General features: G+C 27.9%; 43 protein-coding genes, 10 tRNA genes, 1 pseudogene and 1 CRISPR repeat array (1 of these 55 running past the window's edge). Of the genes and pseudogenes, 9 read left to right on the top strand and 45 right to left on the bottom strand.

Annotated elements, in window-relative coordinates; genetic code table 4:
- From rplB to JXZ91_RS02155, 6 genes are all read right to left on the bottom strand, one after another.
- Positions 1 to 448: the 5' portion of a 50S ribosomal protein L2 gene (rplB, locus tag JXZ91_RS02180; protein ID WP_205851372.1), read on the bottom strand. It extends 401 nt beyond the left edge of the window; only the first 448 of its 849 coding nucleotides appear in the window; the start codon lies at positions 446 to 448; the stop codon falls past the left edge of the window.
- 83 nt (positions 449 to 531) lie between these two features.
- Positions 532 to 1,008, bottom strand: coding sequence for a 50S ribosomal protein L23 (gene rplW, locus JXZ91_RS02175; protein ID WP_205851371.1), 477 nt, complete (start codon positions 1,006 to 1,008; stop codon positions 532 to 534).
- A complete protein-coding gene (gene rplD, locus JXZ91_RS03695; RefSeq protein ID WP_205851370.1) occupies positions 1,008 to 2,102 on the bottom strand; it encodes a 50S ribosomal protein L4 in 1,095 nt (364 codons plus the stop codon). The genes rplW and rplD overlap by 1 nt, the downstream gene beginning before the upstream one ends.
- A 1-nt stretch (position 2,103) precedes the next feature.
- A complete protein-coding gene (gene rplC / locus JXZ91_RS02165) occupies positions 2,104 to 2,958 on the bottom strand; it encodes a 50S ribosomal protein L3 (protein WP_205851369.1) in 855 nt (284 codons plus the stop codon).
- A gap of 83 nt (positions 2,959 to 3,041) precedes the next feature.
- The gene (gene rpsJ / locus JXZ91_RS02160) at positions 3,042 to 3,371 is read right to left on the bottom strand and encodes a 30S ribosomal protein S10 (RefSeq protein ID WP_444850752.1); all 330 of its coding nucleotides are present in this window, start codon (positions 3,369 to 3,371) and stop codon (positions 3,042 to 3,044) included.
- Positions 3,372 to 3,574: 203 nt separating this feature from the next.
- Positions 3,575 to 3,787 carry a TM2 domain-containing protein gene (locus tag JXZ91_RS02155; protein WP_205851368.1) on the bottom strand — a complete coding sequence of 71 codons (213 nt, stop codon included), beginning with the start codon at positions 3,785 to 3,787 and terminating at the stop codon, positions 3,575 to 3,577.
- A 154-nt stretch (positions 3,788 to 3,941) separates the two neighbouring features.
- Here JXZ91_RS02155 and JXZ91_RS02150 point away from each other — a divergent pair.
- Positions 3,942 to 4,025: transfer RNA gene (locus JXZ91_RS02150), tRNA-Tyr, on the top strand.
- Positions 4,026 to 4,028: 3 nt separating this feature from the next.
- Positions 4,029 to 4,103 (top strand) — tRNA-Gln (locus JXZ91_RS02145).
- 107 nt (positions 4,104 to 4,210) lie between these two features.
- Here the strand turns inward: JXZ91_RS02145 and leuS are convergent.
- On the bottom strand, positions 4,211 to 6,616 hold the full coding sequence (gene leuS, locus JXZ91_RS02140) for a leucine--tRNA ligase (protein ID WP_241006241.1): 2,406 nt from the start codon (positions 6,614 to 6,616) through the stop codon (positions 4,211 to 4,213).
- 198 nt (positions 6,617 to 6,814) lie between these two features.
- On the opposite strand from leuS, the gene ileS reads away from it, so the two are divergent.
- The 3 genes from ileS (at position 6,815) to JXZ91_RS02125 (ending at position 10,431) form a co-directional block, all read left to right on the top strand.
- Positions 6,815 to 9,487, top strand: a complete 2,673-nt coding sequence (gene ileS / locus JXZ91_RS02135; protein WP_205851367.1) for an isoleucine--tRNA ligase — start codon at positions 6,815 to 6,817, stop codon at positions 9,485 to 9,487.
- On the top strand, positions 9,477 to 10,103 hold the full coding sequence (locus JXZ91_RS03690) for a signal peptidase II (protein WP_263752720.1): 627 nt from the start codon (positions 9,477 to 9,479) through the stop codon (positions 10,101 to 10,103). The genes ileS and JXZ91_RS03690 overlap by 11 nt, the downstream gene beginning before the upstream one ends.
- A gap of 79 nt (positions 10,104 to 10,182) precedes the next feature.
- Complete coding sequence (locus JXZ91_RS02125) at positions 10,183 to 10,431, top strand: hypothetical protein (RefSeq protein WP_241006240.1); 249 nt, start codon at positions 10,183 to 10,185, stop codon at positions 10,429 to 10,431.
- A gap of 70 nt (positions 10,432 to 10,501) precedes the next feature.
- Here the strand turns inward: JXZ91_RS02125 and rpmE are convergent, their stop codons facing one another.
- The 15 genes and pseudogenes from rpmE to JXZ91_RS02050 all read right to left on the bottom strand — a co-directional run bounded on the left by rpmE (position 10,502) and on the right by JXZ91_RS02050 (position 32,010).
- Positions 10,502 to 10,711, bottom strand: coding sequence for a 50S ribosomal protein L31 (gene rpmE / locus JXZ91_RS02120; protein WP_205851366.1), 210 nt, complete (start codon positions 10,709 to 10,711; stop codon positions 10,502 to 10,504).
- Positions 10,712 to 10,766: 55 nt separating this feature from the next.
- On the bottom strand, positions 10,767 to 13,154 hold the full coding sequence (locus JXZ91_RS02115; protein ID WP_205851365.1) for a phosphoketolase family protein: 2,388 nt from the start codon (positions 13,152 to 13,154) through the stop codon (positions 10,767 to 10,769).
- Positions 13,155 to 13,253: 99 nt separating this feature from the next.
- On the bottom strand, positions 13,254 to 14,630 hold the full coding sequence (locus JXZ91_RS02110) for an MSC_0618 family F1-like ATPase beta subunit (protein ID WP_373422510.1): 1,377 nt from the start codon (positions 14,628 to 14,630) through the stop codon (positions 13,254 to 13,256).
- Entirely contained in the window at positions 14,630 to 16,177 is a 1,548-nt protein-coding gene (locus JXZ91_RS02105) for an MSC_0619 family F1-like ATPase alpha subunit (RefSeq protein ID WP_205851364.1), read from the bottom strand. The genes JXZ91_RS02110 and JXZ91_RS02105 overlap by 1 nt, the downstream gene beginning before the upstream one ends.
- A complete protein-coding gene (locus JXZ91_RS02100) occupies positions 16,155 to 16,649 on the bottom strand; it encodes an MSC_0623 family F1-like ATPase-associated protein (protein WP_205851363.1) in 495 nt (164 codons plus the stop codon). Before JXZ91_RS02100 ends, JXZ91_RS02105 begins: the two co-directional genes overlap by 23 nt.
- Positions 16,650 to 16,807: 158 nt before the next feature.
- Positions 16,808 to 18,495: a CRISPR direct-repeat array (repeat unit 36 nt; unit sequence GTTTTGTATTGCTTAAAAATAGTATAGTACTAAAAC).
- Positions 18,496 to 18,537: 42 nt separating this feature from the next.
- Positions 18,538 to 19,296, bottom strand: a complete 759-nt coding sequence (locus JXZ91_RS02095; protein WP_205851362.1) for a hypothetical protein — start codon at positions 19,294 to 19,296, stop codon at positions 18,538 to 18,540.
- On the bottom strand, positions 19,296 to 19,625 hold the full coding sequence (cas2, locus tag JXZ91_RS02090; RefSeq protein WP_205851361.1) for a CRISPR-associated endonuclease Cas2: 330 nt from the start codon (positions 19,623 to 19,625) through the stop codon (positions 19,296 to 19,298). The genes JXZ91_RS02095 and cas2 overlap by 1 nt, the downstream gene beginning before the upstream one ends.
- Positions 19,606 to 20,502 (bottom strand): type II CRISPR-associated endonuclease Cas1, encoded by an 897-nt coding sequence (gene cas1 / locus JXZ91_RS02085; protein WP_205851360.1) that lies wholly within the window; start codon positions 20,500 to 20,502, stop codon positions 19,606 to 19,608. The genes cas2 and cas1 overlap by 20 nt, the downstream gene beginning before the upstream one ends.
- A 98-nt stretch (positions 20,503 to 20,600) precedes the next feature.
- Positions 20,601 to 24,170, bottom strand: a complete 3,570-nt coding sequence (gene cas9 / locus JXZ91_RS02080; protein ID WP_205851359.1) for a type II CRISPR RNA-guided endonuclease Cas9 — start codon at positions 24,168 to 24,170, stop codon at positions 20,601 to 20,603.
- Between the two features lie 303 nt (positions 24,171 to 24,473).
- Positions 24,474 to 24,734: a 50S ribosomal protein L27 gene (rpmA, locus tag JXZ91_RS02075; protein ID WP_205851358.1), complete on the bottom strand. Its 261-nt coding sequence runs from the start codon at positions 24,732 to 24,734 to the stop codon at positions 24,474 to 24,476.
- Between the two features lie 2 nt (positions 24,735 to 24,736).
- On the bottom strand, positions 24,737 to 25,039 hold the full coding sequence (rplU, locus tag JXZ91_RS02070; protein ID WP_205851398.1) for a 50S ribosomal protein L21: 303 nt from the start codon (positions 25,037 to 25,039) through the stop codon (positions 24,737 to 24,739).
- Between the two features lie 141 nt (positions 25,040 to 25,180).
- Positions 25,181 to 28,348 (bottom strand): type I restriction endonuclease subunit R, encoded by a 3,168-nt coding sequence (locus tag JXZ91_RS02065; protein ID WP_205851357.1) that lies wholly within the window; start codon positions 28,346 to 28,348, stop codon positions 25,181 to 25,183.
- A 3-nt stretch (positions 28,349 to 28,351) separates the two neighbouring features.
- A complete protein-coding gene (locus tag JXZ91_RS02060; RefSeq protein WP_205851356.1) occupies positions 28,352 to 29,503 on the bottom strand; it encodes a restriction endonuclease subunit S in 1,152 nt (383 codons plus the stop codon).
- Complete coding sequence (locus JXZ91_RS02055) at positions 29,504 to 30,433, bottom strand: hypothetical protein (protein WP_205851355.1); 930 nt, start codon at positions 30,431 to 30,433, stop codon at positions 29,504 to 29,506. It lies immediately after the preceding gene.
- A 3-nt stretch (positions 30,434 to 30,436) separates the two neighbouring features.
- Positions 30,437 to 32,010 (bottom strand): annotated as a pseudogene (locus tag JXZ91_RS02050) (type I restriction-modification system subunit M).
- Between the two features lie 188 nt (positions 32,011 to 32,198).
- Between JXZ91_RS02050 and JXZ91_RS02040 the strand changes: the two are divergent.
- On the top strand, positions 32,199 to 32,702 hold the full coding sequence (locus JXZ91_RS02040; RefSeq protein WP_205851353.1) for a hypothetical protein: 504 nt from the start codon (positions 32,199 to 32,201) through the stop codon (positions 32,700 to 32,702).
- Between the two features lie 63 nt (positions 32,703 to 32,765).
- Here the strand turns inward: JXZ91_RS02040 and JXZ91_RS02035 are convergent, their stop codons facing one another.
- The 14 genes from JXZ91_RS02035 to JXZ91_RS01970 all read right to left on the bottom strand — a co-directional run bounded on the left by JXZ91_RS02035 (position 32,766) and on the right by JXZ91_RS01970 (position 54,466).
- Positions 32,766 to 33,248, bottom strand: coding sequence for a hypothetical protein (locus tag JXZ91_RS02035; RefSeq protein WP_205851352.1), 483 nt, complete (start codon positions 33,246 to 33,248; stop codon positions 32,766 to 32,768).
- A 96-nt stretch (positions 33,249 to 33,344) separates the two neighbouring features.
- On the bottom strand, positions 33,345 to 37,775 hold the full coding sequence (gene rpoC, locus JXZ91_RS02030) for a DNA-directed RNA polymerase subunit beta' (RefSeq protein WP_205851351.1): 4,431 nt from the start codon (positions 37,773 to 37,775) through the stop codon (positions 33,345 to 33,347).
- The gene (gene rpoB / locus JXZ91_RS02025) at positions 37,775 to 41,371 is read right to left on the bottom strand and encodes a DNA-directed RNA polymerase subunit beta (protein WP_373422509.1); all 3,597 of its coding nucleotides are present in this window, start codon (positions 41,369 to 41,371) and stop codon (positions 37,775 to 37,777) included. Before rpoB ends, rpoC begins: the two co-directional genes overlap by 1 nt.
- A 137-nt stretch (positions 41,372 to 41,508) precedes the next feature.
- Positions 41,509 to 41,880, bottom strand: a complete 372-nt coding sequence (gene rplL / locus JXZ91_RS02020; protein WP_205851349.1) for a 50S ribosomal protein L7/L12 — start codon at positions 41,878 to 41,880, stop codon at positions 41,509 to 41,511.
- Positions 41,881 to 41,908: 28 nt separating this feature from the next.
- Positions 41,909 to 42,406 (bottom strand): 50S ribosomal protein L10, encoded by a 498-nt coding sequence (gene rplJ / locus JXZ91_RS02015; RefSeq protein WP_205851348.1) that lies wholly within the window; start codon positions 42,404 to 42,406, stop codon positions 41,909 to 41,911.
- A gap of 211 nt (positions 42,407 to 42,617) precedes the next feature.
- Positions 42,618 to 45,230 carry an Ig-specific serine endopeptidase MIP gene (mip, locus tag JXZ91_RS03685; protein WP_205851347.1) on the bottom strand — a complete coding sequence of 871 codons (2,613 nt, stop codon included), beginning with the start codon at positions 45,228 to 45,230 and terminating at the stop codon, positions 42,618 to 42,620.
- A 13-nt stretch (positions 45,231 to 45,243) separates the two neighbouring features.
- Positions 45,244 to 47,433: a putative immunoglobulin-blocking virulence protein gene (locus JXZ91_RS02005; protein WP_205851346.1), complete on the bottom strand. Its 2,190-nt coding sequence runs from the start codon at positions 47,431 to 47,433 to the stop codon at positions 45,244 to 45,246.
- A gap of 228 nt (positions 47,434 to 47,661) precedes the next feature.
- The gene (gene fusA, locus JXZ91_RS02000; protein ID WP_205851345.1) at positions 47,662 to 49,755 is read right to left on the bottom strand and encodes an elongation factor G; all 2,094 of its coding nucleotides are present in this window, start codon (positions 49,753 to 49,755) and stop codon (positions 47,662 to 47,664) included.
- Between the two features lie 31 nt (positions 49,756 to 49,786).
- Positions 49,787 to 50,257 (bottom strand): 30S ribosomal protein S7, encoded by a 471-nt coding sequence (gene rpsG, locus JXZ91_RS01995; RefSeq protein ID WP_205851344.1) that lies wholly within the window; start codon positions 50,255 to 50,257, stop codon positions 49,787 to 49,789.
- Positions 50,258 to 50,281: 24 nt separating this feature from the next.
- Positions 50,282 to 50,698, bottom strand: a complete 417-nt coding sequence (rpsL, locus tag JXZ91_RS01990) for a 30S ribosomal protein S12 (RefSeq protein WP_205851343.1) — start codon at positions 50,696 to 50,698, stop codon at positions 50,282 to 50,284.
- Between the two features lie 163 nt (positions 50,699 to 50,861).
- On the bottom strand, positions 50,862 to 51,437 hold the full coding sequence (locus JXZ91_RS01985) for a hypothetical protein (protein WP_205851342.1): 576 nt from the start codon (positions 51,435 to 51,437) through the stop codon (positions 50,862 to 50,864).
- On the bottom strand, positions 51,421 to 52,557 hold the full coding sequence (locus tag JXZ91_RS01980; protein WP_205851341.1) for an ABC transporter permease: 1,137 nt from the start codon (positions 52,555 to 52,557) through the stop codon (positions 51,421 to 51,423). Before JXZ91_RS01980 ends, JXZ91_RS01985 begins: the two co-directional genes overlap by 17 nt.
- Before the next feature lie 15 nt (positions 52,558 to 52,572).
- On the bottom strand, positions 52,573 to 53,511 hold the full coding sequence (locus tag JXZ91_RS01975) for a YesL family protein (RefSeq protein ID WP_205851340.1): 939 nt from the start codon (positions 53,509 to 53,511) through the stop codon (positions 52,573 to 52,575).
- Between the two features lie 61 nt (positions 53,512 to 53,572).
- A complete protein-coding gene (locus JXZ91_RS01970) occupies positions 53,573 to 54,466 on the bottom strand; it encodes an RluA family pseudouridine synthase (RefSeq protein ID WP_205851339.1) in 894 nt (297 codons plus the stop codon).
- A 36-nt stretch (positions 54,467 to 54,502) separates the two neighbouring features.
- Here JXZ91_RS01970 and JXZ91_RS01965 point away from each other — a divergent pair, with 36 nt between their 5' ends.
- The gene (locus JXZ91_RS01965; RefSeq protein WP_205851338.1) at positions 54,503 to 54,847 is read left to right on the top strand and encodes a YigZ family protein; all 345 of its coding nucleotides are present in this window, start codon (positions 54,503 to 54,505) and stop codon (positions 54,845 to 54,847) included.
- Between the two features lie 11 nt (positions 54,848 to 54,858).
- On the opposite strand, the gene JXZ91_RS01960 is transcribed toward JXZ91_RS01965, so the two are convergent.
- The 9 genes from JXZ91_RS01960 to JXZ91_RS01920 form a co-directional block, all read right to left on the bottom strand.
- Complete coding sequence (locus JXZ91_RS01960; protein WP_205851337.1) at positions 54,859 to 55,644, bottom strand: PQ-loop domain-containing transporter; 786 nt, start codon at positions 55,642 to 55,644, stop codon at positions 54,859 to 54,861.
- Positions 55,645 to 55,726: 82 nt separating this feature from the next.
- A tRNA-Phe gene (locus tag JXZ91_RS01955) sits at positions 55,727 to 55,802 on the bottom strand.
- A 1-nt stretch (position 55,803) separates the two neighbouring features.
- Positions 55,804 to 55,880 (bottom strand) — tRNA-Asp (locus tag JXZ91_RS01950).
- A gap of 1 nt (position 55,881) precedes the next feature.
- Positions 55,882 to 55,956 (bottom strand) — tRNA-Met (locus JXZ91_RS01945).
- A gap of 6 nt (positions 55,957 to 55,962) precedes the next feature.
- Positions 55,963 to 56,053, bottom strand: a tRNA-Ser gene (locus JXZ91_RS01940).
- A 4-nt stretch (positions 56,054 to 56,057) separates the two neighbouring features.
- Positions 56,058 to 56,133, bottom strand: a tRNA-Ile gene (locus JXZ91_RS01935).
- Between the two features lie 34 nt (positions 56,134 to 56,167).
- Positions 56,168 to 56,244, bottom strand: a tRNA-Met gene (locus JXZ91_RS01930).
- 4 nt (positions 56,245 to 56,248) lie between these two features.
- A tRNA-Ala gene (locus JXZ91_RS01925) sits at positions 56,249 to 56,325 on the bottom strand.
- A 9-nt stretch (positions 56,326 to 56,334) separates the two neighbouring features.
- A tRNA-Pro gene (locus JXZ91_RS01920) sits at positions 56,335 to 56,411 on the bottom strand.
- 184 nt (positions 56,412 to 56,595) lie between these two features.
- On the opposite strand from JXZ91_RS01920, the gene JXZ91_RS01915 reads away from it, so the two are divergent.
- Together JXZ91_RS01915 and JXZ91_RS01910 are read left to right on the top strand one after the other, a co-directional pair.
- Positions 56,596 to 57,129 (top strand): cysteine hydrolase family protein, encoded by a 534-nt coding sequence (locus JXZ91_RS01915; protein ID WP_205851336.1) that lies wholly within the window; start codon positions 56,596 to 56,598, stop codon positions 57,127 to 57,129.
- A gap of 176 nt (positions 57,130 to 57,305) precedes the next feature.
- Positions 57,306 to 57,671, top strand: a 366-nt coding sequence (locus JXZ91_RS01910) for a hypothetical protein (protein ID WP_205851335.1), incomplete at its 3' end; no start/stop codon positions are given.

Genomic DNA, 57,671 nt, shown 5'->3' with positions numbered 1-57,671 from the left:
GCTGTAGTTCAATATTGTGAACAAATGTACCTTCAGGGATATTCATAAGTGGTAAGTTATTACCAATTTGAATATCAACTTTTTCACCTGATACAACTTTTTGTCCGACTTTAATACCTTTTGGACTGATGATATATCTTTTTTCTCCATCACGGTATACAACTAATGAAATGTTTGCTGATCTATTTGGATCATATTCAATAGTTTTGATAGTACCTTCGATTCCATCTTTAGTATATCTTTTGAAATCGATGATACGATAGAATCTTTTTAATCTACCACCGTGGTGACGGGTTGTTATTTTACCTTGATTATTTCTACCTGCATGTGAAGCAAGGGCAACAAGCAATGATTTTTCTGGTTTATGCCCAGTTAGATTTGCTTGGTAATCAAGAGAAGACATATTACGGCGACCATTAGTATATGCTTTAAATTTTTTAATAGCCATTTTTGTTTTCTCCGTTTCTTAAAAATATTTTTATCTTTTAAGATTCTTAATTATTTTATTTTTAGCATAATCTTATATTTCAATTATTCTTTATCAAGATCTGCTTTTTTAGTTGTTTTAGCAGCTGGTTTTGGTTTTGGTTCCGCCTTAGCTTTAGCTTCTGCTGCTTTTTTAATTTTTTCAGCTGCTTTCTTTTCAGCTTCTGAAATTTCTTTAGGTTCTTCTTTTTTAGCTTCTTTTTTAGTTTCTTCCGCTGCCTTTTGAGCTTCTTTAGCTTCTTCAGCAAATAAAACTATTTTTGAGTTTTGATCTAAGTAAACGATTGCTTTTTTAACTGCGTTTTTAAAACCTTGATATCTACCTAATTTAGCGGGTTTTTTATCATAATTCATAATGTTAACTTTTTCAACTTTAACATCAAAAATGAATTCAACTGCTTTTTTAACTTCGATTTTGTTTGTTCTTTTATCTACTACAAATGTATAAACATTGTGATTAGATCTTGCAATTTCTGATTTTTCAGTTAGAACTGGATATTTAATAACTTCATTTATATTCATTATTTTGCCATCCCTTCTAAGAATTTAATGTCTTGTTCACTAATAATCATTACATCTGCTGCAACTAGTGCTTCAATTGATAATGATGTTACTTTTGATACATGAACATTAGGTAAATTTCTTGCTGATTTAAACACTTTTTCGTCTGAAGAAATTATTAAAACATTATTTAAATTAATCAAATTGTTTTTGTTTAATTCAACTAATAATGCTCTAGTTGAAATTTCTTCTAATTTGTAGTCTCTAACTAAAACTGAATCTTCTTTAGCTAACATTGTTAGCGCTGAGAATAAAGCATTTTTACGAGCTTTCTTATTAATTTTTAAATCGTAGTTTCTTTCAATGGTTGGACCGAAAGCTCTACCACCACCTACGAATACAGGACTTCTTTTTGAACCTGCACGGGCACTACCAGTACCTTTTTGGGCTCATGGTTTTTTACCTGTTCCACTAACTTCACCACGATTTTTAACTTTATGAGTTGCTAAACGTTTTGCACCTCTTTCAGCCATAATAGCATCAAAAACTGCTTGAGCATAGATTTTTTCTAATCCAAATACAGATTTTGGTAAGTTAGCTGATGATTCTTTTTTAGGTTTTGCACTAACTTTAGCACTTGAAGAAGTTTTAACTACAGGTGTCGTTTTTGAAACTGGTTTTGTTTCTTTTTTAACTGGTGTAGTTTCTTTAGTTTCTTTAGCTTTAGCTTCTTTTTTAGGTGTAGTAGTTTCTTTAGTTTTTGAAGTTTCGTTAGTTGTGGTTGATGATGCTTTAGCTACTGGTTTATCTATTAAATTTTCTTTTTCAATAAATTCGATTGCTTTTTCATTTTCAACTTTAGCTTCTGAAACTCTATTAGCTATAATTCTTGCTTTGTCTAAATTTACACTTCCGCTATATGTACCATTTCTATGGAATCATACACGAGTATCATTTTCGGATTTTTCACTAACACTAATAAATTCATTTACTGCATCTAAAAAGTTAACAAAGTTTCCTGAAATTTTTTCTTTGGCCTTCTTGAAATTAAATGAGATTTTTCCAGAACTATCTGATTTTTCAGAGATATAGTATTTATCTACAACTTTAGTCATATTATTTATCTCCTTCATTTGTTTCTTGTTCTGGTGTTTGTTCAGCTTCTTTAGCTTCAGCTGCTGCTTTAGCTTCGTTTTCGATTGCTTCTGCTAGTGCTGCTTTCATTTGTTTTAATGACATTTCCATATTTAATTCAAGATTGTATTTTTTAGCTTGTTCAAAAATTTCATTTTTAGCAAGTGCTTCTTTTAAGTTAACAAGTTTTATTTCTGCTTTCTTTTGAATTGATTTTTTAGCATTCTTAATAACTAATAAAGCACCTTTAGCTCCAGGAACACTTCCTTTAATTAACAATAAATTGTTTTCTGAATCTGATTTAACAACTTCAAGATTTTGAATAGTTACTTGTTCAGCTCCTAAATGTCCTGGCATTGTCATACCTTTTCAAACTCTATTACCAGAGATATCTCCAATAGATCCAGTTTGTCTTATAGGTTGTGAACCACCACCACCACCGTGAGATTTAGGTCCGATGTGTTGGTTTCATCTTTTAATTGCACCAGCAAATCCTTTTCCCTTTGAAATTGCCGTAACGTCAACAATATCTCCGCCATCAAAAATTGAGGCATCTATTGTATCTCCTAAACTTAATCCAGTCATGTTACGGATTTCTTTAACGAATCGCTTAGGTGTTGTATTTGATTTTTTGAAATGGTTGATTTCAGGTTTCTTAATTTGAGATTTTTTCTTATCTTCTAAACTAAGTTGTGTTGCAACGTACCCATTTTTTTCTTGGGTTAATACATTAGTAACAACATTTGGTTTAACTTCAACTATGGTCACAGGTATTAATTTACTTTCTGATGTGAATAGCTGAGTCATTCCAACTTTTCTTCCTAAGATTCCCTTCATATTTTTCCTTTCGATATTTAAATATTTACAGTTGTTGTTCTTACGCGTGTTATATTAAAATTTAAAAAATAATAATCTGTATATTAAGCTACAGATTTAACACTTATTTGAACACCAGCTGGCAGTTCTAATCTTTTTGTTTTATCGGCTAATGTTTCTGAAACGCCTGACAAAATGATTAAACGTTTGTGAGTTCTACTTTCGAATTGTTCACGTGATTTTTTGTTAACGTGAACCGATCTCAAAATAGTTACAATTTCTTTTTTTGTTGGTAAAGGAATTGGTCCACTCACTGTTGCTTTTTCAGTTTTAGCTAGTAAGACGATTTTTTTAGCAGCATCTTCTACTAATTGTGCATCAAAAGCCTTGATTTTAATTTCTAGTTTTGACATGTGTTTGTTCTCCTTCTTCATTAATGAAGTACTCCACATAAGTTCTCAATATCCGAGATGAACAACTAAGCTTGGCATATCGTAACCTTATGTTTCTTTGCATAGATTGCTAATTAATTATAACAAAACAATTTTTTTTAGTAAAATTTTGAATTTTTTTATTTTAGACAAAAGAAAAAAGCAAAAACGCTTTGCTTTTTCCAAAATTCATAAAAACTTGATTTCTATTTAGTTTTTCAATTTGATATGTAGTTTCCATTATCGTCTTTTTGTTGCCCACAAGCTGCTAAAATGAAATCTACTAAGTGTCATATACCAAGTCCAAAGAATATTTTAAGTATTCCTAAACCTATTCTTCCTCCATAAAATCTATCAATACCAATTCAACCTAGAAAAAATGATAATATTGTTAAAACTAGTCTACTTTTATGTGACATTTATATCTCCTTATTTATAATATTTTCTTTTGAAATCAGTAATATTATATTTTAAATAAGATAATAAATTTACAAACTTTTGCTTATTCTTAAGATATTGATATTTTTTTGTAAAAAATTTAATTCTATATTATAATTTAACATGCAATATTGCGGAGGGGTAGCGAAGCGGCCAAACGCGGGTGGCTGTAACCCACTTCCTAACGGTTCGGGGGTTCGAATCCCTCCCCCTCCACCATTTTGCCCTTTAGCCAAGTGGAAAGGCAGCGGTTTTTGGTACCGTCATCCGTTAGTTCGAATCTAACAAGGGCAGCCATATCGTCTATACGATTAAATATGAAGCTTAGGTTTCATATTTTTTTATTTAAATTTTATAAAAATAAAATATGTGAACTTATTAAGGCTCACATATCTTGAATTAATCTATTTAACAATTATGTTAATAATTTTATTTTCAACATATATTGTTTTAACTATTTCTTTTTTTTCGATTCATTTTAGAATTGAAGGAATTTTTAGGGCATTATTAATAACATCTTCCTTAGTTCAAGTTGGTAGGATTTCAATTTGCCCTCTGGCTTTTCCATTTATTTGAATTCCAATTTGAGGGTTTGAAATTAAAATTTTGTCTTTTTCAGCATATGGCCATGATTGATATTGAATTGGTTTTTCATTTATCATTTCTAAAAACTCTTCAGATAAATGGGGCGCAAAAGGAGATAACATGATTGCAAAATTTTTAATAATACTTGATGAATTAATTTTTTTAATATTAACTAAATAATTAATAAACACCATAAATTTACTAATTGCAATATTAAATTTATATCTTTTAATATTTTCATTAATATCCAAAATTAATTGATTTATTTTGCTATCTAATTCTTCATGTTTAACACTTAAATCAATGTTATCTTTTAGATAATTAATTAGATTATATATTTTATCTAAAAACTTCCTAATACCATTTAATGAATCAGTATTTCAAGACTTAGAATCAGTTAATGGTCCCATAAACATTTCATAAATTCTTAAAGCATCAGCTCCATGTGATTCAACTAACCCATCAGGACTAATAACATTTCCTAGTGATTTTGACATTTTTTGACCATCTGGACCCAAAATTAAACCTTGATTAATTAGTTTAGCAAATGGTTCCTTAGTATTAACCACACCTAAATCATATAAAAAGCGATGTCAAAATCTTGCATAAAGTAAGTGCAATACAGCATGTTCTTGACCACCTATATATAAATCAACAGGCATTCAGTTTTCAAATCGTTTTTTGGCTTCATCACTATCTAAAGCCAAGTATGAACCATCTTCATTTTTTAAAATGTAAGCTAAAAAATATCAACTTGAACCAGCTCATTGAGGCATGACATTTGTATCATGACGATATTTTTTACCTTTTCATTCTACATTTAATCATTTTGTGGCATTTGCCAGTGGGCCCTCAGTTGAGCCTGATGGTTTAATGTTTTTTATTTCTGGCAATGCTACTAATTCTTTAACTAAATATATTTTATTTTCTTCATCAAATAAAACTGGAAACGGTTCACCTCAATATCTTTGACGTGAAAAAATTCAATCTCTTAATTTATAGTTTGTTTTTTTATTAACAGCATTTATATTTTTTAAGGCGTTATAAATTTTTTCAGTGGCTTGAGCATTATTGAAGCCATTAGCAAAATCTGAATTAATGTGTTTGCCATTGCCTGTGAATGGTAGGTTTTTTGAATCAATTATACTTTCAATTTTTAGATTAAATTTTTTAGCAAATTCATAATCTCTTTCATCATGTGCAGGAACTGACATTACAGCTCCTGTGCCATAATTCATTAAAACGTAATCTGAAACTCATATTTGAATTTTTTGATTTGTTAATGGATGAATGGCATAAGCACCTGTAAATAAACCAGTTTTATGTTTATTTAACTGAGCACGTTCTAATTCATTTTTAGTTTTAGCTTCAGCAATGTATTCTTTAATTTCTGGTTTTTTATCAAATGAACATATACTTAATAATAAAGGGTGTTCTGGACTAATTACTAAAACTGAAACTCCAAAAATAGTATCTAGTCTGGTGGTAAATGTTTGAAGGTTTTTAGTTGAATTTAAAATTTTTCATTCAACAACATGACCTTCAGATTTACCTATTCAATTTTTTTGTAATAATTTTAAGCTTTCAGGTCAGTCTAATTTGTCTAAATCTTCTAATAGTTTGTCAGCATAAGCAGTTATTTTTAGAACCCATTGTTTCATAGGTTTCTTTATAACTGGATAATTGCCTCTTTCGGATACTTTTTGACCATTAACTTCAATAATTTCTTCATTAGCTAAAACAGTACCCAAGCCCTCACATCAATTAACATCAACTTCTTCAATTGAAGCTAAGCCTTGTTTATATAGTTCTTTAAAAATTCATTGTGTTCAAACATAAAATTTCGGATCAGTTGTATTTATTTCTTTTTTATAATCATATGAAAAACCCATTGATTTTAGTTGTCTTCTAAAATTATCAATGTTCTTTAGTGTAAAAGGTGCTGGATGATTTCCAGTTTTTAGAGCATATTGCTCGGCAGGTAAACCAAAGGCATCCCAGCCAATAGGATGTAGAACATCATAACCATTTAATCTTTTATAACGTGAAATAATATCAGTTGCAGTGTAGCCTTCTAAATGGCCTACATGTAACCCTGCGCCAGAAGGATAAGGAAACATGTCTAAAATATATGCTTTTTTATTATGTTTTTCAGTTGTTTTAAAAGATTCGTTTTTTTCTCAAAAATCTTGCCATTTTTTTTCAATTATTTTGTGATTATACATGATATTAATTTTACATTAATAAGCATTTTTTTTAAAATTTAAAATAAATTTTTACATTCACTATTCTTATAAATTTTTGCTTAAATTGAGAATAGTTTTATGCTTCAAAAGCTTCTAATTTGACAAACATTTTTTTTTAAATTAAAATGTTGTAAAATTTATATATTATTTTCAAAAAAATTATAAAGAGGTAGTTTTATGGAAGAAAAAAATAAAGATTATAAAAACACATTACTAATGCCTAAAACAGATTTTTCAATGAAGGCTAATTTAGCTGAAAAAGAAACTATTTTTAGACAAAGATGACAAGATATCAACTTGCATAAAAAAGTTTTAGAACAAAACAAAAATAATAAGTCTTTTGTTTTACATGATGGACCTCCATATGCAAATGGAAACATACATGTGGGACATGCCTTAAACAAAATTTTAAAGGATATTATTGTACGTTTTAGAAGTATGCAAGGTTTTTATAGCCCCTTCGTAGCAGGTTGAGATACTCATGGTTTACCAATTGAACACAAAATGCTATTAGAAAGAAAAATGACAGCTAAAGATTTTTCAATTGCTGAACTAAGAAAAGCATGTGAAAAATATGCATTAGGCCAAGTTGAAAAGCAAAAAGAGCAATTTAAACAACTTTCACTGTTAACTGATTTTTCTGAAATTTACATTACTCTTAATAAAGATTTTGAAGCTGAGCAATTAAAACTATTTAAAAAAATGATTTTTGATGGTTTGATATATAAAGACTTAAAACCTATTTATTGATCGCCATCATCACAATCGGCACTTGCTGAAGCAGAAGTAGAATATGCCGACCATATTTCTCCATCTTTATATGTTGCTTTTAAAATTAAAGAAGGTAATGTGCTTGTAAATTCTAATGATTATATTTTAATTTGAACTACAACCCCTTGAACTTTGATTGCTAATTCTGGTGTAGCTGTTAATAAAGATTTTGAATATATAAAAGTTAAGGTTAATAACAAAAACTATATTGTTGCTAAAGAAATGCTTGAAAGTGTTGTTACAGCATGTAAATGAGAAAAATATGATATTGTTGGCAAATCTTTTACCGGTCAAAAGCTATTAGATGTTAAATATGAAAGCCCAATTAACAAATTAATTTGTCCTATTGTTGAAGGGCACCATGTTAGTCTTGAAAGTGGTACAGGTTTAGTTCATATGGCGCCATTATTTGGTGAAGATGACTTTATTATTGGCACAAAAAATAACCTTAAAAAAATTATGCACGTTGAAGATGATGGAATGCTAAATGATTTAGCTTTAGAATTTAAAGGTTTATTTTATAATGATGCCAATCCTTTGATTGGTCAATTTCTTGAACAAAATGACCTACTACTTGGATTTAAAAAAATCAAGCACTCATATCCACATGATTGAAGAACTCATCAACCTATTATGTATCGTGCAACACCACAATGATTTGTATCACTAAAACCTATTAAGCAAAAAATAATTGATGAAATCAATAATGTCAAAACATATAACGATTGATCAAAAAATAGACTTAAATTAATGCTTGAAAATCGCGATACTTGATGTATATCAAGACAAAGATCTTGAGGTGTGCCAATTATTGTTTTTTATGACAAAAATAAGAATCCTGTTTTAAAAGAAGATATTTTTGATTATGTAATTGATTTAGTTAAAAAGCATGGTTCAAATATATGATATGAAAAAAGTGTAGACGAACTTTTACCTGCTAAATATCGTAATCAGGGCTTTAGCAAAGAAAATGACATCATGGATGTGTGATTTGATTCAGGTTCAACTTCTTTAGGAGTTAAACCTAATAATATCGAAGCACCATTTGATTTGTATCTAGAAGGTTCAGACCAGTATAGAGGATGATTCAATAGTTCAATGATTAATTCTGTTGCTTGAAGAAATAAATCACCTTTTAAGGCATTTTTATCTCATGGCTTTACTTTGGATGGTAAGGGAAGAAAAATGTCTAAATCATTAGGCAATACAGTTGATCCATTAGAAGTAGTTAAAAAATATGGTTCTGATATATTACGTTTATGAGCAGCTAATTCAGAATACACAGCTGATATAAGTATAGATAACAAAATACTGGACCAAAATGTAGAAATTTATCGTAAATTAAGAAACACCATTAAATTTATGCTTGGTGGGCTAGATGATTTTGATTTTAAGAAAATAGAAATTGAAGGAATTCATGCTTTAGTATTAGCAAAACTAAGAAATTTAGAGTGCAGAGTTTTAAATTACTATGAGAACTATCGTTTTGTTAATGTAATTAAGGAAGTAAATAATTTTATAATTGATTTAAGTTCATATTACATTTCAATAACCAAGGATATTTTATATTTAGATAAACAAAACTCAAATGAAAGAAGACAAGTTCAAAGTGTATTCGCAGCTGTTATTGAAACTCTAGTTCAAATACTTGCTCCTATTTTACCTACTACCATGGAAGAGGTTTATGAATATTACAATAAGCCTAATAAACTTGAATCTGTTCATTTATTAAAATGAAATTTATCTAACAAAGTTGATTTAAGTTTGGAAGAAAAATGAAATGAATTCTTTGAAATTAAGGATGAAATTTATAAACTAATTGAAGAACAAATTCAAAATCAAACGATTAAGAGACAAAATGAAGCACTTGTAATAATAAAAACAAATTCAAGTTTTATTAAATCATTACCTCTTACTAAATTATTAATGGTTGCCAAAGTTGAATTTGGTGTTCAAAATTCTGTAAGTAAATTAGAATCTAAAAAATGTTTAAGATGTTGAAATCATTTTGAAGAAATTGATTTTAATAATGATCTTAAAATTTGTAGACGCTGTGAGGAGGTTATTAATGGAAGATAAAAAAATCAAATATTTTTCAAAAGAATACTGAAAAACTAATTGAAAAACTATTGTTATTAACTTATCAGTATTTATTGGTTTAATGTTCATTTTTTCATTAGTAGACCTATTAACAAAAGGCTTTTTATTTAGATGAAAAGATAAGGCTAATCTTATTGTTGACGAAGATTTTCGAATGGGTAGTTCTTTTATGATAATACGCTCTGTTTTACATAAAGGAACAACAATAGGAATATTCGAAAGCAACTTAGCAATATTACATACAATAAGTTTTTTAATAATTTTAGGTTCAATGTTTGGAGTTACTTTTATTAAAGATAGAAAAGCTTTTATTGTTGTATTCTTAGCTATGATTAGTGCTGGATCTTTTGGTAATATGTATGACCGGTTTGCTTTCAAGGGAGTTAGAGATATAATTAATCTTCCTTGAGCAAATCATGGAGTATTTAATATTGCTGATGTGTGATTAGTTTTAGGAGCCATAGGCACATTCTTATCAATTTTAATTTACAACTTAGTTATATTTATTAAAAATAAGAAAAAACAAAAATTAGAAGCACAAATACAAAATCAAGAAAATAATGAAGACTCACAATTTACTAACAGCCAAATATAATGGCTGTTTTTCTTATCTTTTTCTCAAACTAATAATTAAATGGCAAATTATTGCTATAGATATAGGTGGAGGTAAATAAATGAACTTAACAAAATTAAATAAGAAAGAATGTGATGAACTAGTTGGTGGAGTTGCCATAAGTGGTATTATTGGTTCTATATTAGCAGCTTTACCAGTAATTATGTCAACATTAACTTCTACTGTGGGCCTCATTAGAAGTGTTGGCTCATCTAAAGGTGAAATTAAAACAAAAGATGGTTTTAGTGCTAAATGAGATGATGGAGACAATTCAAGTGGCTTTAAAGTTGGTTTCCATTATTGTATTTAGCTAAATTAACAAAAAACTCAGATGACAATAATCATTCTGAGTTTTAATTATTTTTCTCTGCTAATTAGCACTATTTTTTTGATTTTTCTAATATCTTATTAAATCTTTCTACACGTCCACGAGCTTTAACATCGCTACGGTTTCCAGTGTAGAATGCATGACAATTAGAGCAAACATCTAGAGATACTTTTTCAGCAGTTGAACCAAAACTAAATTCTGAATTACATGATGAACATGTAGCTTTAATTTCAGCATATTTTGGGTGAATTTCTTTTTTCATAGCATGCTCCTTTGAGTATAAGTTAATTAACTAGGTAATATTTTACCAAATTTTGCTATTTGTTAATGTTTTTTCATTTTCATTCTACAACTTCTGGCATATCATATCCATGCTCTAGAATATATTTATGATGTTCATCTAATTTTTTATCCATTAGATCTAAAAATTCTTGTTGTTTTGAACCATATAATTTAGCAATTGCGTCTTTAGCAATATGAAACCTATCCATATGGCTTAATTGTCTAATGTCAAAACTTGTGGTAATATCTCCATTTTCTCTATAACCATGAATTATTAAATTATGATTATGTCTTTCAAAGAAAATATCTCTAATTAAACCTTCATATCCATGAAATGCAAAAACTATAGGTTTATCTTTAGTAAATGCTTTATCAAATTCTTCATGGCTTAAACCACGTGGGTCTATTTCCGGTACTCTTAGTTTTAACAAATCAACGACATTAATGTATCTAATTTTTAGATTTGAAAAATGATTATTAATAATAGAAATAGCAGCTAGTGTTTCTAAATTAGGTTCAACACCTGATGAAACGAATACTATATCTGGTTCTTCATTAATTTTAGTATTCGAAGCTCAATCAATAACCTTATAACCTTTTTCTACTAGTTCTTGAGCTTCAGCAACACTGTAGAATTGTTCCCTTGGTTGTTTTGAAGCTACAATTAAGTTAATAACATTTCTTTCAGTTAAAGATTTTTGCATAATTGCCAATAATGTATTAGCATCCGCTGGCAAGTATTCACGAATTAATTCTGGGCGCTTGTCAGCTAAATGACCCAACAAACCAGGATCTTGATGTGTATAACCATTATGATCTTGTTGAAATGCTGTAGAAGTTGCAATTATATTTAATGAAGGATAATCTTTTCTTCATGATAGTTCTAAGGATTTTTTTAGTCATTTCATGTGCTGAGTAATCATTGAATCTACAACACGTAAAAATGATTCATACGAAGCAAAAAAACCATGTCTACCGGTTAGTACATAACCTTCTAAAAAACCTTCTGCTTGGTGTTCACTTAATTGTGAATCAATAATTCTTCCTTCAGTAGAAACTCATTCATCATATTTTTCCGAAGAGTCTTCTAGTCATTGTCTTTTGGTTACATCAAATAAAGCAAATAATCGATTTGATTTAGTTTCATCTGGTCCAAAGACTCTAAAATTATCTGGGTTTTTTAAGACAACATCAGCCATGTATTTTCCCAATTCAACCATATCTTGTGATTTTGAAGCTCCAGGATATTTAATATCAATAGCAAAATCTTTTCATGATCTAAGTTTTAGAGCTCTTGGATTAATTCCTCCATTGGTTATAGGATTAGTTGCCATTCGAGAATCACCAGTGGGTGCTAATTGTCTAATTTCAGGTATTATTTTTCCTTGCTTATCAAATAATTCATTAGGTTTATATGACATTAATCATTTTTCAAGTTCTTTAATATGTTCAGTTTTAAAATAACTTACTGGTAATGGTACTTGGTGTGCTCTAAAACTACCTTCAATAGCTTGACCATCTCATTCTTTAGGACATGTTCAGCCTTTTGGAGTTCTAACAACTAAAACTGGTCAAGTAGGTCTTTTAACTTTAGAAGCGCCTAGTTTTTTGGCTTCTTTTTTGATTTCAAGAATTTTTTCAATGGCTTTATCCATTAAAGTTGCCATTTCTTCATGGATTTCAATATTAGTTTTCTTTGAAGATCAATTAAAAACTATTGGCTCTCAACCCATTCCTCTAAAATACTCTTTAATTTCATTTTCAGGTTTTCTTGATAATAAAGTTGGGTTTGATATTTTGCCACCATTTAAATGCAAAATAGGTAAAACCACACCATCATTAACAGGATTAATAAATGAATTTGAAAATCAGCCGGAACATAATGGACCTGTTTCAGCTTCTCCATCTCCAATAACAGTTGCAGCTATAACGTCAGGATTATCTAAAATAGCTCCTGTAGCGTGTGATAGAGCATATCCTAATTCTCCGCCTTCATGTATAGAACCTGGACTTTCAGGCGCAGCATGACTTGCTGTTCCACCGGGGAATGAAAACCTTTTGCACATTTTTTTCAAACCAGCGATATCTTCAGTTATTTCTGGATATATTTCAGTGTATGAACCATCTAAATATGAATTAGATATCATCACTTGTCCACCATGTCCTGGACCTTCAATATAAAACATGTTAAGATTGTATTTTTTGATAACTCTATTTAAGTGTAAATATATAAAGTTTTGTCCTGGTATTGTGCCTCAATGTCCAATTGGATATAATTTAATATCACTGGGTTCTAATTTCTTTTGCAATAATGGATTATCTTTCAGATAAATTTGAGCAACACTTAGATAATTTGCCGCTCTAAATCACTTATCCATTGATTCAAAATATTTAGTTTCATTATATTTATTATTTGATTTCATAATACCTCCAAAAGTAGTATTTAATATGTTTTTGCATTAATAATTTTACATTATATTAACCCAATAATCTTGAATATAAAAAAATGCCCTAAGGCATATTTATAAACCTAGTTCTTCATCTGTTGGAATTTTTAAATTTGAGCCCACATAAGCAAAAATTTCAGGGCTTTGTTTTAAATATTTTCCATCTAAAATTCTTCTCACGGATTTGACTGTTTCATTTAATGGAACATAAACTCCTGGAGCTTTAGTAAAATGCTCAGTCATAAAGAAGTTTTGGGTAAAGAAGTTTTCAAGCTGTAAAGCTTTGATAACTGTTTTTTTAGATTGATCATCAAGTTCATCAAAACCTAAAATCATAATTACATCTTCTAGGTCCTTGTAGGCTTTTAAAATTCGCTTGGTTTCCACTATAGCTTCAAAGTGTTTTTGACCAATAATTTTTTCATCAACCGAATGCGATGAACTAGCAAGTGGATCAAAAGCAGGGAAAATATTTTTTGCTGTTTGATTACGAGATAAAACTAAATTTCCATCTAGGTGGTTAAATACTGCTACAGCTGATGGATCACTTAAATCATCCATTGGTAAGAATATGGTTTGAAAAGAAGTGATAGCACCGTTATTGTTTTTAAATAATCTATTTTCAATATTAGCGATATCACTTTCTAAAGTAGATTGATATCCTCCCACTGATGGTTTTTTGCCTAATGAAGCACTAACTTCATTTTCAGCTTGCACAAAACGATAAATGTTATCAATGAATAATAAAACATCTTCTTTTTCAATGTCTCTTAAATATTCTGCTGCAGTAATTCCTATTGGCACAATAGACATACGAGCACCAGGAGATTCGTTCATTTTTGAAATATACATTGAAGAATTTTTCATTAACTTAGATGATTCAAGTTCATTGAATAGTTCAATGGCTTCACGTGAACGTTCACCTGAACCGATAAAAATGTTAGATGTCTTTTTAGAATCTTTATTAATATTAAAAATAATTTCCTTCATTAAAACAGTTTTACCAACTCCTGCACCACCAAAGATACCAAGTTTGTATCCTTTAATAATTGGCATAAAAAAGTCTATTGCTTTAATTCCTGTTTCTACTATTTCAATTTTATTATCTAAATAACGGTCTTTGTTGATGGTTGAGTTCATTTCAACATATTCAGGCATTGATAATTTATTTTCTAATAAGGGTTTGCCTTCAAAAGAATAAATGTTGTTTTTTGAATTCATTCCTACTGGAACCATAAAACTTTTTTTAGTATTAACTATTTTATCAGTCATACAAATTTCTTTAGAGCTATAAATAATAATAGCTCTTACAGTTTCTTCATCAATTACTCTTTTAACTAATAAATATGTTTTGCCATCATTTGTGGTTAGCAAATGATTTACTGCTGGCAAACTGTTTTTAGGAAATTTAATTTCAACAATATCTGATCATAATTTTATTATTTTACCCATTATTTATCTCCTAAGGTTTTTGCTATTTTTTCTAAATAGATGTTATTAAATTCCACAAATTCATTTGTATAATCAGTTTGCCATCCTAAATTTAAATAATCAGAATATTGTTGAAGTGCATAAGCAAAAAAGTCTTTTACTAATTCATCATCATAATCATCGCTTGTTTGAATTGTATTAAATATCTTTTTAGCTTCTTCATTGGTTTCAACTAAGATATCAATAAATTTAAGTGCTTTTCGGTCATCCTTAATACCACGTAAGATTTTTCAAGAAATTAATTTTGACATTAATAGCACAAATTTATTTGAATATAATGAATATCCTTTTTGGATAAACATTTTATCAATCATTTTGCCCTTGTATAGCAATTCCGCTGTTTCTTTATTTAGTTCATAATCCAACATGGCAAGTTTTAGGTGTCTTTTATATTGTTTAAAAGTTTTGGCTACTTCTGAAGCCACTTTTGACATTATTCTATTTTGTACTGAAGATCCTGTTCTTGAAACTGATAAATTAATGTTGATAGCAGGTAAAATACCTTGAGAAAATAAATCAGCACTAGTTACGATTTGACCATCTGTAATTGAAATAACATTAGAAGCAATTAAGCTTGTGATATCACCATCAATTGTTTGAATTATTGGTAAAGCTGTAATGGTTTTACGACCTTCAAAAGAACCTGCTCTTTCTAGTAATTGTGAATGAGCAAAGAATAAATCACCTGGCATAGCTTCTTTGCCGACAGGTTTATCAGTAAGCAGCGCTATTTCTCGAATAATATTGGCATGTTTAGTTAAATCATCGAAGATAATAACAACATCATCAGTTAGTGAAATATTTTCAGCATGAGCCATACCTATGTAAGGTGCTAAATATTGTTCATATGCACTTGTTGAAGGAGCATCAATTATAATTGTGTTTTTTAAAGCATTGTGTTCTTCTAAAACACTATATATTCTAGAAATACTTTCTTTCTTTTGGCCTATAGCTACATATATACACTTTGTATCAGTTTTAGCTTGGTTCAAAATTACATTAATGGCAATGTGAGTTTTACCAGTTTGTCTATCACCAATGATTAATTCACGTTGACCTTTACCTATAGGAATTAATAAATCAATTGAGCTAAAACCTGTATATAGTTGCTCATTTAAAGTTTTAACTGTCATTAAATCATGAGCCAATTTAAAAATTGGTGTTTGAGGATCATCTTTTTGTTTTTTGATTTCTTCTTTAAAAGGCAATATTACATTACCAAAAATATCTATAACCTTGCCAAAATGTGCCAAAGAACTAAAAACTTCATTTCGCTTAGTTGGACAGATAGTATCATTGATTTTAATTTCCTTGTTTTCATTATTTGCTAATAAAAATGCCCGATCAGTAGAACAATTAATTAAAATCATTTTGATGCTATCGTCTTTTGTACTAACAAAGTGTTGGCCTTGTTCATATGGGAATTCCCCTACTACTTCGATAATGTAACCAAATATAGAAACAACTCTTGGGTTTGGTTCATTATTATTTATTTTTCTTGTGCTCATTTTCTTTTCCTTCCTGTTTAATTTCAAAATATTGAGACATAATATAAATTCGATATTCTAATGAATCATTAGCTATATAAAGAACAATATTTGGTAAAAATTCAACATAGTAATTTTTAATTAGGCTCAAAATTTCTTGATTGTAGATTTCTTCTAATTGTAATTCATATTTCTTGGATTGATTTAGTTTTTGAATTGATGGTATTTTTTTAGTACTACTAAACTTAGTATTTATTTCAAATTCAACCTTAAAATCTTGATATTCGATTGCACTACATTTTGAAACTAGTGATTTTAGTTTATCTAAAAAACTTGTAACTTCTAATGAAGATTTATTTAATGAATTTTTTAAGATTATTGTTGAAATCAATTTATTAAAATTTATAAAATTATCTTTAGTTAAATTTTGTTCCAATCAAAACAAAATTTTATTCTTATTTGAAATAAATTTTTGATGCTCTTTATCTTTCATTTGTTCCTCAATTAAATTCAAAATATAACAATAATAAATTACTGCTAATTTAAAACATACCTTTAAATTATATTAAATAATTATTTAATATGTTAATTATCTATTGATTAATAATATATTAGTAAATCATATTATTATTTAAGATACAAAACACAGTGGTTTTGTATTGCTTAAAAATAGTATAGTACTAAAACACGATAACAGATGGCATGATATATATATTAGTTTTGTATTGCTTAAAAATAGTATAGTACTAAAACTTAATAAGATTGGTGATAAGTGGTAGAGAGGTTTTGTATTGCTTAAAAATAGTATAGTACTAAAACAAATAAATATATTCTATTTACTAAAACCTGGTTTTGTATTGCTTAAAAATAGTATAGTACTAAAACAAAGATTAAAGTTTTTGATTTATGACAATGGTTTTGTATTGCTTAAAAATAGTATAGTACTAAAACTTTTATTCTGTTGTATAGAAGTAATTTCTTGTTTTGTATTGCTTAAAAATAGTATAGTACTAAAACATAGTTTATTTACTCATATATCTGGTTCTAAGTTTTGTATTGCTTAAAAATAGTATAGTACTAAAACTCATAACCAAAATAGCCAATTTTTGTTGAAGTTTTGTATTGCTTAAAAATAGTATAGTACTAAAACCGACCACTAAATTATAATACTTAGGTTTTAGTTTTGTATTGCTTAAAAATAGTATAGTACTAAAACTAACTGATGATTGAAACAAATTCAAAAGAAGTTTTGTATTGCTTAAAAATAGTATAGTACTAAAACCCAAAGAATTACCAAACTTTGACTGGTTAAGTTTTGTATTGCTTAAAAATAGTATAGTACTAAAACTATATTCTGATTTTTGAATTGTTATATTATGTTTTGTATTGCTTAAAAATAGTATAGTACTAAAACTAAAAGTTAAAGCATTTATTCAATCATGATGTTTTGTATTGCTTAAAAATAGTATAGTACTAAAACAAAAATCTTAGATATATTAATCATTTCATTAGTTTTGTATTGCTTAAAAATAGTATAGTACTAAAACTATAATCCATTTTTTGAATTGTTATATTATGTTTTGTATTGCTTAAAAATAGTATAGTACTAAAACTAACTTGTAATAATTTTTTTGCTACTTTTTGTTTTGTATTGCTTAAAAATAGTATAGTACTAAAACTACATAAATATATATCATTAATACTAGTCAGTTTTGTATTGCTTAAAAATAGTATAGTACTAAAACCTTTTAATTTTTGTAACTCTATTTGTTGCTGTTTTGTATTGCTTAAAAATAGTATAGTACTAAAACAAATTCAGATAGAACAGATCAAGCCATAATGTTTTGTATTGCTTAAAAATAGTATAGTACTAAAACTGGCATGTCTGTAGTTTATGATGAAAGTAAGTTTTGTATTGCTTAAAAATAGTATAGTACTAAAACTTGTTATTGTGTTTTCATAAGTCATTAAATGTTTTGTATTGCTTAAAAATAGTATAGTACTAAAACGATAAAGAGTATTTCAGTAAATTGGAGTTAGTTTTGTATTGCTTAAAAATAGTATAGTACTAAAACTAACCGATGATTGAAACAAATTCAAAAGAAGTTTTGTATTGCTTAAAAATAGTATAGTACTAAAACATTATGTTAATAGTTTTAATGACTTTAATAGTTTTGTATTGCTTAAAAATAGTATAGTACTAAAACAAAGACCCTTTAGAAAAACAAATAGAAAAAGTTTTGTATTGCTTAAAAATAGTATAGTACTAAAACCTCAATCTGTTGTTGGTAATTTTTTATCTAGTTTTGTATTGCTTAAAAATAGTATAGTACTAAAACGTCAAATTATTGAAATTTTCAACAATTTGACGCCTTTTTTTATTAAATTAACTGTTTTTTTAGTTTTATTTGCTTAAACTCATTGTTTTTTAACTCTTCAAGAACTCTTTCAGAATTTACGTTTTTAACATTATATTCATCTTCAAATCATATTTTTATGGAATCAGTAGAAATAAATTGATATAAATTAGATTGTTTTTCAAAAGCGCAACACTCTAATTCATTAAGATTTTCAATAATTGAAAATAAATTATTAGTTATTACTAGAAAATTAAACTTATTTAAATATTTGTTTAAAGTAGCACATGGTATTGTAAAATCTTTTAATATTATTAATTGCTTATTAGTTGACTCAAAATTACCTAGTCATTTTTCAAATGTTTTTTCACTAATAAACTTTTCATCATCCAAAGATATTAAATTTTTCATTATTTTAATTTTGTCCATGTTAATGGTTAAAAATTCATCAGAAATTCAATCATTTATTTTGTCAATTTCTTCTAAAAATTTATCATTGTTAAAAATTGCTTGAACATCAAGATTCTCGTTATTTAAAATAATTTTAGTTAGTATGTTTTTTGCAGATAAATTATATAGCTCTTCCAGTTTTGTTAATGGTGATACTATAATTGCATTCTTTATAGAAATTTCAGAATTTTCAATTTCAAAAACAGTTTTTAAATTTTTAATTTCATATTTATAAAAGTTAGATATTAATTCATCAATGTTATTTGTCTCAATTACAAATATACCTTCATATTCGATCGGACTTATTGTTTTTAAATTATTAATTTGCAGCATTATAATTCAATGTACCTTTCTTTGTCATTATAATATTCATTTATTGATTTTTCTCCCATTAAAATGTCAATATTAGCATATTGCTTTTCAGTAACCAACAAAACTCTCACGTTTGATTTTGGTGGAATTATTTTCATAAGCCTTTCTTTTTCATAGTTGTAGACTGTTTGAAAACCAATTGTTTTGACATATATTGAATATTGCATCCTGTGGTAACCCATTTTAATTAATGAGTTTCTAAACTTATTAGAAAAAGGTAAGTTGTCATTTTCAGTTGAAATATCGTACATAATTATTATTTTCATATATCTATTTTGAACTTCAGTCAATTGCCAATTCCTTTATATCCCTATTTTCTAGTATACCTTTAGTTAAATAATCAATATAATCAATAATTTTCATTTGCTTATTATTAACAACTATATGCTGTTGCAAATATAAAAATAATTCTTCTTTATAGTCTTTAAAATTTGATTCTATTTTGGAATTCTTTTTAAGCACAAACTTATATACAAGATTATCTACAATGCACCGTAATGGTTCTACTAAATCACAAGCTAGGGGTACGTTATTATTAAAACTTTTATGAAAAACACTAATTCGATTATCAAAACCTTTCGAAACTAAAGAACGGCTCACATATGACATTAAAACACTATATCCATAGTTTAAATATATATTTATATAATCATTAGCATTTTCTTTTTCTCGAATGAAATCTTTTCCAAAAATGGATTTAAAATAAACTTTTGCAGCATGTCCTTCTCGGTTGGATAAGTCCATAATTTTAACATCTTCAAAATAATTGCTTAAGTTCTCAATTGTGCTAATATCATCAGGAATTAAGTTTTCAATTAAATTTTTCGAGTTTAATATTTTTAATTTAATAATTAATTGTCAGGTTTTTGCTTTGTATTTGTCATCTCAACTAAGTTGAGAAGCAAAAACCTTGTTATCAAAATAACCATTAAAAGGAATTATTTGAGCTATTGGCATATGCTTATAATCGCAAAAAATAATATTCACTTTTTTTTCAATTAAATCATTTATTAGTGGAATGCTTATGGCCATTCGATTATTTTCAAAAATAATTGTTTCTATATCATTAATTGGAATAATAATCTTACTTTGTTCTTTTTTAACAATAAGATTACCTAAAAATAAAGATAAATATTCACTTTTTGAAACATCAATAACTTTTTTCATTTTTACCTCCGCCAGAATTTCTTCTGGCCTAAGGCATATCAACTATATTTTACATTAGTTTAAGAATAAAAAATAAGTCTAGATTGACTAAACTTATTCTAACCTAAAACAGATTTATCAATTTTTTCATAATTTTTTAATAAATCATAGGGTTTTTTTCTATGTCTTACATCTTTTTGAGGATCTTTAGCTTCTTTTTCTCTAAACACACAATATTTATATTCTATCATATCCGATGTAGCTCCACTAATATAAATTAGTTGTTTATCTCTATTAATTTCTTTATGGTTGATTAACATAGTTCCTTTATAAAACACATCTATGATTTTATTTTCCAAAGGAATATTGTTTGCATCCTTTTGTTTATTTAATTCATCTTGTAAATATATAGATTCATCTTTGAAATCCGGCTTTTTATTATTAGCGAATCTATATATTTTGGCATTAACAGGAATATATTTATATTGATCATTTTCATTTTTATATATTAATAATGCAACTCAATTAAATGATTCTTTAAAACCTTTCTTGTTTTGATTTGGTAAAAAACTTACTTTATCTTTGTCTAATTTGTCAGACATAATCTTGAGCTTCCGAATATAAGAAAAACTCTTTGGTTTTCCAATTATTAAAGCCTTTTTATTTTCATTGTTTAAAAATTTTCTGGCTTCTTCTTCATGTTTTTCTGGATTATTACACAATTCTTCTTTGTATTCTCTAAATAAATCTTGTGTGTATCTCTCAATTATGTTTTTGGCATTTGGCGTAGTTTTCTTTTTTTTGTCATCTGGTGAAGAGGCATTTTCGTCTCGCAATTTTTGATCATATTCTAAAAATATTTTATAAATTTTGTTGAATTCTTGAGGATGTGATTTTTTCATTAATATTGATTTGTCTTTTTCTAAAATTAGACTTAGATCAATCTCAAATATTGATTTTCTTTCTACTTTTCTATCAACACCTTCATCATCAGTCAATCAAGAATAAATTGTCTGTTTAAATAATTCGATATTATAATCCTTAATAAGTTTTCTGGAATATCTAATCCTATTCAAAATACTTTCTTTTGTTTTTCTAATTTTTCTATCATCATCTACAATTTCTGTCATGGTATTTTGAATTATTTCAGATATTTTTTTAGCATTAAAACTCAGCTCCTCAGTTTTACAAATAAATTCACCCGTTTCGGCATTAAAAACCTTGTGATCTTTTATTTCAAACCTTGGATCTTTAAATGCTAAGCTTTGAGATCAGGGATTGTATTTATTAGCCACTATAGCTATTATAGAAGCATCAATAGCATGATGAGAAAAATGGTTTCGATCTTTAGGACTTAATTTTCCTAATTTTCTCATTAGACTTGTAAATTTTCCTCTAACAGTTATTACATTAAATTGTTTATTATGCGTAGCTGAATATTCATTTAATTTTTCTAAAAACATTTTGCTTGCATATCTTGTATCATTTAAATTTCTAGCCAAAAAATCAATTTTGTCTTCTTCAGTTAAAGTATCATGTAGCAAATTAGCAATTTTATTTTTAAATTCGTTGGATTTTTTATCAATAAATTGCTCATCAAATCCGTTTTTGCAAAATTGTTTCAATTTTTCAAATTCTTCTGCTGTTAAAAATTCTTTAGGAATTCTATTATTTTTGGCTTGATTAGTTTCCATAAGAACCAAAACTTTATTACTCAATGAATCATCATGGCTAATACTGCGAGGGATAATGTGATCAATCTCAGAATAGTTAGGTTCTTTAATAACTCTACTAACATCTAATTTTTCATTTTTATAAGGATCGTACCCATCTTGTTGACAATACAATAATAATTTTTGTTTTGTTTTTAAATTCAGTTTGTTAATATCAATAATATCGCCTGAAATTTCGCATACTCTTGTTTTAATTTTTTCATATCTAGCTCTATTATCCTTATTTTGTTTATTAATTTTATCAATTTCTTCTTTTGAATTCTTATCACGAGGCATTTCTAAGCCTATTTTAGATATATTATAAATATTTCCATATTCTTTTATAATCTGGTTGAACACTTTAATTGCTTCAGCCATTGCTGTTTTAAATGCTGGAGGTACTACTAGATCATTCAAAAAGGAACTATCCATGTATTTTGAAGGCTGCTGTTTTAAAAATTGTTCATTGCCTTGAGTTGATTTATTATATTCTTGAATGGCAAAATATAATTTACTATTTTTATCAAATTTTAGTTTATTTAAATTTGTATTTTCATTAAGTAAATCATCTAATACTAAATTAATTACCTTTAAAGATAGAGAATGTGTTTTGGTGGTTTTTAGCTTTGAGCTTCTAGAAATATCTAAAATTGCATTATTTATATCTTCTTCAGAATTAAAGTATTTATTGAAAATTTCCAAATATTTGTCTTTAATAATATCTGTTCGTTTTTCAATTTCTTTATTTTTAACTAAAACATCAAAAATTAAATCTAGTGATTTAATAAATTCAAAAAGAGTATCAAAATTTAAGATACTTAAATTGGCTTTATTATTCTTAAATATAGAAATAAATTCAAATAAAGATTCTAGTTCTGAAATTTTTTTATCACTATTTCGAAAATCTTCAACATGCAATAATTCTTTTATATCACTTCTTTCAGCCTTCAAGTACTCTAAAACTGTTTTGTAATTTAGTGTAGGTATTTTTTTGCTATCTTTGGCTTTCTCTATTCATTTAGATAAAATGGCTTTTTTGTTTTCAAATGATAATTTTCAATCATCATCTTTGTTATGTCGAATATTATTCAAGTCTTCTAACAAATTAAATATTTCCATACCTGGACTTTGTTTAGCAGCGCAATATTCATTTGCAAAAATACTACATTTGCCCATTGTTTTTTCTCAAATGTAATTATATTTCTTAACTAATTTATGATTTTCATCGTATTCATATATTCCATAAGGACTATAGCTGTGTTCACTACCGGGTCCTGTTTCATAATTTCTAATTCAATCATATAATTTGAAAAATTCTTGTTGAAATTCTTTAAATTTTGATTCTTCATACTTAGCTGCTTGAATCGAAAATAAATGATTTAATTCTTTTTTGTAATCTTTATGTGAAAATTTTACATTAGCAAAAGATTCAACACCATTATATCAATGATATTTATCATAAAATGCTTTTTGAAATTGTGTAGGAAAATTATAAGCTGCTTTATTTAAAGAAATTACTGATGCTTCACCTTTTTTATCAGTATCTTCTTCCACTACTTCATAAAAGAAGCCTCTATTTTGTAAATAATCATGTAGAATTCAAATTAATTCCTTACTATTAATTTCTTGTTCTAATGCTTTAGCTCTTAGATAAATAATATTTGGATATTTTTGCGACATTTCCAAATAAATATCATCAATGTCTTTTGAAACAGAATTCAAACCTAAACCAAAAAGTTCCTTATATTTCAAAACAATTTTTTTAAATTGTAATTTCTTATAGTTTTTTCTTCTTATTGATCTTCTAATTGCACGATTATCTCTTCTTGTTTTTGCTAATTTAGGTTCATTAAAAAGCCTAGATCCTAGTTCCAGAATTTCATTATTATCATTTTGAACAATTGATCAACCTACTGATCCTATTCCTAAATCAAACCCTAAAGTAACATTAATTTTTGTACTATCTTTTACACTCATTGCCAACTCCCTAATAAATTTTTGTGCTTAAAATCAGATTATTACATTAATATTTTATAATTTTTTATCATTTAATCTATATTTATGTATAATATTTTATGTACTAATAAAAACTATTTGTATTGCTTAAGAATAGTATGTACTAAAAAAAGGCGCCTTTTTAGGCTGCCGAATTTGCTCCCGTAATTGGGAGTTTTTATTTTCAAAATTTTGTAATATAAAAAAATGCCTTGAGACTAGGATATAAAACTTAAAAAGTTAAATCTTTAAAAGCATTATAAGCCTAGTAGGCATTTTTATAAATTATTTTGATTCAGATGGATAAACTGAAGCAAATTTTCTATTAATTCTGTTTTCGAATTTAACAATTCCATCAATTAAAGCAAAAAGTGTGTCATCTTTTCCACGGCCAACATTTTGACCTGGAAAAATTTTGGTTCCTCTTTGTCTATAAATAATGCTACCCGCAGTTACAAATTGACCATGAGTTGCCTTAACACCTAATCTTCTACCCGCCGAGTCTCTACTATTTGATGTCGTTCCACCAGATTTCGTATGTGCCATGACTATTTCTCCTTAATTTCTGTAATTTGTACTTTTGTATAAGGTTGACGGTGTCCCAATTTACGTTTATGTGTTGATTTGGCATTATGTCTATAAACTACAATTTTTTTTGCTTTTCCTTGTTTTTCAATTGTTCCTAAAACAGAAGCTTTTTCTAAATAAGGTGTACCAATTTTATCTTTAATAACTAAAACTTTATCAAATACTATAGCATCACCTTCATTGCCTTCGATTTTTTCGATGTAAATAACGTCGCCTTTTTTAACAATTAGCTGTTTTCCACCAGTTTCGATAATAGCAAACATTGAAAGCCTCCTTATATTTTGTCACATCTTTAAGGCACTTATATGAAACATTATAAGTTTAAGCCTGTTTAGAATGGTTACTCTATAAGTAACTTTAGAATTATAACAAAAACAATAATAATTATCTTTTAATAAAAAATTTTATTGCTCTTGGTCATCATTGGAATATTTATAATAAATTTCTTTTAGATTCTCATAAATATTATTTCTTAGTTTTTCTCTATCATTAGCAGCTTTGGTATCTCTTAATGAAGGAAATTTTTTTCTTAAAACTCCATTAACTAAATTAAAGAAACCTAAACCTTCTTTGCTTATTCTATTATCGATGAAACAATGATGTAGATATTCATTGGCAGTTTCCTCTAGAAGTTCAAATTTATTACATATTATATTTAAATCTTCTTTGTAATTTTGGTGTAAATTAACACTAAAAGCTTCTGCAATTTCACGATCACTTCAATTTACAAAGTTGTTTTCGATTACAAATTTTATTATTAATTCTTTTTTTGATCTTAAACCAATATTACTATTAAGTTTAGCTTCAATTTCTTTAACTAATTCACCTTTTTCGATTTTTTTGTTCATGACTATTAAATTAACTATATCATCAACATCATATTCATTTGCTTTAGCTAAAGAAATTTCAAATTCAAGGTCTTCATTAATAATTTCTTTTTGATTATTTCGATTAGCTTTTTCTTTTTCATAAATATCATTGTAATGAGATTTGTAATCACCAAATTCACGTTCACTAATTATTGTCTTATTTTCAAATTCCTCAAAACTAAAAAGAATGTTTCTTAATCTCAAAATTTGATTAAAGAGTTTAACAAAATTAGTTTTATCTTGTTTGGACATTCTTTGAAAATCACTAAGCTTAATTTTTTGTAATTTTTGAATAAGTGATTTTCATCCTTCAAAATGCTTACCTTCTTCTGTATAACCATTGTAATAATCATTAAAACTTCTATATAAAATAAACTTAGAAGCATTTTCACTTCCAAATAGTTTTAGAGCTTCTTCAAAATATTTATCAAGATTTACAAAACAAACAATATTACCAGCATCTTTAATTTCATTGCTAATTCTATTAGTTCTTGAAAAAGCTTGTAATAAATTATGATAACGAAGTTCCTTATCAATTCAAAGCGTATTTAGCACTTTTGCATCAAATCCAGTTAAAAACATATTAACAACAATTAAAATGTCAATCTCCCTGTTTTTAACCTTTTTACTAACATCTTTATAGTATTCTAAAAATTTATTTACATCTCAGTTTGTTTTAAACATTTCGTTATAATCGTTAATGGCAAAACTTAAAAATTCTTTATCAGTTTTTTGTAATTTATCAATTGAATCACAGTTCTCATCACTATCCTCATAGCGGCCTTCTTGATTTGCATCATAACTGTAAATTAAAGCAATTTTCAATTTATCTTCAGCATTTTTATGTTCTTGTAATTTTTTAAATGCTTCATAATATTTTTTTGCTGATTCAATATTTCTGGTAGCTAAAATTGAATTAAAGCCTTTGATATGTTTGGCTTCTGGTTTAGTTATTTCACTGGTTTTTCCATAACAAAGATTGTCATTATTAAAAACTTCATAAAAACCTGTTTTATGCACTTCACGTTTGGTTAATCGGTTGTAATTTGCTAAAATGTATTCACTGATTTGCTTAATTCTTTTAGGATCTACAAAAACACTATTAGCATCTATAGAGCTAACCATTTTATCCTTTATATTTTCTTTATGACTAAAGGTATTTAAAGTATTCATTTTAAATTTCAAAACGTTCTCATCTCTGATTGCGTCAATTATTGTATACTTGTGCAATTCTGGACCAAAAACTTCACTTGTTGTTTTAGATATTTCAGATTGAACTTTTAAACCTTGGTTTTTTAAAGACTTAATATAAGTCTGTGCGTTTTCAACAAAGATAGGTGTTCCGGTAAACCCAAAAATTAAATATTTTTTAAATTTCGAAGTAATATTTTTGTGAAATTTACCAAATTGTGAGCGGTGACACTCATCAAAAATCATTACTACTTTTTTATTGAAAACTTCACTATTTTTTTCCATTGAACAAAAGTTGCTTAATTTATTAATGGTAGTAATAATGATTTTATCTTCATTATTTTTTAGTTGATTAGCTAATATATTAGTAGTTAAATTTGAAGCAGCTGATCCTTTTTCGAATTTTTCATATTCAGTCATAGTTTGATAATCTAAATCTCGCCTATCAACTACAAATAAAACTTTATCTATTTCATCTAAATTTCTTAATAAAGTTGCAGTTTTAAAAGAAGTTAGAGTTTTACCTGAACCAGTTGTATGTCAAATAAAACCACCAGATTTTGAGTGTCCAAATTCAGATGGGTTATTTATAGCATAATTAACTCTTTGAATAATTTTTTCGGTAGCAGCAATTTGATATGGACGCATAACCAATAGTTGCTCTTGCGAATTAAAAATACAATATTTTGTGATTATATTTAGAAGTGTTTTCTTTCTAAAAAATGTTTCGGAAAAATCCATTAAATCTTCAATATGGTTATTTTGCAGATCTGTTCAAAATGAAGTGAATTGAAAAAAATTCTTTTGTTTTCTTAGTGTGCTATCATCGCTAATTTTTGTTTTATACGCATCTAGCCTAGTTGTATTAGCATAATATTTTGTTTGAGTACCATTAGAAATGACAAAAATTTGAACATAATCAAAAATTTTATTGTCACTTGAAAAGCTTTCATCTTTATATCTTGATATTTGATTGAATGCCTCTTTTAACGAAACACCCCTTCTTTTTAGTTCTATATGAACTAATGGAAGTCCATTAATTAAGATAGTTACATCATATCTATTTCTATTAACTAAATTATTAGTTTTAAATTGATTAATAACTTGAACTGTATTATTAGACCAGTTTTGTTTATCTATTATTTTAATGTTTTTAATTGAACCAGCATCTGTTACCAAATCATATATATGATTTTTTTGAACTCTTTCCGTTTTATTAATAAGTTTGTCTTGTTTTCTAAACAAATAATCATTCTTTATGTTTTCCCATTCATCCTCAGAAAATTTGTAATTATTCAATTTTTCTAGTTGTACTTTAAGGTTTTTTTCTAAATCGTCAAAATTATGAATTTTTAAATATTCATATCCTTGAGCTTTAAGCTTATCAATAAAACGTTCTTCAAGAGCACTCTCACTTTCAGAAGATACAAGATTTGTTGATTTATTTTGCCTTTTAAATTCATAAACAATAGTGTCTAAATCATTTTCTAGTATTATTTTTGCTTCAGTCAATTTTTATACCTTTCTATATTTTCAATTTATTAGTTTATTTAAATAGTATTGATATTGTTTTTCTCTTAATTCTATTTCTTTTAGTAATCCCTGAGTTGTATCATTTGTATAAGCATTAAATTTATCTAAAATATTCACTATTTCGTTTTGGACTTTTATGGGCAAAATAGGAACTTGCAAATTCATTAAAGAAATCATATCAGGATGCTTAATACCAGCCCCTCGATAAAAACTTGACAATCTTTTTTTATTGCTAACTAAAAAATAAAAAATAAATTTTAAGTTTAATGAATTATCTTTCTTTAAAAGCAATATATTTCCACTATCTATGAATTTTCCGTTTCAATATTTTATATTAGCTTCGCCCCCTGATGGTACAAAAATTACTTCAGAGTTGTTGATTAAGTTTTTTGTTTTAACATTATCGATGCATGTATATGAAAATTCACTACTGGTAGTTGATAATGCAATGTCACCCTTCTCATTTTGTTGTATAGATTTTACGTTTTTTGCCGATGTATGTTTAAACTTTCGCACGAGATTATTTTTATTGAATGGTCAATTATTAATTTTTCTATCCACATTGCAGATTTGGTGCAAATAGTTAGTTGTTTTTTTGTTATTTAATAAATAGTCTAAATAAAATTGATATTGCTTTTCCCTCGCTTTTAACTCCGCTTTCAGCTCCGCTTTAAGTGTAGTGAAATTGTCAAGAATTTTGACAATTTTATCTTGTTTTTCCAAAGGCATATTAGGAATTTTTAAATTTTCAATATCAGATTTAGCTAGTGCAGGAATTCCAGCTCCATATTTAGAACTAATTAATTTTCTTTGATTATTTTTTAAGAAGTAATACAAAAATTTGTAATTAAAATTGGCTTTACTATTCATTTCAACAATGTATAAATGTGCTCCGGCTCAAAAATTTTCTGTTATAAAGTTTACATGCCCGGCTGAACCACCCTGACAAATTACTATCTTGTTTTTTTTAGTATTATAATCTTTATAAAAACCCGATTCCACCACCCCACCATTATAAACAGGATATTTATATTCATCTTTAAATAAAGAGCGATTCAGTTGAGTTCCTTTTTTTAAATAACAAATATCTTTAAAAAGTATGTATTCATTTTTTTCTGTATTATTTTTTTTCATCTAATTATCCATCCTAATTTCAACATCGGAAATACAATCTAAAAAATTATTAATATTATTTTTAAAATCGATTATCTTTATTTTTTTTCATTCTTCTTTATTTACTTTTTCATTGTAATAATAGAACTTAATTTCTCTTTTATCATAATCAATTTCTATTCCATGTGGAGAATGCACTAGTGCATTTCTTACATATTTATATTTTTTTGAAAATTCATCCTCTTCCTTTAATTTTTTACCATAAATTTCATAATATTTTTTCTTTAATTTTTTCATTCAATTAAAATTAAAAATTTCTCTTCCAAATTTTCTATCTTGTCATTTTTTATCCTTTTCAAAAATAGTATTAAAATATTTTTCAGTTCATTTCTCGCTATCTTCTCTTATATTATTTTCTTCAATTTCACTAAGAAATTTTTTTCATTTAATACCAATAATAATTAATCTTTCGATTTGAACCTCAATAGTAGAAACCATTAAAATTAATAATCCAATTCAAGATTCTTGATTATTGCAGTTTATTAAATCTTGATATATGTCTTCAACCATTATTTTTTGATTATTTGCAGCTTGTTTTATTTCTTCTTTTCATAATTCATTGTTTAAAGTAGATGATTGTTTTATTAACTGATCTAATAAGTAGCGTATTTGATCTTTTTTTAATTGCATTGGAATACCAAAACAATTTAAAAAAGTTCTTTTACTTTTTATAGATTGCTTTAAAATTAAATTAAAAACATTTTCTTTATAACAAAACTGAAATTTGTTAATAAAATATTTTAAAATCTTATCTAATTGTTCTTTTGTTAACAATTTAATATTTTCTCAAGTATCAACTATGCAATTTTCATTAATTTTTAATGATTGTGTGTCTTCTGTTAAGATTTTAAAAATTTCAAATATGTCTTTATGAGTTATTTGATATTTCATATACTATTTTTCATCCAACTCTTTAATTATTTTGTCAATTTGTTCTCTTAAATTGTTAACTTTTAAAGATACTACTTTAATTTCTTCATTTAATACTTTTATATCAATAATCTCTTTATTATCCTTTTGTTCAACATATTGATTAACTGATAAATTGTAATTATTTTGAACTACTTCTGCCTTATTAATCAATTTAGAAAAATGTGGTATTTCTTTCTTATGTCTAACGGCATCTATTATGTTAGAAATATTTTCATTTGTTAATTTATTTTTACTATCAATTCTAATAAATTCTTCGCTAGCATCAACAAATAAAATGTTTTGGTTGTTTGCTTTATTTTTTCTAAATACAACAATGCATGTTGAAATTGAATTTCCAAAAAATAAATCTTGAGGTAATTGAATTATAGAATCTATGAAATTTTCTTCAACTAAATACTTTCTTATTTTTTGTTCCGCTCCAGTTCTATACAATATTCCTGGAAATTCAACTACCGCAGCTGTTCCGGATGAAGATAAATGATCGATAATGTGCATAATAAAAGCATAATCGCCCTTAGAATCAGGTGCCAATACTCCTGCTGGTGCATATCTTTCATCAGATGATAAAAGTGGATTCTTTTTACCTTCTCAGCTAACTGAATAGGGAGGATTAGAAACTATAGCATCAAATGGCTTCAAATCCTGGTGAAGAGGCTCTAGTAATGTGTCACCTCTTTTAATATTGAATTTCTCATAACTAACATTATGTAAAAACATATTTATTCTAGCTAAGTTATATGTTGTTGAATTTTTCTCTTGACCATAAAAACCTGTTTTGATTTTATTTGGTCCCAATATTTTAGCAAATTTTAATAACAAAGAACCAGATCCACAAGCTGGGTCGTAGATCTTATTTATTTCAATTTTATCAGTTTTTAATTCCGAATTAAAATCAATTAAAGTCAGTCTAGCTAATAATTCACTAACTTCTTGTGGTGTGAAGTACTCCCCCCCGACTTGCCTGCATTTTTAGCATACATACCTATTAAAAATTCATATGCATCTCCAAAAACATCAATTTCATTATTTTGAATATCTCCAAAATTAATTGAGGCTATATTTTGTAGAATCTTTTTAAAGATTTTGTTTCTTTCTTGAGGGTTTGAACCTAGTTTTGGATTATTAATTTGAATATCAGCAAACAAGTCCTTAAAATCTTCTTCTGAACTTTGGCCTTTTGAACTTGATTCTATATCCTTGAAAGCTTCTGAAATAATTTCGTTTAAGTTTTCATCGTTTTTTGATTTTACAACGTTTTGAAACAAGTGGCTTGGTTTAATAAAATATCCATTAGTTTCAATTATTTCTTTTTTAGTACTTTCTATAACATCTTTATCTTCCCAGTCTACATAAGAAAGACTAGCATCCATTTCTTCAATTCTTTTTATCATTCTTTCTGAAATATAACGATAAAACAAAAAGCCTAAAACATAATTTTTAAACTCTCAACCATCTATATTGTTTCTTAAATCTTCTGCTATTTTTCAAATCGCACTAAATAATTCTTTTCTTTGACTCTCTTTTTTATTGTTCATACTTGCTTTCTCCGTAATAAGTGATTAAATTTATAATTAAAATTATAATTTAAAACTAGTTTTATATCTCCATATTCTAAAAACGAGCCTAAAAGGGTCTTAATGAAGAAAAATATTGCTTATAAGATATATAAATTCAAAACAATTAGTCCTTTTTTATTATCATTAATTAAATAGGAGAAATAAGTATGGACAAAAATAATAATGAAAAAGCTTATACAAATACTTCTTTTGCTAAGATAAAAGCCGAAAGAATAACTTTTATTGAATCAAATTGATTTGAAACTAATCAATGACTCGCTGATAAACTAAATGTTTCAACCAAAACAATTACTAGAACTCGAAACAAAATTAAAGCAGCTTACGCTAAAGGCGAGAATTATGTAAATGTTAGCCATGGTAATAATGGAAGTTTAAATAGCCAAAAATACACAGATGAGTTTTTTGTGTCTTTAGATAGGCAATTTCAAGAATACAAAAAAAATAATGAAGGTAATCCTAATTGCCTTCCTTTTAAAGAATGAGTAAAAGAAGTTTTTGGAGACCAAGCTCCTGCTATATCAACTATATATTCTAGACGTCTAAAACTTAAAACTCAAATTGCTAATGAGCAATCTTATAAACTGAATCTTCGGGCAATAGAAGAAAACACAAAAGAAATAAATTTATCTAATATAGATTTTAAGAAATAAAATATTTATACAAAATAATTGAACAATACATAAAAAGCAGCTATCAAATAATACGACTGCTTTTTATTCGAACTTCTCTTTAGTTAATATTTCTAGTTGTTCATTTGCTTTAGCTAATGTTTCTTTTAATTTGATATGAAGTTTAATATAGTTTGTTTCTTTTTCATTATTGTTTTTGATTTTTTTAATAGCATTTTCTAAAATTTGGTTAGCATTATTTGCTAATTTAATTGCTTTTTGAAAATAAAATTTTGCAATTTCATATTTTTGTTTATTTTTTTGTTTAGGAAAATTTTCCAAACCTGTGTTTAAAACATTAATAACTTTATTTACATATTTAATAAGTGCTGTATTTTGATCATCGATATTAGGATCATAATTTTTGGCCGCTTGTTCTTCATGCTCTTTTATATTAATATGCGGATATACATTTTTTTTAATATTAACAGGACGAGAGGCATAATACGTAACTAATGCACTTAGGCCTATAACAAATGTTGAACCTAAAACTGTGCCTAAAATAATTGCTAATTTTGTTTTATTCATACTAAAGACCTTTTATTTATATATAACTATTATTTTAGTATAAAAATACACCAAACCTTGAAATTTAAGGATTGGTGTTTTATATTTAAGTAATTATTATTCGAAATCGTTTTCTTCTAAATCTTCTGGTTCAGTTTCTTCAAACATTTCTTCTAGTTCTGGGTTTTCTTCATCTTCGATTTCGGTAACATGTTGCGAATCTTCAATATATTCTTGTGTTAAAGCATCAATATCGATTTCATTTTCAGTGCTAGGGTTTTGATCTAGCTCTAGTTCATCATCACTAAAAGTAGTAAAGTATTTAATTGATGGTTTAATTTCATATTTTGAATACTCTTCAAATGAACTTAGGGCAGTTCCTGAAGGAATTTTCTTACCAACAATAATATTTTCTTTTAGACCTGTTAAGTTGTCAGTTCTTGAAGATATTGCAGCATTAACAAGAATCTTAGAAGTTTCTTGATAAGAAGCAGCAGATAAGAATGAATCTGATAATAAAGGAACTTGTTTTGCACCCTTGATAACCACACTACCAAATGCAGGTTTCTTAGATTCAGATAGTAATAAACTGTTTTCTTCTTGATAATCAAAGATATCAACAATAGCTCCTGCAAAGAATTTTGAATCCCCTGGGTCACTAATTACAATTTTAGACATCATTTGTCTAATGATAATTTCAATATATTTATCACTAATTGCAATACCTTGAATTCTATAAATTCTTTGAATTTCTTTAAGTAGATAGTTTTGAACAGTTATAACATCAGTTAAGGCTAATAATTCTTTTAAAATTATCGGTCCTTCAGTTATTTTTTGACCAATCTTAATTGGCATTTTTTGTTCAATTCTTAGTTTTTGTGAAGATTTAACAATAATCTTCTTATCTACTTTATCGTTTTCTACATTTAGTGTTTCAATTGTAATTTGAGTATTATCATTATCAAGTTTTTCAATCTTTTTAACTATCCCTTCATAAGGAGAAATAACAGCTGGTCTTCCTCAAGGTTGCTCGTGAGCATCGATTAATTCAATTAATCTAGTAAAACCACCAGTAATATCTTCTACACCTGCAACACCACCAGTATGGAATGTACGCATTGTTAGCTGTGTTCCAGGTTCACCGATTGATTGTGCAGCGATTATTCCAACTGCTTCACCTGTGTTAACAACGCGGTTTGTAGCAAGGTCGTGTCCAAAACACATCTTACATACACCATTACGTGTATTACATCCTAGAATAGATCTAATTTCTACTTCATTAATTTCATCATCAATTATTTCTTGAGCTATTTTTGAAGTAATTAATTCATTTCGATCACAGATTCTTCTACCGTTACGGTTATAAATTGGTTTATTTGAAAATCTACCTACAATTCTTTCCTTTAAAGAAACAATTATTTGGTTATTCTTGGTGTCAATTATATTTTGAGCAATGTAACCATATTCAGAACCACAGTTTTCTTCTCTTACAACAATATTTTGTGCCACGTCTACTAATCTTCTAGTTAAATAACCTGATTTAGCTGTATTAAGAGCAGTATCAGTTAGACCTTTTCTAGCACCGTGTGTTGATGAATAGAATTCGAATGCTGTTAAACCTTCAATAAATGAAGATTTAACTGGAACTTCAACTGTTGAACGAACTACACGATCGTTTTTAGCATCGGCTTTAGTGGTTTTGGTATTATTTGCCATTAGCCCACGCATACCGGCTAATTGTACATAGTTAGCAATGTTACCACGAGCACCTGAATTAATCATGGTTATAATTGAATTCTTAGGATTTTCTTTAATTATTGTTTGTAGTTCTTCTTGGATTTTTTCTTTTATTTCAGCTCATTTTTTGATGGTTAATGAATATCTATCATCATCAGTAATATATCCAAGATTATAGAAATCTTTTAGTTCCTTAATGTATTCATCACCTTCTTGGATATATTCTTTTTTCTTGTGAGTTTCAAGAATATCTGAAAATGAAATTGAAATTCCTGAAGTAGTTGAATAATCAAATCCTAGTTGTTTTATATCATCTAAAATAGAAGCAACAAAGTTTGTATATCTAAATCAAACAGCATCTAAAATTTTGGCTTTTTCTTTAGCACTAAATGGAACGTAATTATCTGCTGTTCTTTCAGCTGATGATTGAACTATTTTTTGTTTTTCTTCAAGAATGAATTCAGCTAATAAATTAGCATGAGATAAATCTAATGGAGTTTTTTTGTATGTATTTAATCTTAAAAGTTCAACAATGATATCAGAATCAGCTAATTCATTAATTTTGTCAATTACACTAGCCACATTAGCGATACTAATTGTTGCTACATATTTATCAAACATATAACGAATTGTTTTGGCAATATTTTTTTTGTTAAATGCCTCTTGCAATTCTAATGTTTTAATATATTCTGGAATATTAGTACCAGCTTCAATTACATATTTATTATTAAAATCTTTTTGATATTCTTCTAAGCTAACTGCTTTGGTTACTTTGTTATCATAGATAAATGGAAAATCCTTAGGGAAAATATTATTAAAAATAAATTTTCCAACAGTTGAAATCACATATCTTTGACTTGAAGTGTTTGAAGAAAATTGGTTAAAGATTTTTAAGTCTTTAACTTCTTCAGCTGGCATTGCTACACGAGCATGCAAGTCTATTGATTTGGATTCCAAAGCACGCATTAAGTGTTCAAAATTATCAAACACTCTACCCTCGCCTTTAGCGTTTTTATCTTCTAAAGTTAGATAATATAGACCTAAAATCATATCCTGTGAAGGATTAATAATAGGTTCACCATCTTTAGGACCTAAAATGTTTTTATTAGCAAGCATTAATTCACGGCTTTCTAATAAAGCTTGTTCCGAAATAGGAACGTGAACTGCCATTTGGTCACCATCGAAGTCAGCATTAAAAGGAGTACATACTAATGGATGTAATCTAATTGCTTTACCACGTACTAAAACTGGCTCAAAAGCTTGAATTGATAAACGGTGCAATGTAGGAGCACGGTTTAATAATACTAATCTTCCTTTAATGGCTTCAGCCACATGAGGTCATATGATTGGATTTTGATCTTCAATAATTTTTTTAGCATTTTTGATTGTAGTTGCAACTTCTTTTTCAATTAAACGAGCAATTATTCAAGGCTCGAATAATTTAGCTGCCATTTCACGAGGAATACCACATTGGTGCATTTTCAAATTAGGACCAACAACAATAACTGAACGACCTGAATAATCAACACGTTTTCCAAGTAAGTTTTGTCTAAAACGACCTTTTTTACCGGTTAAAGCATCTGAAATAGATTTAAATGGACGGTTATCTTTAGATAAAACTGGATTAGGGGTTCTTCTTTGGTTATCAATTAAAGCGTCAACTGCCTCTTGAATCATCCGAAGTTCATTTTGAATAACTAATCTAGGAGCATCTTTTTCTTGTCATTGTTGTAGACGATTATTTCTAATAATAACTCTACGATAAAGTTCATTAATGTCAGAAGTTGAGTGTCTACCACCATCTAGTTGAATTAAAGGTCTTAAATCAGCTGGAATAACTGGTAAGTTATAAATCAACATATTTGTTGGTGATTGTTTTGATTCTATAAAGGCATTAATTACTTGTAATCTTTTATATAGTTTTTCACGATTTAGTTTAGTAGTAGTTGCAAATTTATCAGGATTATTTGCTTCTTGTTTATTTAGCTCTTTAATTTGATTTGAAACGAAAGCTTTTTCAGCTTGTAAATCAAGATTTTTTAATAAATATTCAATTGCTAGTGCACCTGTCATAATTTTTGCACTTGAGTAGTGTTCAATTACTTCGTTTAACTCATAAAAGTCAATTCCATATTCTTGACCAATTTTTGAAGTAGCTTTTTCAACTAATTCACTAATTGTATTTTGAATATCTTCATAGGCTTCTTTGTCATCCTCGTTTTTAGAATCAAATCTTTCAAGTAATTCTTCTAGTGCATTTCGATAAATAGTACCAGCATCATTAATTTCAATAATTAGGTTTTTAGGTAATGATTTTAGACCACCATCTTCTACAACAATATGATTTTTGTAATAAATTAAATTTTCTAATTCTTCACGTCTAACAGTACCAGAACCATGAATTCTTAAACCTAGTAGTTTATATAAAATTGAATGGTCAACCTTAAAATATCAAAAATGAACAACAGGGCTATTTAATTTAATGTGCCCCATATGATTTCTACGTGCTATTTTAGGTAAAATTTGAACTTTTTCTTGTTTACATAAATCTGTTCTTGTGCAGTATGAACCTTCGTTTATTTTCTTTCATTTGTGGCCACAAACTGGACAACGATAATCAATCATTGGTCCAAAAATAATTTCGTCAAATAAACCGCCACGTTCTGGTTTATATGATTTATAGTTAATGGTTTCAGGTTTAGTAACCTCACCGTGTGATCAGCTCTCCACATCTTCTGGTGTTGCCAAAGATAAAGAAATTTTTGCAATTTTTGATTCATCTAATGAATCATATTTGAAATTATTTTTCATTATTCAGCACCCCCATCTCAATCTTGTTGATATTTAGTGTCAACTCTTTCTAATTCTAGATTTTCATAATCACTAGAACTATCATGTGTTTCGAATTTAATACCAAGTCCTCTTAATTCATATGCTAAAACATTAAATGATTCGGGCATACCTGGTTTTGGTAGTTTTGTTTTTCTTGCTAACGAATTATAAAGTTGATTACGACCCTTTATGTCATCAGATTTATACGTTAATAATTCTTGTAATAAATTTGATGCTCCATATGATTCAATTGCTCAGGTTTCCATTTCTCCAAATCTTTGACCACCATTTTGAGATTTTCCTCCTAATGGTTGTTGAGTTATTAGTGAGTATGGACCAACTGAACGGGCATGCATCTTATCATCAACCATGTGGTATAGCTTTAGATAATACATTATTCCCACTGAAATAGGTTGATCAAATTTTTCACCTGTTCTTCCATCATAAACAATGGTTTTTCCAGAAGAATCAATTTTAGCTTCTTCTAGAATTTCTTTAATTTGATTATGAGTAATACCATCAAAAATTGGTGTTACAAATTTTGTGTTTAATTTTTGTGCAGCTAAACCTAGGTGTAATTCTAAAACTTGACCAATATTCATCCGTGAAGGTACTCCTTGTGGATTTAGAAGTATATCAATTGGTGTTCCATCTTCTAGATATGGCATTTCTTCTACTGGTAGCACAACTGAAACAACACCTTTGTTTCCGTGACGTCCAGCCATTTTGTCACCAACTCTAATTTTTCTTTTTTGAGCGATTGATACTTTAACAATTTTTTCAATTCCGTCTTCTAAAGTATCACCATATTCACGACTTAAAACTTCAACTGCAACAACAGTACCATTATGACCGTGTTTAACTTTTAGCGATGTATCTTTTCTAGAAGCTGTTTTTTGACCAAAAATGGCTGCCATAAGTTTTTCTTCAGGTGTTGGGTTTTCTTCACCTTTCGGCGATGTTCTACCAACTAATATATCTCCTGCTGAAACTTCCGAACCTACTCTAACAATTCCATTTTCATCTAAGAAACGTTTTGAGAAGTTAGAAACATTAGGTATTTCAGATGTTAGAATGTCTTCTCCGGCTTTTGAGTGTCTGAATTGAATAGTTTGTTCTTCGATATGAATTGAAGTATAAACATCATCTCTAACTAGTCTTTCAGAAAGAATAACAGCATCTTCATAGTTATAACCATGTCAAGTACTAAAACCTACTAGGACATTTTTTCCTAGTGCCATTTCTCCATCTTTCATTGAAGGACCATCTACTAATAAATCCCCAACTTTGATTTCTTGACCGACTTTAACTAAAGGAATTTGGTGAATCAATGTTCCTTGGTTAGATCTTTCAAAAGTTCTTAAATAATATGAATCTACTGTTTTTGAGCCTTCTCTTTTAACTCTAACAACTGCAGCATCAACGTAGGTAACAACTCCATTGTATTTAGCAATAATGTTTGTTGAAGAATATTTAGCAATATCAGATTCAACTCCTGTAGCAACTAATGGTGCTTCTGGAAATAAAACTGGAACAGCTTGACGTTGCATGTTAGCACCCATCAGTGCCCGGTTGGCATCGTCATTTTCCAAAAATGGAATTGCAGATGCAGCAATAGAAGTCATTTGGCGACTTGAAACACCTACATAATCAACTTCTGATGCAGGAACTTCTAGATATTCATTATCACGACGAACCATTACTAAGTCATCAATAATACAATCATCTTTGATATTAACAGTTGATTGGGCAAAAGCATAGCTATTTTCTTCAATAGCAGTTAAATACTCAGGTTTTGAAAAATCAACTTTTTTGTTTTTAACTCTAAAATATGGAGTCTTAATAAAACCATATTTATCGATATCAGCAAATGATGATAAATTTAAAATAAGCCCAATGTTTGGTCCTTCTGGTGTCTCAATTGGACAAATACGCCCATAGTGAGTTGAGTGCACGTCCCGAACTTCAAATTGTGCAGTATCACGGTTAAGTCCTCTTGGGCCTAATGAAGTGATACGACGTTTATTAGAAATTTCAGCCAATGGATTGCATTGGTCCATAAATTGTGACAATTTAGAAGTATTAAAGAATGATTTAAATTGATTAAATATTGGTTTATTATTTGTTACATTCTTAGGGGTAATTTTTGTAGTTTCTTTGGTTGAAATTCTTTCTCTTGTATTTTTTTCTAATTTGATTAGACCGATTCTAAATTGGTTTTGTAATAATTCACCAATTGTAACAATTCTTTTATTAACAAGTGAATCAGGGTCATCATCAACACCGATGTTTGATAATAAATTAAAGTAATATGAAATGGTTCCAACTAAGTCTGGAATTAATAAAAAACTTTCGTCAGCATTAGGATCATTACCTAAAACTTGAACTTTGTTTTTATCTTCATTTAAATCGTTTTCAGTTGCATATATTAATACTCTCGGAACATATAAACGATTTTCAAGCTTTTCATTACCTTTAATTTGTAATTGTGCACCATAAACAGAAGCATCAACGTCAGGTAATTTTCATAACGGTAAAATTCCTAGTCTAAATTCTTCGGCAATTTTTCTAGCAATTTCTCAAGTAATAAACAAACCTTTTTCATATTTAACTTCACCTTCTTTATCGATAAGGTTTTCAGCTAGATAAGAATTTGATAATCTTTCAGCAATGTTTAATTTACGGTTTAAAGTAAAACGACCAGTTTCTGTTAAACTGTATCTTTTTTCATTAAACAATGTTTGCGGAATTAAGTTTCTAACTGATTCAGCTGTCATTCTATCGCCTTTTCTAATTAGACGATAAATAGTTTCTTGAGCATCCTTAGTTATTTCTTCATTAGTTGTACCGCTTGTTTTATCTTTTCTTAAAGTTTCATTTAACAATTGGATATCACCAAACATTTTTCTAATACCTTTTTCACTAAAACCTAAAGCTTTTAAAAAAGTAGTTAAAAGAAATGATTTGTTTTTATCAATATGTACCTTAACAGTTTCGGTTGAATTAGGGTTTTTGTTTTGTTTGTGATATATTTCCACTCATGAACCAATTTGTGGAATTATTTCAACTTTATTAAACAAGTCATTTGATTGTTTACTTCTAACGCCAACACCAAAATATGCCCCAGTAGAACGAATTAATTGGGACACAATAACTTTTTCTGAACCATTTATAACAAATGAACCACCATAAGTCATAATTGGGATTTCTGCAAAAACAACATCGGCAGTATTAACTTCACCGGTTTTTTCATTTACTTGTTTTAGTTTTGCAATTAATTTACCTTGATATGATGAACCTTTTTGTTTGGCTTCTTTTATGCAATCAAATTCTGGTTTGTTAGGAATTTCAAATCTGGCAGATTTTTCAACATATTCAATTCTTACTTTTCCATGTGCTTCAATTGGATATATGTTTTTTAGTTCCTCTTCAACGCCTTTTTCTAAAAACTCTCTAACTGATTTTCTTTGCATTTCTAAGAAGTCAGGACATTCAAATTTCTTTTGACTAATTGAATAGTCTCTTCGTTCTGTAATAGGTCCAAATTTTCTTAATATGTATTTTGATTCTTTCATCATATCTAACCTCATTATCTATTTTTAATTTTTAAAATTTAAATTTCTTTACGCATACGCATGCATATTATGTGTGTATATAATAAATAAAAACACAAAAACGGCTTATAGTAAGCCCGTTTTTGTCTAAATTATTTTTAGTCTAAAACAACTTCAGCTTTTACTTCAGCTAGTTTTGCTTTAAGTTCTTCTGCTTCTTCTTTTTTAACGTTTTCTTTTAGTAATACTGGCGCTGATTCAACTAATTTTTTAGCATCCATTAAACCTAAACCTAATAAGTCTTTAACTGCTTTAATAACTGCTAATTTATTTCCACCATCTGATTTTAATGTAACGTTAAATACTGTTTTTTCTTCAGCAGCTTCTCCTGCAGCAGGCGCAGCAGCAGCTACAACAGCAGTAGGATCAATTCCAAATTCTTCTTTTAATCCTTCTACTAATTCCATAACTTCTTTAATATTCATTTCTTTAAGTGCTGAAACGAATTCTTCTTTTGTTAATTTAGCCATAATTTTCTCCTTAATTTAAAATATTATTTTATTCTGATACTTTTCCTTGTTTAACTAATTCATTTAGACCAATTGCTAAATTTCTAATTGGTGCAAGTAATGAATTGCCAAGAATCATAAGTGATTCTTCATATGAAGGAAGTTTTGATATTTCATCCAAAGCTTTAGCATCAACTACTTTATTTTCATAAATTCCAGCTACTAATTGAAAAGCAGGGAATTGTTTTTTGAATTTAACTAAAGTTTTAAGTGAATTTAAATCATCTTCTTTTGCAAAAACAAAAATGTTTTGTCCTAGCAAACTATCGTTTAATGAAGAATGCTCTGTTTTTAGTAAAGCTTGTTTAACTAAACGGTTTTTGTAAACTTTTAACAAAACGCCAATCTTAGCTAATTCTCTACGAATTACTTGTAATGAAACAACATCTAATGTTTTATATGAAACAACATACATAGCTTTTGATTCAGATAAATTTTTAGATATTTCATCAACAACTAAAACTTTAGCATCTCTTAATGCGCTCATTTTTCCTCCTATAGTTTTATTATTGCAATATCTAAAAGTAAAACATACTCGGTAACCTTATTAAGCTTTTGCCGTTACTGTCTTAATATATTGCGCTAATATCTTACCATAATTTTTAAATTTTATATAATATATAAATTTTTTATTGACTGGATATTTAGATAATACAGTTCAAATTAAAAGCAGCCTTTATGTGGCTGCTCATAAATAATTATTGGAATTTGAATTCTTCTGGAATGAATTCGTCTTTTAAACCTTGTTTAAATAAATTGGTTTTAATATTTTGACTATACAATTTGGCTAGTGCTTGTCTGTATGAGTTTTTTTGAATTTTACCACCACCGTAAATTAAATCATACTGTGGTAAATTATACTTGCCATATAAACCTTGGTAATCAAAACCTTCTGATCTTAAAGCTACTGATAGTCCTGCTTTAGCAGCACTATTAGAACCATAAAATACTGATACTAATTCATTCTTTTGGTTTCTTACTGAAGAACCAGAAGCTCCACCAATAGGAGCATAACGACGTGGGCTATAAGCTAAAGCCATATTAACATATCTTTTGCCATCTACGTAATAGAAATCTTGACCTAATTTTGGTACGTTAATAAATGTATCCAAAATTCCTGGTTTATCAATAAAACTACGGTATCCTAGTTGATAAGATAATCATTCGCCTCGATCTAGTTTAGACTTAGGATATGAAGGATCACCAATTTTGGCATCATAGTAATTTGATTGACTATTTATTCATAAACTATAGTTATTATGGTTTCTAGATTCATTTTGTCTTTGGTCATCATCAATATATGGTTTTAAAAAATAATCTTGTCTTGAAGAAGGTCAACCCATTATATATAAAGAATCTTCAGGAGCTTTTGATTTACTTTTTGTAAAATCAATTGCATCATAATCATGTAAATATGATTTTGATCTTAATTTTATATGGTTCTTTTGATTTTGAGGGTTGGCATAATCATTAGTCATTAATTTTGATAATTTTGTAAAAAATTCAGCTGTTTTTTCAATTGATTGTTCCGCTTTAGAATTTGAAAGTGCAAAATAGTCATTTATTTTTGAAAAATCAATTTCAATAACAGCAAAATCAGCAAATTCTTCAACGTCTGATAATTTAGTAGCTTGTGCACTAGTTAAATATTCACTTGGTTTTGAACTTAAATAATCAATACCATCAAATACTTTTCTAATTGCATTAGTATTATTAAAACTGTAAGTAACTATATTGTCATCCATTTGTGAAATACGTAATTTTTGACCTACTTGGATGTCTGGCCTTACTTTTGTTATTGAAAAACCACTTAAGTTATTTGTTATAGCTTTGGCAACGTGAGAGTTAGTTCCAAAATATCACTTTGTTGGATATCAATTTGGATCATCTTTTTTAGATTCATCAATTTGATAATCTAAAATTCACATTGTTCCAGCTTCGATTGTAGATTCTTTTTTAGCATCTGCTCTTTTTTGGTACTCTTCTATTTTTTTAGTTAATATTTTTATTTCTTCAGCACGACTATGATTTTTGAAAAAAGCAATTTCTTTATCATATTTAGCTAATTCTTCTTCTTTTAGTTTAACTAAATCTAAATTAGGATCTTTATTCTTAGCAATTTTTTCATCTCATTGTTTTGTGACTGCTGCTTTTTGAGCTTCTAATTGAGCAACTTTATTAGCAATTAATTGGGCAAATTCTGCTTCATTTTTAGGATCTTTTCAATATTCGATTGATTTTTGAGCCTTAGTTATTTCTTCTTTAAAATCCTTATAATTAGAAAGTTGGATTGAAAATGTTTGCATTGCCATTCTCAAATAATGTTCATTAACTATAACTCTAGCAAGTCCATCAATTTGATTTGGATTAGAAGATAAAAATGTTTCATCAAATCATGAAGATTTTTTAGGCATTTCTGCGCCATCTTTTATTTCAAGGCCATCAATTTCACCGCTTGGTTTATATGAAGGTAAACTAAAACCTTTAGTTGCAGCATTATCATACGATTCTTGACCTAATTTTGCAGCTAATTCATTATATTGGGATTTTTGAGCTTGAGTTATATTTAAATTAGGTCTTAAATCTTTAATTGAATTAAATCCTTGCTGACTTAAATAATTTTTTAAGCCGCTCATGTATTTGTTATTATCAAATTCAAAGCGTTCTTTTTGGCTTTTTTCGAAATATTTTTCTAATTCAGTTTTAGATTGATTAAAACCCTCATTTGGTTTTTTACCTTCATTATCAACATTAAGAGGATTTGTAGCTAAACCAGTTATTACAAAAGTTACTTTTTCAGTTTTATTAGTATCTTTATTTATTAATTCAAGAACAATTTTAGCGTTTCCTGTTTGATTTGCATTATTCTCTAGTATTACTCTAAGAGGTCTGGTTGCGATTTTTTTATCTAAATCATTATCCTTGAATCTTAATTGAATGTGTAAAACATCTCTTTGTAATTCTGAAGCAAAAATTTGATTTTTATTATGACTACCTGCAGATAGATTAAAAGAAAATTCAAAGTATGTATCTAAATCGTTATTTTCTTTTATTTTGTTAATATCTGCTTCAAATTCATTATTAGGATATTTAAGGTTAGGATCTGGTGTATCGTTGTCTTTTTCAGGTGTTTTATTGTTGTCATCTTTTTTTGATTCATTATCTTTGTTATTATCCTTGTTGTTATCCTCTTCTTTTTTATTTTTGGTTTTATCAACACAAGAAATCAAAGTTAACAAAGGTATTGAAATTGCACTAATTCCTAGTAATGAGCTAAGAAGTAGTTTAGTTTTTTTGGTTTTTAGGTTCATATTATTTCCTTTTTTAATCAAATCAACTACTTTCACCACTATTAAATGACACACTGTAACCATTTGATTCTAATTGAGTTTTTAAATCATTTGCTCCTATAGGAACAACGATGTTTCTTGAGATTTTAGATAAATTAACTAAAACATTTAAATTTGATAAAGCTGATGAGCTTAGTTTTGAAGATGTTGTTATTTCAACACCTTGTGTAATTTGGCCGTTGCTAAAAGTAATTTTAGTTGCTGGCATTCCAGGTTCACCTAAAGCCATTACTGAATCAAATTGTGCTCCATCTAAATCAGCTCCACTAATTTTATAGTTTTTACTATCACTAAATAAATTTAGAGATTTTAATTTTCTTGATTTATTTGAAGATTTAATATAGTCATAGAATTTTAGACCTTTTAAAGATCTAATTGAATGTGCTCTAGATAAGTCTAGTCCTGTAGCATAACTATTTCCGCCTTCATTAGTATCTGGTTTTAGACCTGAACCAAATCCACCTTGGAAAATACCTTCGTTATTTCTAACATAGTATGCCATTCTTAAACCATTATTAATTCGAGAATAAATATCAGTTGAGCCTTTTATAATATCTGATTCTTCAAAAGCAAGAGTATTAAATGTAATTCTAGTTGCAATATCATCACCAGGTTTATTTTCAAAGCTTACATTGTAATCAATTGTATTAATTCATTCCACATTTCTTAAAGCTAAAGGATTAATTGATCAGCTATCTAATAATGAATTTCCTAATGTAAATAGTGATAGTTCTTTAATTCTCTTGTTTTCAAGTTCAATTAAAGAAGAAGTATTAGTTGCACGGTGGTCAAAGAATAATTCTAAGTGTGGTAAATCATCAGGTAATGCTTTTAGAATGTCTTTAAATTCTTGATTAACATCCTTTTTACCCATATTTTTAATACGGTAACCTGTAATGGTAATATTTTTTGCTTTTAGACCTTCGATAAGTCCTTTAGTTTTGTTATAACCTTGGAAATTAGCAGCATCGATTTCAACAACTATTCCTTCATTTAATTTATCTTTTTCAGGAACTTCTCTTGTTAGTTTAGAAATTATTATTCCATCGCCATTAGTAATGTTGAAATCTTTAAATTTAGGGTCGTTGGTAATATCTTGTTTTTTTCAACCCTTGTATTCACCATTAGCGATATCACCAGGATTTCTACCAAAGTAACCTTTAATGCCAAAAACTCTTCTTTCAGCATTATCTCTTTCCATACGTGAAGTAACTTTGTTATATCCATCAGCAGGTGAATATGTATATGAATCTAGTTCTCCGTTTTCATTAATGTATGCATTGTCTGGTGATGCAGTTAGACCTTGTTTAAGGTTTTCTTGAGCACCTTTACTTAGTTTTGTAAATTTTGAATAATCTAAGTTTTTAATTAATCAAGCATATTTTAAATTTATACTACTAAATTGTTTTGGTTTTAAATATTCTGCTTTAGCTTCTGGTTTTAAGAAATCAGCTATTTTAGGACTGTCTAGTAATCTTTTAAATTTATCCAACATTTTTTGTCAAATTAGAGGATTTTGTTTAATGTATAACTCTGGATCAAAGTCTTTAGTTTTTTCTTCATTAATAGTGTCGATAAAACCTGGAAAATATGTTCTAAGACCAGAGCCTTGTGAATCAATTAATTTGTCACGAACTTTATTTTTAAGTTCTTCTGTGACTTCAATACTTTTAATATCACCTACAATAATACTTTGATATGGATTACGGTTGGTTATTCCAGCATCAATATCACGTTGATCTAATTTTCTTTGAGGTGCAGGTGTTACTTCTGCTAAAACTTCTACACCATGAATCATTATTTTGATTCTTTGAGTTCCAGGATTTGGAGAAGGTTTTGGTTGTGGTTTTGGAGTTGGATTAGGCTTAGGCGTAGGGGTAGGCACTATTAAAGGTGGTTTAATGGTGTCTTCAGGTTTTGTAACTGGAGGCTTAGGAGCTTCTTGTAATTTTTGATCAGATGACGAAATATTAGCATTGTTTACATCTGCTGCACCTTTATCAAAAATATTTGGATTAGAACCATAAGGATTTCTAAAATCAACTCCGTTTGAATTCTTTTGGCTTGTTGCATATAAGGCTGAACCAATTGCAACAGAGCTTAAAAGAGCAAAACCTGCTACGATTAAAGCTATCTTGTTTTTTCTTTTCTTAAAAAATGACATACTATCTCCCTAAATTGAGTTTTTTACTTAAAATCCACTTAAAAATTTATTTAGAACAAATAAAAATCTAATTCTGCTTATCTAAGTTCATAAATTGTAAACTAATTTGGCATATTTGTGAAAAAAAAAAAAAAACGATTGTTTTATTGAAATTATGCCCTAAAAAGTGCCTAAAATACAAAAAAAGCGCAAACTTTACATTTGCACTTTAATTATTATTTTGAATGATTAATCTTCATCCACTGAAACTTTACCACCACGTTTTTTAATTATTTCATCTGCTAAATTGCGAGGTAATTTTTCATAGTGGTCAAATCACATTTGATATGTTCCACGACCTGTAGTCATTGATCTTAATTGAGTTGCATAACCAAACATTTCGCTCAATGGAATGTAAGATTTAATAACATGAGCTCCATCATTTCTGGTTTCATTATCACGTACTTGTCCTCTTCTACGTGAAATATCACCCATAACATCTCCAAAGAAATCTTCAGGAACAACTACAGCAACATCCATAATAGGTTCTAATAAAACTGTGCCTAATTGTTCACGACCTTTTGTAAGTGACTTAGAAGCTGCAATTTTATATGCTAATTCTGAAGAGTCAACTTCATGGTATGAACCATCAAATAAAGTTGCTTTAATATCGATCATTGGATAACCAGCAAGAATACCAATATCCATTTTTTCTCTAAGACCTTTTTCAATTGATTTAATATATTCTTTAGGAATTTTACCACCAACAATTTTATCAACGAATTCAAAGCCACCATCTGGGTTTGGTTCATATTTAATTCATACGTGACCGTATTGACCTTTACCACCTGATTGTTTCTTGTGAATTCCTTCAACTTCAGCACTTTTGGTAATTGTTTCACGGTATGAAACTTGAGGTGCTCCAACACTTACTTCAACTTTGAATTCACGTTTTAGTCTATCAACAATAATGTCAAGGTGTAATTCACCCATACCAGCAATAATTGTTTGACCAGTTTCTTCATCGGTGTAGTATTTAAATGTAGGATCTTCTGCACCTAAACGTTGTAAAGCTAATGAAAGTTTCTCAGAAGCATCCTTAGTTTTAGGTTCAATTGCTTGAGAAATAACAGGTTCTGGGAAATTCATATTTTCTAAGACAATGTCTTTATGTTTGTCATCGATTAATGTATCTCCTGTAGTGGTATATTTAAGTCCAACTGCTGCTGCTATATCTCCAGTTCTAACTTCATCAATGTCAGTTCTTGAATTAGCATGCATTAATAGAATACGGCTTAATCTTTCTTTTTCACCTTTTGTTGAATTAGCAACATAAGAACCTTTAGAAATAACTCCACTATAAACTCTGAAGAATGTTAAGTTTCCAACAAATGGGTCATTCATAACTTTGAATGCTAATGAAGAGAAAAATCCTTCATCTGAAGCTGGAATTGATAATTCTTCTTCATTTTTATAAGCTTTCATAGCTGGAATGTCTAATGGTGAAGGTAGATAATCAACAACAGCATCAAGCATAAATTTAACACCCTTATTTTTAAATGATGTACCACATACAACTGGGAAATAAGTAGATGTAATTGTTGCTTTTCTAATTGCTTTTTTAAGTAATTCTGCTGAGATTTCTTGTTCACTAAGTAGTAATTCCATAATTTCTTCATCAAAATCTGCTAGTGATTCTGCTAATGAAGCTCTTAATAATTGTGCTTCATCTTTTAAATGAGCAGGAATTTCAATTTCTTTAACGTTTTCATCAATTGTGCCATCAAATTCATAGGCTTTCATGGTAACTAAGTCAACAATTCCACTAAATTGTGCTTCTTCACCAATATTTAGTTGAATTGGATGTGCATTAGCCCCTAATAGTTTTCTTAATGATTCAATTGAAGCCTTAAAATTAGCTCCTAATTTGTCCATTTTATTAACATAAACAATTCTAGGAACTTGATAATTTGTAGCTTGTCTTCAAACTGTTTCAGTTTGTGGTTCAACACCTGATTGTGCATCTAAAACGGTTACTGCACCATCTAATACACGTAATGAACGTTCTACTTCAATCGTGAAGTCTACGTGTCCTGGAGTGTCAATGATATTTAATCTTTTATTTTTTCAATAAGCTGTTGTAGCAGCTGAGGTTATAGTAATACCACGTTCTTGTTCTTGTGACATTCAGTCCATTTGTGAAGCACCTTCATGTGTTTCACCAATTTTATGAATCTTACCTGTGTGATATAAAACTCTTTCTGTAGTTGTTGTTTTTCCGGCGTCGATGTGAGCCATAATTCCGATGTTACGATAATCTTCTAATTTATATTCTCTAGACATAATTTTTCCTATTCTTTATTAATGATAAATATTATCATCTAAAGTGAGCAAACGCTTTATTTGATTCTGCCATTTTATGAGTGTCTTCACGTTTTTTAATCGCACCGCCCATTTTATTTGAAGCATCAATAATTTCATGTGCTAACTTTTCTTCCATAGTTTTGTCATTTCTTAATCTTGAATATTGAATTAATCATCTTAGTGCTAGTGTTTGCTTTCTTTTGGCACTAACTTCACATGGAACTTGATAGTTTGATCCACCAACTCTTCTTGAACGAACTTCAAGTTGAGGGCTTACGTTTTCCAATGCTGTATTAAATACCTCCATTGGGTCTTTATTTGTTTTTTCTTTTACAATTTCAAATGCTTTATATAAGATGTTTTCAGCAACAGATTTTTTACCGTCCAACATAATAGTATTTATTAATTTAGTAATAATCTTTGAGTTAAACACTGGATCTGCTAAAACATCTCTAACTGGTGCTTTATGTTTTCTTGACATAATTTTCCTTTCTTAACTTTCTAATTAATTACTTTTTGGTTTTTTGGTTCCATATACTGAACGAGCTTGTTTTCTGTTGTTAACTCCGGCAGCATCTTGTGTTCCACGAACAATTGTATATCTAACTCCGGGTAAGTCTTTAACTTTACCACCACGGATTAAAACAACTGAGTGTTCTTGTAAATTGTGTCCTTCACCAGGAATGTAGGCTGTAACTTCTTGACCATTTGATAATCTAACACGGGCATATTTACGAATAGCCGAGTTAGGTTTTTTAGGTGTCATAGTAGCCACACGAGTACATACACCACGTTTAAATGGTGCAGGTATTGCTTTTTCTTGCTTATGTAAAGAGTTAAACATTTTACCTAAAGCAGGAGCTTTAGATTTTGTGGTTTTATCTCTACGGCCTTGTTTAACTAATTGAGCAACTGTAGGCATATTTTTCCTTTCTAATTTTGTTTTTAAAAATAATTAAATTAATGGTTAGTATTTTTCAAGTGATACTAAAAATACTTATAAATTATACAACAACTAAACCGGTGTTTCATAATTTTTAAAATATTTTTTTAAAAAATAAAAAGTGGCTATTAAACCACTTGAATTAAGGTGTTTTTGAATCTATCTCGATTTTTTTTAACTTTGTTTCAATAATTAAATTTTCTAAAGATTGAGTTTTTTGATTAATTTCTTCTAAACTCATATTAAATTTTAGTTCTTGTTCATTATTAAAATAAGTTTCAATTTTATCAACTATAGACACGTATTTTGTATTTCTGGCAATGTTTTTTAAAATTCATTTTTGAAAATCTTTAGCTTTGTTAGCATATGCCTCAATAGCTTCAATTTTTTGGGTTTTTGAATCTGTGAAACGTTTCATGATCTCAGTTAATTTTTGCTCAGTTTCTTGTTTTAGTTTTTCAAAAGTTTCTTGTTCAGTAATCCGTTTGGCTTTTAAATCAATTATTAATTTATTAAGATCATTTTTTAAGACAATGATATCTAAGTCATTAGTATTAGGAAAGTATTTATTTACATCATTTATATTGTCTAAAATTTTGGTTTTAAAATGGTTATAAAGCGAATATTTTAGGTTTTCTGTTTTAATACAAGAAACCATCATTGGAGCTACTAGTAATGATAGTGGCATTAACATTAATAATTTATTTCTTTTTTTCATTTTTAGCCTCTAAAGTAATATTTAATAAAAATTTAGAAATTAAAAAACTACGATATTGATTTAAAAACTCAGGCATACTATTTTCAATAGTTTCATTTTGATTATCTAATGAATAATTTATTGTTACATTAGTGTTATAAAATAGATCTTCAATTTCACTATCACGATAAAACAGTCAAGCATTACGAGATGCTGGTTGATATAATGGGTCAATTGAACGAGCAGAATATACATATTCGCTATATTTTTTATCAAATTCTTCTTTTGACATTTTTGAAAGTTCTTCTGTTTCTTTTAAAATTTTAGCCTTTTTATCAGCATGTTTCATTCATAAAACTTCACGTTCAATTAAAGATAATTTTGGATTATTAAAATCATATACTTCAGCTACTTCTCTATTTAATTCTTGAGTTTTTTCTATGTTAGTGTTTACCTCAATGAAATAATTAATTTTAAATAATTGATCTAAAAAGATATTGTATTGTTTTTTGAAAGGAATGCCTTCCATAGTGTTATAAAAACTAGTTCATTTATTAAATAAGTTATGTAATAAAAGGTTAGAAGCTTTTAGTTTTTCTAAGTCTAAGCTAATTGTTTGTGGATATTGTTTTTGTAATTCATTGTTTTTTAGTTCTCTTAAAGAAACTAATTCATTATATATTTCAACATCATCACTTTTGTATTGTGGATAATTGAATTTAACATACCTTAAAACAAAGAAACCTATTATTAATGAACCTAATAAAATTAAAGCAACTTCATATGAAAAAATGAATACTGGAACATATAATTGGTCTATTTCTGCTGCTGCTCTTTTTAAAGCAATGGCTGAAACAAAAATCTGAGCTAATATTGTAAAAATAATTATTAGGAAATTAAAAAATGAATTATTTTTGAAACTTGCGCCTTGAACATAGTCTTTAACTAAATACTCACCTAATACTTTTTGAGTTTTATCTATGCTTTTTCGATAATTAATGAAATATTTAATTAAAAAATAAATATTTACAATCATAAGCAATGTCACGACTAATGAAAAAACTAAAAGTGGTCCTCCACCTTTTCTAGTGGTGCTTGAAGTTGTACTATAGCTAACTTGTGCTAATATTTCGCTACTCATTAGATACCTGCCTTTTTAGTCATCTGTAGGATTTTTTTCATCTTTATCTTCAAAATTTGGATCTTCATTTTTGGTTTCAGTATTTGGTTTTAAATCACTAGATTTTTGATTTTGCAAATCAGTTTCAAAAATTAAAACTATTTTTTCAATTAAATTTTCTCTGCTTAAGTCTTCTGCTCCAAAAATGTTTAGCTTTTTAGCCATCAATACTAGTTTTTCATTATCTAGAGTATTTAGTTGTTCACGATATACATCTGTTTTTGATTTTTCCATAGTTGGCACACCTAAGACCATATTAGGATTTGATTCAGTTGGTGTCATCACTTCTGGATTCATATTTCTATTACCAAAAGGTGATAAAAATTCTTGAGGCATGTTTTGCATTTGTGCTTGCATTTTTACAAATCTAAACATTCTTATTATTTTGGCACAAGGTCAATAGAATACAAAATAACCAATCGGTAATACTATTGTGTACACTAGACTAATCATTTTTTTAACATTTCATGAAGGAATTTGAAATATGCTTCCAAATGATCAAATTAAATTTATAACCATGAAAACAACTAAAAAACCATATAGTGCTGATAAGAAAGGAGAATATAAACTATAATCTTTTTTTCTAATGCCTCTAACTCAATTAATAATATGTCAAATCAAAATTCCTACACTTATAATAAATGTAAAAACAGAAAATAAGGTTTCCCTTAAATATGTTGAATTAGCTGCTGCTACTGTATCATCGGGCTTATTTTTTAGACTTTCAATTAATTCAATATAGTTATTAATGTAGTGCTCTTTTCTAATTGTATATTCGATAACTGTTGAAGCCATCAATATTACAACAATGCCTAAAAACACTGTAAATAAAATTCATCATAAATTAAATTTTTTAGAATTATGTACATATAATTCATCAGTTGTATTGTATGATGACAAATCAATATTTTTCATTCTTTCTCCTTTAGATTGTGAGTTTTTATAATATAAATTATATATTATATGGTAATTTAAATTAACTCTCTGCAATTTCTTTTAACATAATTTCAGGAATAGGGGCTTCAAAATGTTTAATTTCACCCTTATTATCAACAAAATCAAGCTGCATTGCATGTAACCTTTGATTAAAGCCATCTATTTTTTTATTATAAATAGGATCTCCATAAACAGGATGTTTAATATAGTTTAAATGAACTCTAATTTGATGAGTTCTTCCTGTTTTTAAATTACATTTAACTAGTGTTTTTATATCATTACCAATCTTAAAATGCTTTATTACTTCAATCATGGTATAAGCGTTTTTGGAATTTTGTTGAGTTACACTAAATTTTTGGCGATTTTTTTGGTCTCGACCAATTGGAAGATCAATATGCATTTTTTTATTTACAATTTTACCATCTACAATAGCTACATAAGTTCTGTCAATTTTGTGTTCTTTTAATAATGAAGCAAAATAATTGTGTGTAGCATTATTTTTAGCTACTATTAAAAGTCCACTTGTGTCTTTATCAATGCGGTGTATGATTCCAAGTCTTAATAAACCATTTACATTACTTAAATTATTCTTAAAATGATACATTAAAGCATTAACTAAAGTATTATCATAATGTCCTGGTGCCGGATGCACAGTCATACCTGAAGGTTTATTTACAATTAAATAATCTTCATTTTCATAAATTATTTCAATATCAATATTTTGGGCAACAACATTAGTTTGTTTTTCAATTACCTTAATTATTTCAATTTCATCATTTTCATTAACGATATATTTGTTTTTATTTATCTTTTTTCCATTAACAAAAACTGCTCCTTGAGCAATTAGTTCTTGAATATCATTTCGTGTTATTGAAGAATTATTTGTAATGTATTTATCAATTCGATCTGAATAAGTTGCAATCAGCTTTACCATAATTTTTAAATTATAACATTTGATATAATTATCAATATGAAGTTCTTGGAAATTAAAAAATCAAAATTTATTCCCTTTTTGTTTGATATATCTTCAAAAGAAGAAATGAAAAAAATAATTGAAAATGTTAGAAAAGAACACAAAAAAGCAAAGCATGTTGTGCATGCTTTCATTATTAAAAATGATAATAATATGTTAGGCGGTTACAGCGATGATGCTGAACCTAGAGGAGTAGCTGGTAAACCCTTATATTCTTTATTAGAAAATAAAAAGATTTTCAATAAAGCTATTGTAATAGTTAGATACTTTGGTGGCATAGAATTAGGAAAAAGCAACTTATTACGAGCTTATTTGCAAACGGCAAAATTGCTTTTTGAATAAAAAAAAGCCGCCTAGGCTATTTCTTGTTGGGCAACTAGTTGTTGTCTTTTTTGTTTTCTTTCATATGAGATTATGAAGCTAAATTGTAAAGTATAAACAATTGATGATAATACTTGTCAAATTAAAGCACCTATTAAACCATTTAAGGTTGATAGTGATTCTGGACTACTTAAAATTCTTGCTCTTTGAATACTCAAACTAAAGAATATAATTCAGAGTGTATTATTAATGATAAATAAAAACGGCATTCAAGGACTTAAACCTTTAAATTGTTTGGTTTTTAAACCTTTAATTAACTGTGGCATAAATGCTAAGGTTGTAAATGAAGGCGTAATTAAACCAATAACTAAAGAAGTAGTTTGATCAAAAAATGAAATTAAACCATCTTTATTATAAAATGTTCCAGTTTTTAGTTTTTGATCAACTAAAATGAAAAATACTACTGTTAAAGAAATAACAAATAACTCTGTCAAAGCAATTGATACATAAGCTCAAGTTTTTTGTTTTTTATTTAATTCTTTGTTGTAATGATATAAAAAGAACATTGTAAAAGAATAAATTATTGAACAAAATAGGTTTGCTAAAAACACATATCAACCGTCTTCGTTAGGTGTAAAAACACCATAAATTATTCAAATAACTAAACCAACATAAAATATTCAAAATGAATAATAATTTGGTTTCTCTACAACTTTTGTTTTAGTTAATCTTATTAATTGAGGAATACCTAATGAAATGGTAATTATTGCGCCTAGAGCCCCAAATATTTGTATAAATATATTTAGTGTATCTGTCATAACATTAAATATTATAAACAAAATTACTTTTTATATTGAAAATATAAAAAAACACCATTACGGTGTTAAGTCATTTCTGAAATGGTGGCTCCGGCAGGAATCGAACCAGCGACACACGGAGCTTCAGTCCGTTGCTCTACCAACTGAGCTACAGAGCCATGGCGGTCCAGACGGGAATTGAACCCGCGATCTCTTCCGTGACAGGGAAGCGTATTAAACCACTTTACCACTGGACCGTGGTTGCGGAGATTGGAATTGAACCAATGACCTTTGGGTTATGAGCCCAACGAGCTGCCCCTGCTCTACTCCGCTATATAATGGCGGGCAATGAGGGATTTGAACCCCCGCGGGCCGTGAAGCCCCTGGCAGTTTTCAAGACTGCTCCCTTCAGCCTCTTGGGTAATTGCCCAAAATGGTGGACCCAACAGGACTCGAACCTGTAACCGACCGGTTATGAGCCGGTTGCTCTAACCATTGAGCTATGGGTCCTAAATATTTTCAATCCCGTGTGGGTGTTAACATATGGTAGCACCGAAGAGAGTCGAACTCTTGACCTTCCGGGTATGAACCGGATGCTCTAACCAGCTGAGCTACAGTGCCATAATGGTGGAGAGGAAGGGACTCGAACCCTCTACCTCCTGCGTGCAAGGCAGGCGCTCTAGCCAGGTGAGCTACCCCCCCAAAAATTAATGGTGAAGAAGACAGGATTCGAACCTGCGACCGCTTGAGCCCAAGTCAAGTGCTCTACCAAGCTGAGCTACTTCTCCACGCTATAAGTTAATTGCTTAAATGCTTTATTATTATATATTATTTTTTTTATTTGTTATTTTTTTTGAATATTTTTAAAGCGGTGTTTAGAGTTAAAATAAATACTGATTTATGACACATTTCAAATATTTATATTTGTTGTTTGTTTAGTGGTGTAAAATTAAGTAATTTAAGGAGTATAAAATGAAAACAATGATTTTTGTAGTAGACATGGTTAAAGGTTTTTGTAAAAAAGGTAATTTAGTTAGTGAAGATATAAATAAAATTATTCCTGATGTAAAAGAGTATTTAGAAGCTAATAAGGATAACAGTGAAATTATTTTTATCAATGATAATCATCATAAAGATGACATTGAAATGGAAGTGTATCCATTACATTGTCTTGCTAACACTGAAGAATCAGAAGTTGTAGATGAACTAAAATGCTTTGCCAACAAAATTATTAAAAAAAATACAACAAATAGTTTTTTTGCTTTTGAAGATAAAAGTATTTTTGAAAAATTCAATAATTTTGTAATTATAGGTTGTTGTACAGATATTTGTATATTACAATTTGCTTTAACTCTTAAAACTTATTTGAATTTTAAAAAATTGAACAAAGATGTTAGTGTTATTTCAAATTTGGTGGCTACTTTTGAAGCAAAAAATCATAATAAAGAAGAATATCATAATAATGCCTTAAATCTAATGAAAAATGCAGGTATTAAGATTAAATAAAATAAATTTTAATTGATGATTTTATATGCATTAAAAAATAATGTATTCTTTTCCAAAATGGTTTTAACTTGCAGTGAAATTTAAAGAGATGTATAATTTAAACATATTATTGAAGTATTTTATTTGAAATTAAATTACAAAATATAATGTATTTCAATAAAAATAGAAAGGCAAATATGAAGAAAAAAATATTTCAAATAACTATACCTTTTATTTTAACTTTGACACCTTTATCTATGGCAATTACAAGTTGTGTTAATGGTAAAAATAATGATGATAGCATTCAAACTAAAAAAAGACTTGAAAAAAATTTAGTAATTGAAATTCCAGAAATTTCAAATATTGAAATTGATAATTTAAAAAATAAAGATATTAAAATGTCAATTTCAGAACCTGATTGACAATTAACAGTTAAAAAAATTACTAAAGTAAACGAAACAACAGCAAGATTTGAAATTGAAGCTAAAAAAGGTAAAATTGTTCATAAAATTATCAAAGAATTAAGCGGTTTTAAAGTTGCAGATAAATATTACAAAATTAAT

This window comes from Mycoplasma enhydrae (assembly GCF_017116825.1).
In the GTDB taxonomy this organism is placed as follows: Bacteria; Bacillota_I; Bacilli_A; order Mycoplasmatales; family Metamycoplasmataceae; genus Metamycoplasma; species Metamycoplasma enhydrae.
Note: the sequence above shows the minus strand (reverse complement) of the source record. Positions and strands in the feature narration are given on the sequence as shown.